At 71.8% G+C, this 56,468-nt stretch carries 50 protein-coding genes and 3 tRNA genes (2 of these 53 only partly in view); 26 read left to right on the top strand and 27 right to left on the bottom strand.

Annotation, left to right across the window (positions count from 1 at the left end):
* The 6 genes from ACIBQ1_RS30460 to ACIBQ1_RS30435 all read left to right on the top strand — a co-directional run.
* On the top strand, positions 1-289 hold the 3' end of the coding sequence (locus ACIBQ1_RS30460) for a sugar ABC transporter substrate-binding protein (protein WP_397282725.1). Its footprint begins 977 nt before the window's first position; 289 of the gene's 1,266 nt are visible here — the last part of the coding sequence; the start codon falls outside the window, past its left edge; the stop codon is at positions 287-289.
* A 16-nt stretch (positions 290-305) separates the two neighbouring features.
* The gene (locus ACIBQ1_RS30455) at positions 306-1,229 is read left to right on the top strand and encodes a carbohydrate ABC transporter permease (protein WP_397282724.1); all 924 of its coding nucleotides are present in this window, start codon (positions 306-308) and stop codon (positions 1,227-1,229) included.
* A complete protein-coding gene (locus ACIBQ1_RS30450) occupies positions 1,226-2,047 on the top strand; it encodes a carbohydrate ABC transporter permease (protein ID WP_397282723.1) in 822 nt (273 codons plus the stop codon). Before ACIBQ1_RS30455 ends, ACIBQ1_RS30450 begins: the two co-directional genes overlap by 4 nt.
* A gap of 11 nt (positions 2,048-2,058) precedes the next feature.
* On the top strand, positions 2,059-3,564 hold the full coding sequence (locus ACIBQ1_RS30445; protein WP_397282722.1) for a glucoamylase family protein: 1,506 nt from the start codon (positions 2,059-2,061) through the stop codon (positions 3,562-3,564).
* Complete coding sequence (locus ACIBQ1_RS30440; RefSeq protein WP_397282721.1) at positions 3,561-5,345, top strand: hypothetical protein; 1,785 nt, start codon at positions 3,561-3,563, stop codon at positions 5,343-5,345. Before ACIBQ1_RS30445 ends, ACIBQ1_RS30440 begins: the two co-directional genes overlap by 4 nt.
* Before the next feature lie 80 nt (positions 5,346-5,425).
* Positions 5,426-11,413: a CHAT domain-containing protein gene (locus ACIBQ1_RS30435; protein ID WP_397282720.1), complete on the top strand. Its 5,988-nt coding sequence runs from the start codon at positions 5,426-5,428 to the stop codon at positions 11,411-11,413.
* A gap of 22 nt (positions 11,414-11,435) precedes the next feature.
* Here the strand turns inward: ACIBQ1_RS30435 and ACIBQ1_RS30430 are convergent, their stop codons facing one another.
* From ACIBQ1_RS30430 to ACIBQ1_RS30410, 5 genes are all read right to left on the bottom strand, one after another.
* Positions 11,436-11,687, bottom strand: coding sequence for a hypothetical protein (locus tag ACIBQ1_RS30430; RefSeq protein ID WP_397282719.1), 252 nt, complete (start codon positions 11,685-11,687; stop codon positions 11,436-11,438).
* Positions 11,688-11,782: 95 nt separating this feature from the next.
* On the bottom strand, positions 11,783-12,253 hold the full coding sequence (locus tag ACIBQ1_RS30425; protein ID WP_397282718.1) for a hypothetical protein: 471 nt from the start codon (positions 12,251-12,253) through the stop codon (positions 11,783-11,785).
* A gap of 145 nt (positions 12,254-12,398) precedes the next feature.
* On the bottom strand, positions 12,399-13,106 hold the full coding sequence (locus tag ACIBQ1_RS30420) for a sirohydrochlorin chelatase (RefSeq protein ID WP_397282717.1): 708 nt from the start codon (positions 13,104-13,106) through the stop codon (positions 12,399-12,401).
* Positions 13,107-13,269: 163 nt separating this feature from the next.
* The gene (locus tag ACIBQ1_RS30415) at positions 13,270-14,202 is read right to left on the bottom strand and encodes an SPFH domain-containing protein (RefSeq protein ID WP_397282716.1); all 933 of its coding nucleotides are present in this window, start codon (positions 14,200-14,202) and stop codon (positions 13,270-13,272) included.
* A gap of 67 nt (positions 14,203-14,269) precedes the next feature.
* Complete coding sequence (locus ACIBQ1_RS30410) at positions 14,270-15,610, bottom strand: MFS transporter (protein WP_397282715.1); 1,341 nt, start codon at positions 15,608-15,610, stop codon at positions 14,270-14,272.
* Between the two features lie 101 nt (positions 15,611-15,711).
* Between ACIBQ1_RS30410 and ACIBQ1_RS30405 the strand changes: the two genes are divergently transcribed.
* The 5 genes from ACIBQ1_RS30405 (at position 15,712) to ACIBQ1_RS30385 (ending at position 19,423) form a co-directional block, all read left to right on the top strand.
* The gene (locus ACIBQ1_RS30405) at positions 15,712-16,377 is read left to right on the top strand and encodes a GntR family transcriptional regulator (RefSeq protein WP_397282714.1); all 666 of its coding nucleotides are present in this window, start codon (positions 15,712-15,714) and stop codon (positions 16,375-16,377) included.
* Between the two features lie 10 nt (positions 16,378-16,387).
* A complete protein-coding gene (locus ACIBQ1_RS30400; protein ID WP_397282713.1) occupies positions 16,388-16,762 on the top strand; it encodes a DUF2203 domain-containing protein in 375 nt (124 codons plus the stop codon).
* 78 nt (positions 16,763-16,840) lie between these two features.
* A complete protein-coding gene (locus ACIBQ1_RS30395) occupies positions 16,841-17,842 on the top strand; it encodes a hypothetical protein (protein WP_397282712.1) in 1,002 nt (333 codons plus the stop codon).
* Positions 17,839-18,819, top strand: a complete 981-nt coding sequence (locus ACIBQ1_RS30390) for a hypothetical protein (protein WP_397282711.1) — start codon at positions 17,839-17,841, stop codon at positions 18,817-18,819. The genes ACIBQ1_RS30395 and ACIBQ1_RS30390 overlap by 4 nt, the downstream gene beginning before the upstream one ends.
* Positions 18,820-18,877: 58 nt before the next feature.
* Positions 18,878-19,423 (top strand): CGNR zinc finger domain-containing protein, encoded by a 546-nt coding sequence (locus tag ACIBQ1_RS30385; protein WP_397282710.1) that lies wholly within the window; start codon positions 18,878-18,880, stop codon positions 19,421-19,423.
* Here ACIBQ1_RS30385 and ACIBQ1_RS30380 read toward each other — a convergent pair.
* Both ACIBQ1_RS30380 and ACIBQ1_RS30375 read right to left on the bottom strand, forming a co-directional pair.
* Entirely contained in the window at positions 19,406-20,653 is a 1,248-nt protein-coding gene (locus ACIBQ1_RS30380; RefSeq protein WP_397282709.1) for an MFS transporter, read from the bottom strand. The genes ACIBQ1_RS30385 and ACIBQ1_RS30380 overlap by 18 nt on opposite strands.
* 84 nt (positions 20,654-20,737) lie before the next feature.
* Positions 20,738-21,505, bottom strand: coding sequence for a VOC family protein (locus tag ACIBQ1_RS30375; RefSeq protein WP_397282708.1), 768 nt, complete (start codon positions 21,503-21,505; stop codon positions 20,738-20,740).
* 170 nt (positions 21,506-21,675) lie between these two features.
* Between ACIBQ1_RS30375 and ACIBQ1_RS30370 the strand changes: the two genes are divergently transcribed.
* Entirely contained in the window at positions 21,676-22,305 is a 630-nt protein-coding gene (locus ACIBQ1_RS30370; RefSeq protein ID WP_397282707.1) for an alpha-ketoglutarate-dependent dioxygenase AlkB, read from the top strand.
* Positions 22,306-22,358: 53 nt separating this feature from the next.
* Here the strand turns inward: ACIBQ1_RS30370 and ACIBQ1_RS30365 are convergent, their stop codons facing one another.
* From ACIBQ1_RS30365 to ACIBQ1_RS30350, 4 genes are all read right to left on the bottom strand, one after another.
* A complete protein-coding gene (locus ACIBQ1_RS30365; protein ID WP_397282706.1) occupies positions 22,359-23,417 on the bottom strand; it encodes a WD40/YVTN/BNR-like repeat-containing protein in 1,059 nt (352 codons plus the stop codon).
* 58 nt (positions 23,418-23,475) lie between these two features.
* Positions 23,476-24,357 (bottom strand): D-alanyl-D-alanine carboxypeptidase family protein, encoded by an 882-nt coding sequence (locus ACIBQ1_RS30360; protein WP_397282705.1) that lies wholly within the window; start codon positions 24,355-24,357, stop codon positions 23,476-23,478.
* 97 nt (positions 24,358-24,454) lie between these two features.
* A complete protein-coding gene (locus ACIBQ1_RS30355) occupies positions 24,455-25,660 on the bottom strand; it encodes a glycosyltransferase family 4 protein (protein ID WP_397282704.1) in 1,206 nt (401 codons plus the stop codon).
* Positions 25,642-26,487 carry a sulfotransferase family protein gene (locus ACIBQ1_RS30350; RefSeq protein ID WP_397282703.1) on the bottom strand — a complete coding sequence of 282 codons (846 nt, stop codon included), beginning with the start codon at positions 26,485-26,487 and terminating at the stop codon, positions 25,642-25,644. Before ACIBQ1_RS30350 ends, ACIBQ1_RS30355 begins: the two co-directional genes overlap by 19 nt.
* Before the next feature lie 89 nt (positions 26,488-26,576).
* Between ACIBQ1_RS30350 and ACIBQ1_RS30345 the strand changes: the two genes are divergently transcribed.
* Entirely contained in the window at positions 26,577-27,743 is a 1,167-nt protein-coding gene (locus tag ACIBQ1_RS30345) for a hypothetical protein (RefSeq protein WP_397282702.1), read from the top strand.
* Here the strand turns inward: ACIBQ1_RS30345 and ACIBQ1_RS30340 are convergent.
* From ACIBQ1_RS30340 to ACIBQ1_RS30330, 3 genes are read right to left on the bottom strand one after another with little or no spacing between them, the layout of a single operon-like run.
* Entirely contained in the window at positions 27,737-28,570 is an 834-nt protein-coding gene (locus ACIBQ1_RS30340) for a carbohydrate ABC transporter permease (RefSeq protein ID WP_397282701.1), read from the bottom strand. The two genes, ACIBQ1_RS30345 and ACIBQ1_RS30340, sit on opposite strands and share 7 nt — an antisense overlap.
* Complete coding sequence (locus ACIBQ1_RS30335) at positions 28,567-29,487, bottom strand: carbohydrate ABC transporter permease (protein ID WP_397282700.1); 921 nt, start codon at positions 29,485-29,487, stop codon at positions 28,567-28,569. The genes ACIBQ1_RS30340 and ACIBQ1_RS30335 overlap by 4 nt, the downstream gene beginning before the upstream one ends.
* A gap of 22 nt (positions 29,488-29,509) precedes the next feature.
* Complete coding sequence (locus ACIBQ1_RS30330) at positions 29,510-30,844, bottom strand: extracellular solute-binding protein (protein ID WP_397282699.1); 1,335 nt, start codon at positions 30,842-30,844, stop codon at positions 29,510-29,512.
* 208 nt (positions 30,845-31,052) lie between these two features.
* On the opposite strand from ACIBQ1_RS30330, the gene ACIBQ1_RS30325 reads away from it, so the two are divergent.
* Positions 31,053-32,549, top strand: coding sequence for an alpha-N-arabinofuranosidase (locus tag ACIBQ1_RS30325; protein ID WP_397282698.1), 1,497 nt, complete (start codon positions 31,053-31,055; stop codon positions 32,547-32,549).
* 109 nt (positions 32,550-32,658) lie between these two features.
* Here the strand turns inward: ACIBQ1_RS30325 and ACIBQ1_RS30320 are convergent, their stop codons facing one another.
* Positions 32,659-33,135 carry a MarR family winged helix-turn-helix transcriptional regulator gene (locus ACIBQ1_RS30320; protein ID WP_397282697.1) on the bottom strand — a complete coding sequence of 159 codons (477 nt, stop codon included), beginning with the start codon at positions 33,133-33,135 and terminating at the stop codon, positions 32,659-32,661.
* A 119-nt stretch (positions 33,136-33,254) separates the two neighbouring features.
* On the opposite strand from ACIBQ1_RS30320, the gene ACIBQ1_RS30315 reads away from it, so the two are divergent.
* A complete protein-coding gene (locus tag ACIBQ1_RS30315) occupies positions 33,255-34,076 on the top strand; it encodes an SDR family oxidoreductase (RefSeq protein WP_397282696.1) in 822 nt (273 codons plus the stop codon).
* 13 nt (positions 34,077-34,089) lie between these two features.
* Here the strand turns inward: ACIBQ1_RS30315 and ACIBQ1_RS30310 are convergent, their stop codons facing one another.
* Positions 34,090-35,073, bottom strand: a complete 984-nt coding sequence (locus ACIBQ1_RS30310; protein ID WP_397282740.1) for a LacI family DNA-binding transcriptional regulator — start codon at positions 35,071-35,073, stop codon at positions 34,090-34,092.
* 249 nt (positions 35,074-35,322) lie between these two features.
* Here ACIBQ1_RS30310 and ACIBQ1_RS30305 point away from each other — a divergent pair, with 249 nt between their 5' ends.
* Positions 35,323-35,916 carry an MOSC domain-containing protein gene (locus ACIBQ1_RS30305; RefSeq protein WP_397282695.1) on the top strand — a complete coding sequence of 198 codons (594 nt, stop codon included), beginning with the start codon at positions 35,323-35,325 and terminating at the stop codon, positions 35,914-35,916.
* A gap of 75 nt (positions 35,917-35,991) precedes the next feature.
* On the opposite strand, the gene ACIBQ1_RS30300 is transcribed toward ACIBQ1_RS30305, so the two are convergent.
* The 4 genes from ACIBQ1_RS30300 to ACIBQ1_RS30285 all read right to left on the bottom strand — a co-directional run bounded on the left by ACIBQ1_RS30300 (position 35,992) and on the right by ACIBQ1_RS30285 (position 36,932).
* Positions 35,992-36,066 (bottom strand) — tRNA-Val (locus tag ACIBQ1_RS30300).
* A 4-nt stretch (positions 36,067-36,070) separates the two neighbouring features.
* Positions 36,071-36,141: transfer RNA gene (locus tag ACIBQ1_RS30295), tRNA-Cys, on the bottom strand.
* 20 nt (positions 36,142-36,161) lie between these two features.
* Positions 36,162-36,233: transfer RNA gene (locus ACIBQ1_RS30290), tRNA-Gly, on the bottom strand.
* A gap of 63 nt (positions 36,234-36,296) precedes the next feature.
* Positions 36,297-36,932, bottom strand: a complete 636-nt coding sequence (locus ACIBQ1_RS30285; RefSeq protein WP_397282694.1) for an ACT domain-containing protein — start codon at positions 36,930-36,932, stop codon at positions 36,297-36,299.
* A 79-nt stretch (positions 36,933-37,011) separates the two neighbouring features.
* Between ACIBQ1_RS30285 and dusB the strand changes: the two genes are divergently transcribed.
* Positions 37,012-38,124, top strand: a complete 1,113-nt coding sequence (gene dusB / locus ACIBQ1_RS30280; RefSeq protein ID WP_397282693.1) for a tRNA dihydrouridine synthase DusB — start codon at positions 37,012-37,014, stop codon at positions 38,122-38,124.
* A gap of 8 nt (positions 38,125-38,132) precedes the next feature.
* On the opposite strand, the gene ACIBQ1_RS30275 is transcribed toward dusB, so the two are convergent.
* Together ACIBQ1_RS30275 and ACIBQ1_RS30270 are read right to left on the bottom strand one after the other, a co-directional pair.
* Positions 38,133-39,158, bottom strand: coding sequence for an alpha/beta hydrolase (locus ACIBQ1_RS30275; RefSeq protein ID WP_397282739.1), 1,026 nt, complete (start codon positions 39,156-39,158; stop codon positions 38,133-38,135).
* Positions 39,159-39,227: 69 nt separating this feature from the next.
* Positions 39,228-40,007, bottom strand: a complete 780-nt coding sequence (locus ACIBQ1_RS30270; protein WP_397282692.1) for a phytanoyl-CoA dioxygenase family protein — start codon at positions 40,005-40,007, stop codon at positions 39,228-39,230.
* A 56-nt stretch (positions 40,008-40,063) separates the two neighbouring features.
* Between ACIBQ1_RS30270 and ACIBQ1_RS30265 the strand changes: the two genes are divergently transcribed.
* Positions 40,064-40,978 (top strand): helix-turn-helix domain-containing protein, encoded by a 915-nt coding sequence (locus tag ACIBQ1_RS30265; protein ID WP_397282691.1) that lies wholly within the window; start codon positions 40,064-40,066, stop codon positions 40,976-40,978.
* A 27-nt stretch (positions 40,979-41,005) separates the two neighbouring features.
* On the opposite strand, the gene ACIBQ1_RS30260 is transcribed toward ACIBQ1_RS30265, so the two are convergent.
* Positions 41,006-42,160, bottom strand: coding sequence for an ROK family protein (locus tag ACIBQ1_RS30260; RefSeq protein ID WP_397282690.1), 1,155 nt, complete (start codon positions 42,158-42,160; stop codon positions 41,006-41,008).
* 174 nt (positions 42,161-42,334) lie between these two features.
* On the opposite strand from ACIBQ1_RS30260, the gene ACIBQ1_RS30255 reads away from it, so the two are divergent.
* The 7 genes from ACIBQ1_RS30255 to ACIBQ1_RS30225 all read left to right on the top strand — a co-directional run bounded on the left by ACIBQ1_RS30255 (position 42,335) and on the right by ACIBQ1_RS30225 (position 51,899).
* Positions 42,335-43,636 (top strand): glycoside hydrolase family 36 protein, encoded by a 1,302-nt coding sequence (locus ACIBQ1_RS30255; RefSeq protein WP_397282689.1) that lies wholly within the window; start codon positions 42,335-42,337, stop codon positions 43,634-43,636.
* Positions 43,633-44,568: a carbohydrate ABC transporter permease gene (locus ACIBQ1_RS30250; protein WP_397282688.1), complete on the top strand. Its 936-nt coding sequence runs from the start codon at positions 43,633-43,635 to the stop codon at positions 44,566-44,568. Before ACIBQ1_RS30255 ends, ACIBQ1_RS30250 begins: the two co-directional genes overlap by 4 nt.
* Before the next feature lie 7 nt (positions 44,569-44,575).
* Positions 44,576-45,385, top strand: a complete 810-nt coding sequence (locus tag ACIBQ1_RS30245; RefSeq protein WP_397282687.1) for a carbohydrate ABC transporter permease — start codon at positions 44,576-44,578, stop codon at positions 45,383-45,385.
* A 14-nt stretch (positions 45,386-45,399) separates the two neighbouring features.
* Positions 45,400-46,704: an ABC transporter substrate-binding protein gene (locus ACIBQ1_RS30240; protein ID WP_397282686.1), complete on the top strand. Its 1,305-nt coding sequence runs from the start codon at positions 45,400-45,402 to the stop codon at positions 46,702-46,704.
* 8 nt (positions 46,705-46,712) lie between these two features.
* Entirely contained in the window at positions 46,713-48,257 is a 1,545-nt protein-coding gene (locus ACIBQ1_RS30235; protein WP_397282685.1) for an alkaline phosphatase D family protein, read from the top strand.
* 10 nt (positions 48,258-48,267) lie between these two features.
* Positions 48,268-50,205, top strand: a complete 1,938-nt coding sequence (locus ACIBQ1_RS30230) for an NPCBM/NEW2 domain-containing protein (protein ID WP_397282684.1) — start codon at positions 48,268-48,270, stop codon at positions 50,203-50,205.
* Positions 50,206-50,297: 92 nt separating this feature from the next.
* Entirely contained in the window at positions 50,298-51,899 is a 1,602-nt protein-coding gene (locus ACIBQ1_RS30225) for a beta-N-acetylhexosaminidase (RefSeq protein ID WP_397282738.1), read from the top strand.
* On the opposite strand, the gene ACIBQ1_RS30220 is transcribed toward ACIBQ1_RS30225, so the two are convergent.
* Positions 51,896-52,399, bottom strand: coding sequence for a DUF2087 domain-containing protein (locus ACIBQ1_RS30220; protein ID WP_397282683.1), 504 nt, complete (start codon positions 52,397-52,399; stop codon positions 51,896-51,898). The genes ACIBQ1_RS30225 and ACIBQ1_RS30220 overlap by 4 nt on opposite strands.
* 8 nt (positions 52,400-52,407) lie before the next feature.
* Here ACIBQ1_RS30220 and ACIBQ1_RS30215 point away from each other — a divergent pair, with 8 nt between their 5' ends.
* A complete protein-coding gene (locus tag ACIBQ1_RS30215) occupies positions 52,408-52,971 on the top strand; it encodes a hypothetical protein (protein WP_397282682.1) in 564 nt (187 codons plus the stop codon).
* Between the two features lie 280 nt (positions 52,972-53,251).
* Here ACIBQ1_RS30215 and ACIBQ1_RS30210 read toward each other — a convergent pair whose 3' ends face one another.
* The 3 genes in view from ACIBQ1_RS30210 to ACIBQ1_RS30200 are tightly spaced (at most 58 nt apart) and all read right to left on the bottom strand, a layout consistent with a single transcriptional unit that may run on beyond the window.
* Complete coding sequence (locus ACIBQ1_RS30210) at positions 53,252-55,759, bottom strand: DEAD/DEAH box helicase (protein ID WP_397282737.1); 2,508 nt, start codon at positions 55,757-55,759, stop codon at positions 53,252-53,254.
* A 41-nt stretch (positions 55,760-55,800) separates the two neighbouring features.
* Positions 55,801-56,298 carry a GNAT family N-acetyltransferase gene (locus tag ACIBQ1_RS30205; RefSeq protein ID WP_397282680.1) on the bottom strand — a complete coding sequence of 166 codons (498 nt, stop codon included), beginning with the start codon at positions 56,296-56,298 and terminating at the stop codon, positions 55,801-55,803.
* 58 nt (positions 56,299-56,356) lie between these two features.
* A protein-coding gene (locus tag ACIBQ1_RS30200) for an acyltransferase (protein ID WP_397282679.1) crosses the window boundary here: on the bottom strand, positions 56,357-56,468 show its 3' end. 1,178 nt of this gene lie beyond the right edge of the window; the window shows 112 of its 1,290 coding nt (coding positions 1,179-1,290); the start codon falls outside the window, past its right edge; the stop codon is at positions 56,357-56,359.

Raw genomic sequence — 56,468 nt, 5'->3', positions numbered from 1 at the left:
CCAGTGGCTGAGCGAGCCGAAGGTCCAGGCCAAGTGGTACACGACGGTGAAGGCGCTGCCCGCGGTCGCGAAGGCCTGGCAGGAGCCGGAGCTGACCGCCGACAAGCAGCTCGCGGTCTTCGGCGAGCAGCTCAAGGACGCCAAGACGCCGCCGCCGTTCCCGACGTGGGAGCAGGTGGCCAGGGTGCTGGAGACCGAGCTGGAGAAGCTGGCCCGGGGCACGCAGACGCCCGAGCAGACGCTCAAGGCGATCCAGTCGCAGGCCGACACCATCGGCACCGGCCTGTGAACAAGGGAGTGAGCCCATGAGCGTGGCGGTTCCCGCCCGCCGGGTGGCGCCAGTCAGGCTCAGGGGCACGTTACGCCAGGCCGGCATCGGCTGGATCTTCATCCTGCCGTTCGTGGTCCTGTTCGTGGTCTTCTACCTGGGCCCGCTGCTCGTCGGCATCGGCATGAGCTTCACCGACATGCGCAGCACCGACGTGACCGACCCGCTCGCCGTCGACCTGGTCGGGGTCGACAACTACCTGCGCCTGATGAACGACGGCGCCATGCGCAGGGCGGCGCTCAACACCGTGGTCTTCGTGGTGACCGCGCTGCCGCTGACCATCGGGCTCGGGCTGGCCGCGGCCGTGCTGCTCAACTCGGGGATCGCCCGGCTGCCGGCCGCGTTCTTCCGGCTCGGCTACTACCTGCCCAACATCACCAGCATCATCGGCATCGCCGTGGCCTGGAAGTTCCTGCTGGAGCCGGAGGCCGGGCTGGTCAACCGGCTGCTGGAGCTGGTGGGCGTCCAGGGCCCGAACTGGCTGCAGAGCACCTCCACGGCGCTGCCGTCGATCATCGTGATGACGGCCTGGCGCAGCTTCGGCTTCAACATGGTCGTGCTGCTGGCCGCGCTGCAGAGCATCCCGAGGGAGCTGTACGAGGCCGCCGAGGTGGACGGCGCCGGCCGCTGGGCCCGCTTCCGCGCGGTCACCGTGCCCTCGCTCCGGCCCGTGCTGCTGTTCTGCACCGTCTACAGCTCGGTCGGCTTCATGCAGTTCCTGGAGGAGCCGCTGGTCATGACCAGGGGCGGCCCGCTCGACTCCACGCTGTCGGCCTCGCTGGCCATCTTCGGCCAGTTCGGCGTCGGCAACTACGGCTACGCGGGAGCCGCCTCGTCCGTGCTGTTCGTGGTGATCGTGGCGCTGGCCGTACTGCAACTGAGGTTGGGGAGGCGAAGGTGAGCAGGACCCGCCGCCAGCGCGCGGTCGTCTACCTGGGGCTGAGCCTGGGGCTGGTGCTGGTCGTCGGGCCGTTCCTGTGGACGGCGCTCAGCTCGGTCAAGCCGGAACGGGAGATCAGGCGCGACCCGCCGACGCTCTGGCCGGAGACGTTCACGCTGGACAACTTCGTCGAGCTGTTCCAGCGGGTGAACATCGGCAACGCCTTCGCCAACAGCATGGCCATCGCGCTCGTGCTGGTCGCCACGAACCTGCTGTTCTGCTCCATGGTCGGGTACGCCTTCGCCAAGCTGACCTTCCGCGGCAGGAACCTCGCCTTCGGCCTGGTGCTGGTGCAGCTCGCGATCCCGGCGATCGTGCTCATGGTGCCGCAGTTCGTGCTGATCGCGAAGCTCGGCATGGTCAACACGTTCATCGGGATCATCCTGCCGACCGTGGTCACGCCGCTCGGCGTGTTCATGATGCGGCAGTTCATCGCGGACCTGCCGGACGAGCTGATCCACGCGGCCAGGGTGGACGGCGCGGGGGAGTTCCGGATCTTCTTCACGATCATCCTGCCGCTGTGCGGGCCGCCGCTGGCCACGCTGGCGCTGATCACGTTCCTCGGCTCGTGGAACAACTTCCTGTGGCCGGCCGTGGTCGCCCAGAGCGAGGACATGTACACCCTCCCGGTCGCGCTCAACATCCTGAACGGGCACGAAGCCACCCACTACAACCTGCTGGTAGCCGGGTCGGTCGTGGTGATCGCGCCGATCCTGTTCCTGTTCGTCTTCCTGCAGCGCTTCTTCATCCAGGGCATCGCCACCACCGGCCTCAAGTAGAGGAGCCCCCCATGCGCAAGACAGTCCTGTCCGGCGTGTTATCGCTGGCCCTGATCGTGCCCGCCACCCCAGCCGACGCCTCCGGAGACGTCACCCTGCAGCGCTACGCCAAGGACACCTGGCGCTCGATCGCCGCCATGGTCGAGCCGACCACCGGCCTGCCCGCCGACAAGGTGACCGGCGACCTGGCGACCAGGGCGAAGGTCACCTCGCCCACCAACATCGGCACGTACCTCTGGAGCACCCTCGCCGCCCGCGACCTGCGCCTGATCAGCGGCGGGGACGCCACCGCCAGGGTCGGCCGGGTGATCAAGGCGCTGGAGCGGCTGGAGCGGAACACGCCCACCGGCCAGTTCTACAACTGGTACGATCCCGGCACCCTCCAGTTGATCCACACCTGGCCGGAGACCGGGGACCCGGTGCGCCTGTTCGCCTCCAGCGTGGACAACGGCTGGCTGGCCGCGGCCCTCATGATGGTCCGCAACGCCACCCCCCAGTTCGCCGCCCGCGCCAACCGCTTGCTGACCTCCATGGACTTCACCTCCTACTACGACCCCGCCGCGCGCCCCGACGCGGGCACCGGGCTGATCCGGGGCGGGTTCTGGCCCGAGCCGCCCGACGGCTGCTACGTCGAGAGCGACTACGCCGGCACCGGCACGACCGTCTACTCCACCTGCCACCACTACGGCGCGCCCGCCGAGACCCGCATCGGCCAGTACGTGGGCATCGCGCTCGGCCAGCTCCCGCGCGAGAGCTACTTCGGCCCGTACCGCACCTTCCCGGACAACGGCTGCGACTTCGGCTGGCAGGACCAGAAGCCGGTCGGCTCGTGGAAGAAGTACCTGGGCGTGAACGTCTGGGAGGGCACCTACGCCTACCGCGGCATGCGGTACGTCCCGAACTGGGGCGGCTCCATGTTCGAGGCCCTCATGCCGGACCTCGTGGTCCCCGAGGCGAAGTGGGCGCCCAAGAGCTGGGGCCGCAACCACCCGGTGTTCGTGCGCGCCCAGATCGAGCACGGCCTGAACGAGGCCAGGTACGGCTACTGGGGCTTCTCGCCCTCCAACGACCCGCACGGCGGCTACCGCGAGTACGGCGTGGACCCGCTCGGCATGGACGAGCCCGGCTACACCTCCGACCGCGAGCGCACCGGCACCGACCCCGGCTACGAGGGCTGCCGCCCGGCCAAGCCGGAGCCCGCGAGCTACGGCGACGGCGTGGTGACGCCGCACGCCAGCTTCCTGGCGTTGCCGTACGCGAAGGCCGCGGCCATCGACAACCTGGACAAACTCCGCAGGAACTTCGACTCCTACGGCCCCGGCGGCTTCTACGACGCCGTCGCGGTCCGCTCGGGGGCCGTGTCCAAGTGGTACCTGGCACTCGACCAGGGCATGGCGATGGCCGCCCTGGGCAACGTGCTCACCGGCGGAAACCTGCACCGCTACTTCGCGGGCTCGGGCGTGGAGGCCAAGCTGCGCCCGGTGATGGAAATCGAGGAATGGAACGTCAATTCATGAACATGGCTGCCCACCGCGACTGGCAGGAGCGCATCGGCCAGGCGTCCGGCGCGATCACCCCGTCCTCCCGGCCCGACCTGCCGGCCCCGACCGGCCTCAGGGCGGTCCCGGGGGCCGGTCAGGTGACGCTGACCTGGGACGCCGTGCCCGGGGCCATCGGCTACCTGGTGCACCGGGACGGCGCGCCGGCCACGTCGCCGGACGTGGACGTGCCCGCCGTCCCGTCCTGCCGGTTCGTGGACACGGGCCGGGGAGCGGCGTCGTACCAGGTGGCCGCCATCGCCGCCATGGACCACGCCGGGCCGTTCTCCGAGCCCGTGCCGGCCGCCCCGCTCGAAGGGGCGGCCGGGGTGTCGATCCGGGTGGACGCGGGGCGGGTGACCCGAGAGCTGCCGCGGCCGTGGGCGTACATGGTGGGGTCGGAGCACCTGTCGCACCTGCTGAGCACCGACGAGACCGGCGGCCGGCCCATCGGCGAGGAGCTGGCCGCGGCGCTGCGCGTCATGCGGGACGAGCTCGGCGTCCAGACGGTCAGGGCGCACGCCATCCTCTGCGACGACGTGGGCGTCTACCGAGAGGCCGACGGCCGGGCGGTCTACGACTTCAGCCGCGTGGACGAGATCTACGACAAGGTGATGGCGCTGGGCCTGCGGCCGATCGTGGAGCTCGGCTACATGCCGCGCGACCTGGCCGCCGACCCCTCCAAGACGGTCTTCGGCTATGACGCCATCGTCTCGCCGCCGAAGGACTTCGAGGCGTGGAGCGACCTGGTCAGGGCGCTCGTCGAGCACCTGGCCGAGCGGTACGGGATCCACGAGCTGATCGACCACTGGGCCTTCGAGGTCTGGAACGAGCCGAACCTGGCCGTCTTCTGGTCCGGCACGCCCGAGGAGTACTTCCTGCTCTACGACGTCACCGCCGCGGCCGTGAAGAACGTCCACCCGGACCTGCGCGTCGGCGGCCCCGCCTCGGCCGCCGACGCCTGGGTGGAGGAGCTGCTGGCCCACATCGAGGAGTCGGGAGCGGAGCTCGACTTCGTCTCCACCCACACCTACGGCAACGCGCCGCTCGACTGGCGACCCGTCCTGGCCAGGTACGGCGTGGACGTCCCGATCTGGTGGACCGAATGGGGGCCCACGCCCACCCACTTCCACGGCATCGGCGACGGGCCGTTCGGGGCGGCGTTCCTGCTGCACGGCATGAAGTCGGCGGCCGGCAGGGTCGCCGCGCTGTCGCACTGGGTGGCCTCCGACCACTTCGAGGAGCTGGGCCGGCCGCCGCGGCTGTTCCACGGCGGGTTCGGCCTGCTGACGGTCGGCAACCTGCGCAAGCCCCGCTTCCACGCGCTGACCCTGGCCTCCCGGCTGGGCGGCGCGGAGCTGGCCGCCACGCTCGACGGCGACGTGGCCGGCGTCGAGGCGTGGGCGGCCCGGCACGACGACGGCAGGATCGGCGTGCTGGTCTGGAACGGCACCCTCAACCACGCCCAGGCCGACGGCGCTCCCGAGCTCACCCGTACGGTGTCCGTGACCGTCGGCGGGCTCGGCGACGGGGAGTACACGCTCACCCACCACCGCGTCGACCGCGACCACTCCAACGTGCAGGCGGCCTGGCAGGCGATGGGCGGCGGCGACTGGCCGGCGGACGAGCAGTGGGACAAGCTCCGCGCCGCCAACGCGCTGGACGAGCTGACCCCTCCGGCCACGGTCGTAGGGAGCACCGTCACCGTCGAGTTCGATCTGCCGATGCCGGGCGTGTCCTTCGTCGAGCTGACACCGTAAAGGGCGATACCGTACGGGGCGATGTGGAGGTCCAAGCCGCGGTCCTGTACGGGCGCGCACGCCGGTGAGAGCCTGTGCCCATGACCGAACCGGCTCGGGCGCTGGCCGCCCGCATCGAGCGGTTCGAGCAGGCCGCGGACCCCGACCTGATCTGGGATCCCGCGGCGCTGGTCGAGGCCGAGCAGGCGATGCGGGCCTGCGCCGGCGATCGGTCCGACGCGGTCGCCTGGCGCCTGATCGGCATGCTCCACCTGGCCCGGTACCGGCTCGACCAGCGGTTCACCCAGGACGCGGCGGTGGCGGGCGCGTTCTTCGCCGCCGTGGCCGTGGTCGATCCCGGGCGGCTCCCGGAGCGGCTGCGCGGCTCGAACGCGCCCCCCGGCGACTCGGCCGGCACGTGGGCGGGGCTGGTCGAAGAGGTGTTCCGCCACGTGGATCCGGCGGCGTACCCGCACGTGGGGCTGCTGGTCCACGCCCTGGTGCGGCGCGCCCTGGCGCAGCCCACGCCGGAGGTGGCCGACCAGCTCGGCGAGCTGCTGTTACAGGAGTCGACGCGTTCGCCCGAGCCCGCCTGGGCGCCGGGCGCGCTGGCGCTGCTGGGCGACGGGCTGGTGCGGCTGTTCGGGGCCACGGGGGAGCTGGAGGTCGTTGACGACGCCGTGCACGTGCTGTTCAGGGCGGCGCTGGCCGAGCCGGCGCACGTGGACCTGCTGGGCACGGCGCTCGGGCTGGCGGCGTTCGGCGACGAGGAGCTGGCCGGGGCGTACGTGAGCGCCGCGCAGGCGCCGCCGGCCGGCCAGGCCCGGTCGCAGGCGCTGCTGGCGCTGGTGGAGCTCACGCGGGCGCGTTCGACCGGGTCGTACGCCGATCGCGATCTGCTGGCGTTCATCAGGGTCGGGCAGTGCGCGCTCGACTTCTGGCACGAGAAGTGGGCGCATCCCGGCGTGCTGGCGCCGTACGCGGCCGGGCTGGTCGAGTGGTTCGTCGTCACGGGGGACGAGCGCTCGCTGGAGGCCGGGACGGAGATGCTGGAGGCCATGCACCTGGGGCCCGGCGAGGCGGCGCGCGGGCTCGGCGCCGACCCCGTGGTGCGGCTCGGGCGGCTGGGCGACCGGCGCTGGAAGCGGTACGGCGTCACCGGCGACCCGCACGACCTGGAGACCGCCGTCGAGGTCATGCGCGAGGCCTGCGGTCAGGCTCCGCGCGGGCACGCCGACCGTCCCGGGCTGCTCGCCGGCCTGGCGAACGCGCTGCTCAAGCGGGCCGTCGCGACCGGCGGGGACCCCGCGGAGCCGATCGCCGCCGCGCGTGCCGCGCTCGCGGCCCACGGGGAGCGGGACCCGGCCAGGCCCGGGGTCCTGGTGCTGCTCGCGCAGGCGCTCAAGCTGGATCTCGACGCCGGGCACGCCGACGAGGCGGTCGCCGCGGCGCGCGAGGCCCTGGCGGCCGGTGAGCTGCTGTCGTCGCGGGTGGAGGCGTACGGGCTCGTCTCGGAGGTGCTGCGGTGGCGGGCCGGGCACTCGGGGCGGGCGGAGGACCTGCGGGAGGCGGTGGCGGCCGCGCGCCAGGGTCTGGAGCTGGCCGTGAAGTCCGCCCAGGACCCGGCGCCCGCGCGGCGGGTGCTGTGCGGGGCGCTGCTGGCGCGGTTCTCGGCGCAGGGCGACCCGGGGGACCTGGGGGAGGTGCTCGACCTCGCCGGGGAAGGGGACCCGGAGCTGCTGTCGCAGCTCGGCGCGGCTCTCGACGGGGCGCCGCCGCCGGACGCGCGGCTCGCTCAGGCCGCGACCGAGCTGGCGCTGGGCACTCGGGACGACGAGGTGACGGTCAAGCTGCTGCGCTACGCCGAGCGGCAGGCCGAGTCGTCCGGCGAGTTCCTGCTGGAGCGGGGGCTGCGGCTGGCCTCGCTCGGGCGGCGGCGGGTGGCCTGCGTGGTGCTGGGGCGGGCGGCGGAGGCGTTCGGCGCCGAGGAGGGCGATCGGACGGCGTACGCGCTGTCCGAGCAGGGGCGCGCTTATCAGGAGCTGGGCGAGCTGGATTCGGCGCTGGAGTCGTACGCGCGGTCGGCGGCCGTCTACGGCTCGCTGGGCGAGGTCCGGTCCGAGGCGCTGCAGCTCGGCAGCATGGGCGTCGTGCTGCTCAGCGCCGGTGACCCCGTTCGCGCCCTCGAACACCACCACCGCGCCATCGCCCTGTGCGAGAGCGCCGGGCTGGCGGCGGAGGAGGCCGTCCAGCAGGGGCACGCGGCGGATGCGTTCCTGGCCGCGGGCGACCCGGGCGGCGCCGTGGCCTGCGCGGTCCGGGCCCGTGAGCTCTACCGGGAGCTCGGCGAGACCGTGCCGGCCGCCATGGCGCTCGTCCCCGCCGCCCGGGCGGCCGTCGACCAGGACGACCTCACCGCGGCCGCCGAACGCATGGCCGCCTGCGCCATCGAGCTGGAGGCCGCCGGGGCGTGGGAGGACGCGTGCCGGGCGCTCGACGCGCACGCCGTCCTGCTGGTGGGGCGCGGCCACCCCGGCCAGGCCGCCGCCTGCGAGACCCGGCTGGTGGAGATCGTGCGGCGCAGGGGGGAGCGGCGCGAGCCCGCCGACGAGTGGTACCGCATCGCGGGCCGCCGCCGTGGCCGCGGCGACGTCGACGGCGCCAGGGCGGCCTTCGGGCTGGCCGAGCGCGAGTACGAGTCGCTCGGCCACCACGACGGGGCCGCCTCCGCGCGCTACAACCTGGGGGCGCTCTCGTACGCCGAGGGGGAGCAGGGGCGGGCGCTGGAGGAGTTCGGGGCGGCGGCGGAGGCGTTCGCCCGGCTGCGTGCCCCCGTCAAGGAGGCGACCGCGCTGACCATGCGCGCCTCCTGCCTGACCGCCCTCGACCGTTATGACGAGGCGCTGGCCGACCTGGGGCGCGCGCTGGAGCTGGCCGCCGCCGAGGGCGACCCGGAGGCCGTCCTCGTCGCCGTGCTGGGGCGGGCCGCGCTGGACCTGCGGCTCGGCTCGTGGGACGAGGCCGCGGAACGGCTGAGCTCGGCGCTGGAGCTGTCCGCCGGGGCCCCGCTCAAGGAGGCCGTCGTACGTGACCGGCTGGCCGCGCTGGCCGCGCTCACCGGGGACCTGGACGCGCAGGTGGAGGAGCTGGAGCTGGCGGCGGCCGGGTTCCACGCGGGCGGACAGCCCCGGCTGGCGGCGCTCGCCTCGATCAAGCTCGGCCTCGCGCTGGAGGAACGCGGCGAGTTCCGCCGCGCCCGAGCCGCCCTCGAAGCCGGCCTGTCCATCCTCGCCCCGGCGGGGGGCGGTGGTTCGGCGGCGGGGGAGTCCGGCGGGGACTTCGAGCTCATCGCCGCCATGGGCGGGGGCCTGGACGCGGAGCTGCTGGCCCGGCTGGCCCGCATCCAGCTCATCCTCGGCGACGCGACCCGCGGCCACGCCACCCTGAGCCAGGCGGTCAGGGCGGCCGACGGCGACCGGGCCGAACGGCTGGAGACCTGGCTCCGCATCGAGGAGGCGGAGGCCGCCGGCGACCTGGAGACCGCCCGAGCCCTGGCCGAGCAGACGCTCGCCGCCAACCCCGTCAACGGCCGCCCACTCGCCTCCGAGTACCACTCGTTCCTGCTGGCCAGGCTCTCCACCTTCTGCCGCGCGCTGGGAGACCTGGAGGCCGCGCACGCGTACGCCGCCCGCGGCTACGAGCTGCGCGACGCCCTCGTGATCGACCACCTGCGCAACCTCGGCGCCGCGGCCCGCGAGCTGGGCCGCCTGGACGAGGCCGCCGGCCACCTCACCGAGGCGGTCGCCCTGGCCCGCGACTCGGACGCCGCGCTGCCCGCCGACCACGTCCAGGCGCTCGACCTGCTGGGCCGCGTCCGCGCCGACCAGGCCCACTGGACGGAGGCCGCGCGCGCCTTCGACGAGGGGCTTGAACTGCTGTCCTCGCCGGTCTGGCGCGCCCTGCGGGCCCCGTTGCTGGCCGGGCGGGCGGCGCTCCACCTCAAGCTGGGCGAGCTGGCGGAGGCCGAGGCCCTCTACCGGCAGTCCATCGCGATCGCGGAGGAGACGGGCTCCCGGGCGGACCTGGCCGACAGCTACGCCGACCTGAGCCTGGTCTGCGCGCTGCGGGACTCGACGGACCAGGCCAGAGCCTTCGCCGAGAGGGCCCTGGACATCGAACACGCCCGCGGCCGGACCCGCGGCGTGGTCCTGGCCCTCATCATGCTCGCCCGGGTCGAGGAGTCCGCCCGCGCCGGGGTCGACCTGGCGGAGGCCGCGGCCCTGGCCCGGGAGATCGGTTACCGGCCCGGCCAGGCGCTCGCCCTCGGCCGGCTCGGCGCCCTCGACGTGGCCACCGCCTCCTACGCCCGCGGCCACCGGCACCTGTCGGAGGCGATCGGCCCGCTGGAGGAGCTCGGCCACGACCTGGAGCTGGGCACAGCCCTGCACCACCGCTCCGTCGCGGCCGAGGAACTGGGCGACCTCCCGAGCGCGCTCGCCGACGCCGAACGGGCCTGCGACCTCGGCCACACCTCCGGCCGCGACCGCGCGATCCGGCTCGCCGTACGCCTGGGCCGGGGCCTGTCGGCCTGGCGCCACGTGGAGCATGCCAAGTCCCGCGCCCTGACCACCCGGCTCGGTCACCAGCCCTGGCCGGGATCAGCGGTGAGTGCCGATGACCGCTGGTCCGGGTCGGCGCGTCACGGCGTCGACTCCTGGCCGTGGACGGCCGAGGACCGGCCCACCGCCGCCGACCTCAGCCATCGGCGCTGGCCCGCGCCGGCAGGCGTGCCCGCCGAACTCGTGGAGGCGGAGCGGCGCGGGCTCGACGCCGTGCAGACGCTCAGGGCGGCCGCCCGGAACACCCGAGACCCGTCGGAGGCCGCGTCGCTGCTCCGGCGCGCCCGCGCCGCCGAGGCCGAGGTGGCGGCGCTGTGGCGCCGCATGGAACCCCTCGCCCCCGACTACGCCGCCCTGCACCTGGACACCTCGCTCGACCAGCCCCGGCTCGACACCCTGGTCACCTCCGCCCGCCCCGACAGCGGCCCCGGGGGGATCGCGCTGGTCGGCTTGTACGCCGGCGACGAGAGCGTGACGGTGCTCGCCCATCGCACCGGCTGGTCCGAGCCGCGCGCCTTCCCCACCACCGTCGGCCGCGACCTGCTGACCGACTTCACCGCCGCCACCATCGGCCGCCGGCCCGGGCTGCTCGACATCGAGGCGCGCCGCCACCGTGCGGCCGTGTGGCGGAGCCTGGCCGACCTCCTGCTGTCGGACGCCCTCGACGCGCTCGGCGACGACCTCGACCACCTCTACCTGGTCCCGCACGCCGAGCTCCACCACATCCCGCTCCACGCGCTCGCCCCGGACGGCCGCCCGCTCCTCGAACTCGCCCCCGTGACCTACGCCCCCTCCGTCGCCGCCCTGACCCGCCTCACCCGGCGGGGCCCCGCGACCGGCACCCGGTCCCTGGTGCTCGGGCACACTCCGAGTCCCGAACGCGAGCCCGGGACCGCATCGGGAAGCACGGCCGAGCCCGGGGCCGCATCCGAAGGCGAGGCAGCGCGCGAAGCCCGGGATCGGCTCGAAGCGGCCGCGCGGGACGCCGCCGCCATCCTGGGTGCCCCGCCCCACACCGGCCCGGCCGCCACCGCGGCCCGGCTCCTCGGCGCCTGGGACGTGGTGCACCTGTCGTGCCCCGGCGTGTTCGACCCCGGCGACCCCTTCGGCTCGGGCGTCAGGCTTGCCGACGGCCTCCTGACCGGCAGGCGGCTCATGAGCATGGCCGTGGACGCCCGGCTCGTCGTCCTCGGCGCCCACGAACGCGGCCCCGCCCCGGGCAGGGGGGACGAGGTGGCCGACCTGGCCTGCGCGTTCCTCCACGCGGGCGCGCGGTCCGTGCTCCTCCCGCTCTGGCCGGTCTCGGACGAGGTCACCAGGGCCCTGATGCGCGACTTCCACACCAGGCTGCGCTCCGGCACGGGCCCGGCCCAGGCGCTGCGGGAGGCCGTACTTGAGCTACGCGACCTCTACGGCCCCGCGGAGCCCGACCTGTGGGCCCCGTACGTCCTGGTGGGCCTGCCCTCCTGACCAGCCGGCCCGGCAGGAGCGCTCAGTCGCCCAGCCACTTCGAGTCCGGCATGAGCGTGGCCGCGACCAGGTAGCCGAAGAAGCCGATGGCCAGGCCCACCGCGTACGCTCCGAACACCTCGGGGCCCACCAGCGCGGACACCGCGCCGCCGCCCACCGCGGCCAGCACCGCGGCGAGATCGGTCAGGCCCGCCGCGCCCTGCCTGCGGCGCAGTGTCCCGTACGTGATCCAGCCGATCACCAGCCCGAAGCAGATCGCGCCGAGCACGGCCATGCGAGGACCTCCTCGTCGTCAGCCGCCACCGCGTCGCGGCGGGCGGCCCGTAGGTCTGAACGCCGTTCACGATCGCACGAGGCGCGGCCGCCTGGCTAGAGGTAGGTCCTGGTCGCGGTCACCAACTCGGGGGTGGCGTGGCGGGTGTCGATGTGGAGGGCGGACTCGGGGGTGCGCTCGCGGACGTCCTGATCGCGGATCGCGAACACGGCCGGGGCGACCCCCACGTCGCCGTAGCGGCCGGCGACGGCCTCGCCGATCGCCCGGCGCACGTCGCCGACGACGTCACGCGACGTGTGGCCGGGGCCGGAGGCGGCGAGGTAGCCCAGCATGCCCGCGAAGCGCAGCTCCGCCTCGCCCGCCGGGCGCTGCTCGGGCAGCACGGGACGGTCCAGCCAGAACACCTTGCCCGCGAGGAACGCCTCGTAGCCGTCGCCCTCGTGGTTGTCGCTCTCGTGGCGGAGCACGCGCGCCGTCTCGGCGAGCAACTCCCCGAACTCGGCCAGCTCCGACTCGGGCGGCAGGTCCGTGGTGACGAACAGGGGCACGATCAGCGCGTCGAGCATAGGACTATCCCTCCGTGAGGAGGCTCATCGTAGGACCCGCGACCGACAATCCCGGCCGCGGCCACGCCGGCCTCCGTGACGTCACGGAGGCCGAGCCGTTCGCCGTCGTACATGACGCGAGTCCGGCGATCTCTGCAAGCCCTTGTCAAGTGGCCAGTTGGCTCCCGTAAGCCCGCGCGACGAGTTCGGCTATGGAGCTGTGGGCGCCGAGCGGTTCCGCGTGCCCGGCGTTGATCGATCCGGCGGCCTGCTCGACGATGCCCGCGGGCGCCTCGTGGCCGATCATGCAGGGTGCGATGGCCAGGCGCTCGGCACCCGCCGCGCGCAGCCGCTGGCCGGCCATCGCGATGCTCGGCTCGCTGTCGAGCGAGGCCGAGACGACCGGCATGGTGAGCCTGGAGGCCAGGAGCACCGCCGTGGCCTGCACGGCGTGCACCGCGCGCTCCCCGCCCACTGTGGCGAGGATGACGGCGTCCACCGGGCTGGAGACGTTCAGCAGGCGCACGCGGTCGGCCCTGGCCAGGCCGCGTTCGGCGAGCCTGATGTGCAGGGCCTCGGCCAGCAGCGGGTGCGGGCCGAGCGCCTCGGTGACGACGGCGCCGCTGCCGCTGGCCGCGACCGCCTTGCCGATCTCCGCCAGGACGACCGGGTCGTCCCACGTGAGCAGGGGCACGATGACGGCTTCGCGGCCGGAGGGCAGGGAGTCCGCCAGGTCGGTGACGCTCGCCAGCCGCACCTCGATCTGCGGGTGGTCGACGCGTACCACGGCCGCGATCTCCTCGGCCACGCCGGACGTGGCGCCGGGGGTGGCGAGCACGAGCATGGGGGCGTCCGGCGGCAGGGACGTGGGCACGGGACGGCGGTGGCGACCGCCGCCCGGCCGGGGGGAACGTTCACGTACAGGCAGGCTCACAGCCGCGCAGTTTATGCGTCCTGGGTGGAGGTTGTTCTGTGAATTGATGGCGATTCCGTCACAACCCAGACTCTCTGCGCAAAACATGTCAACCGCGCTCTGACTACCGTGACGGCACCACGACAGATTGTGGATTTCCGGGGGCGTACACGGTGATGCCCTGAGGCAGCGATTTGAGCTTGTCGATCTCCGCGCACGCCGGGCATTTGTCGTATCCGTCCTGCCTGGCCTCGTTTGCGTCCGCCTCCGCCTTGGCCTGGGCGACCTCCGCCTGCGCCTGGGAGACGGCCGCCGTGGCGGCCAGCGAGCGGTCCACGGCCTGCTGCACCTCGCCCGGCAGCGTCACCTTGGCCAGCGTGAAGCGCAGCCCGGTGAGGAAGTCGCCGCCGAGCGTGGCCGGCAGCTCGCGGGCCAGCGAGGCGTTGACCGCGTTCTGGACCTTGATGATGTTGGCGTTGCTGTCCTTCGGCCTGAGCGTGGAGCTCTCCAGCAGTGAGCACGACGGCACGAGCTCGGCGCAGCGCATGGCGCCGATCTGGCCGCGCAGCGCGTTGTCGATCACGGGCCGGACGGCCTGGCCGAAGAACGCCGACCAGCCGTCGTCGCCCTCCCACGCGTAGAGCGAGCGGTCGTCCTGGGCGCGGAAGGTGCGGGTGCCGTACTTGTCGTCGAACGTCTTCAGCGTCTCGTGGTCCAGGTTGAGCGTGAAGTAGAGGGTGCCTTCGATGCCGAGGTTCACGCCGTCGCTGCTGGGCACCGTCACCACGTCCACGCCGAGCGTCGTGGCCCGCTTGGGGTCGGCGGTGATCGTGTAGAAGCGCTGCTGCGCCGGGTAGAGGTGCGTGGACGACCACATGCCGGTCCAGGTCAGGCCGGAGCCGGGGTTGATCACCTGGCGTACCTTGTTGTCGTCGAGGGGGCCGCCGTCGCGGATGACGGCCACCTCGCCGCCGCCCGTGCGCTCCAAGCCCCCCAGGCCCCCGATGAGCAGGGGGAGCGCGACGAGCGCGGCGACGACGATCAGTGCGATTCTCACTCCAGTCCCTTCCGCGCGGGCGGCGTCGGCAGCCGCCGCCCGCGGCTTCTCGCGGCGTTCGTCCGGCTCAGGCGAACGGTCCCACCTGGCCGGGCAGGGAGGCCTTGGCCTTGGGTTCCGGCTCCGGCTCCGAGGTCAGGTCGAGGTCGCGGGTCTCCGGGGCGATGGCCAGGCCCAGGGCCGTGACCGCCAGGGAGATCACCACGTAGATCGACACCGCGACCGTGGTCTTGTGCGTGTCGAACAGGCTGAGGGCGATGATCGGAGCCAGGGCGCCGCCGACGATGCCGGCCAGCTGGTAACCCATCGAGGCGCCGCTGTAGCGCAGCCTCGTGCTGAACAACTCGGCGATGAAGGCCGCCTGCGGCCCGTACATGGCGGCGTGGGTGACGAGCGCGACGACGGCGGCCAGCGCGATCAGCGGGAACGACATGGTGTCCAGGAGCGGGAAGAACGCGAACGCCCACACCGCCGCGGCCACCACGCCCGCGAGGTAGACCGGCCGCCGCCCGAACCGGTCCGACAGCGCGCCGGCCAGCGGGATCAGCGCGAGCTGCAGCGCCGACCCGATCAGCACCGCGTTGAGCGCGTACGAGCGAGGCAGCTTCAGCACCGTGGTGAGGTAGACGATGATGAACGCGGTGAACGTGTAGAAGGCCACGTCCACCCCGATCCGCGCGGTGAAGGCGGACAGCAGGGCCCGCGGGTGCGTGCGCAGCACTTCGAGCAGTGGCATCTCCGCCTTGGCGCCCTGCTCCTCGACCTCGGCGAACAGCGGCGACTCGCTGACCTTCAGCCTTACCCACAGGCCCACGAACACCAGCACGCCCGACAGCAGGAACGGCACCCGCCAGCCCCACGACAGGAACGCCGCGTCGGAGAGCGTGAACGACAGGAGCGTGAGCAGCCCGGTGGCCAGCACGTACCCGGCGGGCACGCCGACCTGCGGCCAGCTCGCGTTGAAGCCGCGCCGCCGCCCGTCGCCGTGCTCCAAGGACATGATCACCGCGCCGCCCCACTCGCCGCCGAGCCCCAGGCCCTGCACGAACCGGAGCGTCGCCAGCAGGATCGGCGCGAGCACGCCGACGCTCGCATAGCCGGGCAGCACGCCGATGAGGAACGTCGAGACGCCCATCACCAGGAGCGTCACCACCAGCACGGTCTTGCGTCCCACCCGGTCGCCGAAGTGGCCGAACACGATGCCGCCGAGCGGCCGGGCCACGAACGCCACGGCGTTGGTGGTCAGCGACGCCAGCGTCGCGTTGAACGGGTCGAGGGCGGGGAAGAACAGTTTGGGGAAGACGAGGGTCGCCGCCGTGGTGTAGAGGAAGAAGTCGTACCACTCCAGCGACGTTCCGATCAGGCTGGCGAGGATCACCCGCCGGGTCTGTTGCGCGGAGCCTGTCATTCGATCGCTCCTTGTTCGTCTAGGGGTTCTCTTCAACATAAGAATCGTTGAACAATTCGACAAGAGGTTTGCTCCATGATTCGCTGTCAAATGTGGATAACGTGGTTGCCGATCTCTCTCAGGACCGTCCCCGGCTGGGCCGCAGCAGCACCGCGGAGCGGGTGGCCGACATCCTGCGCGACCGCATCAGCGAGGGCTTCTTCCGTCCGGGGCAGCGGCTGTCGGAGGAGGCGATCTCGGAGGGGCTCGGCGTCTCGCGCAACACGCTGCGCGAGGCGTTCCGGCTGCTCGGCCACGAGCGGCTGCTCGACCACAAGCTCAACAGGGGCGTGTTCGTCTGCCTCCCGTCCGCCGAGGACGTCGCCGACCTCTACCGCGTGCGCCGCGTGCTCGAAGGCGCGGCCGTGCGGCGCGGCCCGGCGCCCGAGGCGCTGGCCGTGATCAAGGAGGCCGTGCTCGACGCCGAGCGCGCCGCCGAGCAGGACGACTGGCAGGGCGTCGGCACCGCCAACATCCGCTTCCACCAGGCGCTCGTCTCGCTGAACGAGAGCCCCAGGATCGACGAGGCCATGCGCCAGCTCCTGGCCGAGCTGCGGCTGGTCTTCCACGTGATGGAGAACCCGCGGGCCTTCCACGAGCCGTTCGTCGACCGCAACCGCACCCTGCTCGGGCTGCTGGAGTCGGGGAAGCCGGACAGGGCCGCCGCGTACCTCGACGACTACCTCGACCATGCCGAACGGCTGCTCATCGAGGCGTACGAGCCGTAACGTCTGGGGTATGGACCGGATCTTCACCGTTGCCGAGGCCCGCGAGCTGCTTCCCGGCGTCCTGGAGGACGCCCGCGAGCTGATCGCCGCCCGCGCCGACCTGTCCGAGATCGACTTCGACCGGCGGACCACGGGGAGATCCCCGCTCGGCGGCCTCCCGGAGATCAAGGGGCTGCAGGCCCGCATCGAGGAGATCCTCAGCGGGTGGAGCGAGCGGGGCATCGAGGTCAAGGGCATCGCGCCGGTGCTGGTCGACTTCCCCGCCGTGATCGACGGAGTGTCGGTGCGGCTGTGCTGGATCGAGGGCGAGCGGGAGCTCGCCTGGTACCACCGGACGGAGCTGGGCTTCGCGGGCCGCCGGCCCCTGGGCCCCGGGCCGGTCTGAGCCGTGGTCGTGGCCGATCTGTGACCAACCGGGCACGGCAAGTGGGTGTCTAAACGGGTGAGCGAAAGGATCACACCGATGAGGCATCCCTCAGCGACCGCGGCCCTGCTGGCGTCGGCGGTCATCGGCGGGCTGGGGCTCACACCCGGAGCCGCCCACGCCCAGTCAGACGCCCCGGTGGCCCAGGCCGCCTGGGTCAAGGCCTGCACCGACAAGAAGGACAACACCGACCACCCCTGCGGCCACTGGCAGCTGATCATGCGAGACGGCCGGAAGGTCGCCGTGCCCGGCGCGGCCATCTCGCAGCTCGACGCCAAGGGCGACGAGGTCCAGGACACCCTCACGTTCGCCATCAGCGGCGACGGCCGCGTGATGGCCTACGAGCGCAGGCGCGACCACCGCCTGGTCGTCCAGCCGGTCGCGGGCGGCCCGGCCAGGGCGCTGCCCAAGGCGGCCGTGCCCAAGGGCGTCGGCACCTCCGACATCGGCGTCTACTTGTCTCCCAAGGGCGACAGGGTCGTGATCGACTACGGCGACGAGCCCGTACGCCTGCCCGCCAAGGTGATCACGGTCGCGACCGGCGAGATCACGACGCTGCCCCGCGGGGAGTTGATGGCCGGGTTCAGCGGCGACGGCGACGAGGTGCTGACCAAGCGCAACCTGAGCGACAACACCCTCCGCCTGAGCGCCCACCGGCTCGGCGGCGGTTCGATCAGGCAGACGCCGCCCCAGCTCGTCGCGAACGCCCCCACGCTCGCCCTGGCCCCCGACGGCCGGACGGTGGCCGTGTTCACCGCGGGCAACGCCTACACGAAGAAGCGGCCCACGGTGCGGACCTACGACCTGGAGACCGGGCAGCTGTCCGGCGGCGCGGACCTGCCGCTCTCGCCCGGCGTGCCGCCGTACCTCGCGTGGTGGAGCCCGGACGGCGTGCTCCACGGCACGGTGGAGAAGGACGAGGTCGGGGAGACGGCGGTGATACGGGAGCTCACCGTCGATCCAGAGTCCGGCGCGGTTCGGCAGACCGGCAGATACACGATCAGCAAGACCAGGTACGCCTACGTGAAGGCGGGGGAGTGAACGACATGAAGGCCAAGATCATCGCGGTTCTCGCGGCGGCCGTGGTCGCGGTGCCGGGGGGCGTCGCGTACGCGGAGCCGCACGCGCACACCAGCGGGCACGACAGCATCCGCTACGCCTCCATCAAGAGCTGCGGGAAGCCGGAGCAGGTCAAGCCGTGCGGCGACTGGCGGCTCGTCATGCACGACGGCGGGCAGAGCGCCCTGCGTGACGCCCAGACGGTCGCGCTCGACGCGAAGGGCAAGAAGCTCGAGTACGCCGCGGCGCCGATCGCGGTCAGCGGCAACGGCCGGCGGGTCGCGTACATCGCCAAGTCCGGCAGACTGGCCGTGCGCACGCTCGGGGGCGGCGTCACGCTGCTCGCCAAGGACGCGCTGCCGCGGGTGGACCAGAACACCATCACCCTGCTCCTCTCCGACGACGGCGCCCGGGTGGCCGTCGTCATCGCCACCGAGAAGCCCCAGAGCACGCGCGTGTTCGACACCGCCAGCGGCGCCCGGCTCGGCTCCGTGCCGGGCAACCTGGTGGTGCTGGGCTTCAGCGGCGACGGGGACGAGGTGCTCACCAGCGACGACGGCGACGAGGGCGTCACCGACCTGGCCGTCTACAGCGACACGGGCGAGCAGCTCGTACGCGGCACGCCGCCGCAGGTCGTGTCGTCGAACGCGCCGCAGGCCCTGTCCGCCGACGGCCGCACGATCGCGTCGGTCGTGGCGGGGAGCAAGCCGCAGCTCGTCCTGTACGACCTGCGGACCGACCAGGTCGTCGACCGCAAGAAGATCAAGCTGCCGACCGGGGACGTCGACATGGTCGACTGGACGGGGGACACCCAGGTGACCCTCCACCTGGTCCAGTACCTGGACGGCGGCAACAAGATGACCATCGTCCAGATCGACACCGAGACGGGCACGGTCAAGGTCCGGGATCGGTACCGGATGCTGAAGGACATGTTCGTCTTCGCGGCGTGCGGCGGCTGACGCGGGGCCGGGAAGGTCTTTGAGGCTTTCCCGGGCGCGCTGGCATAACCTTCTCGAGGTGGAGGTTCACTCGACCAAGGCGATGGCCGCCAGGGCCGTCGACCTGTGCGTGGCGCTGCTGTACGAACGGCCGTCCGCGGACTCGGTGTCACGGGTCCTGCGCGACCACGGCGAGACCGGCGACCTCGACCTCGGCGAGGCGGACGTGACGGCGATGCGGGCGGCGGCGGAGCGGCTCCGCGAGGTCCTGGGCGCGGCCACCGCCGGCGAGGCGGCCGATCTCCTCAACCGGGTGCTCGCCGGATCGGCCGGGCCGCCCAGACTCACCAGCCACGGGGGCACGACGAGCTGGCACGTGCACGTCGACAGCGGGGACGACGCGCCGTGGGGGGAGTGGTTCCTGGCGTCGTCGGCGATGGCGCTGGCGGTGCTGCTCGCCGACCACCAGCGGATCCCCGGCGGGCTGTGCGCCGCGCGGGGCTGCGGGCGGCCGTACCTGGACTTCGGAGGTGGCAGCCCGCGGCGCTACTGCAGTACCCGCTGCGCCACCCGCGAACGCGTCGCCGCCCACCGCTCACGCACCTCATCACCCGCCACGGGCTGAGCGCCCTGCGGGCCGGGTTGTATCGCGGAGTCCGGCTGTGAGCACGGCCACGGCGGCGGCCTGGAGGGCCGCGCCCGCCAGCAGGGCCGAACTCGCCGAGTGCGCCGCCAGCGGGCCGGCCAGCGCCGATCCGATCGCGAACGAGGTGATCTTCAGGCTGGCCCCGGTGGTGAACACCTGGCTGCGCAGGCGGGCCGGCGCCTCGCGGTGCCGTACCGAGAACAACGCGGTGAGCTGCGGCCCTACGCCCGCTCCCGCCACCGCCGCGGCGACCACCGCCGCCCAGAGCGCCCCGGCCCCGGCCGCCAGCGCCATCCCCGCACCGAGCAGCGCCGTCCCCCAGATCAGGACGCGGTCCCACCGCCGCACCCGGCCCCACGCGGCGATCACCGCGTTCGCAGCCAGCCCGGAGGCGGCGAGGACGGCCAGCAGCAGCGCGCCGTGGCCGCCCTCGCCGGTGAGCTCGGCGCCGAGGACGGGCGCGGACACGACCAGCATGGCCAGGCCGGAGCACGAGATCGCGGACCCGGCCGTCGCCCGACGCAACGGCACGTTCCGCCCGATGACGGCGAACCCCTCCACCAACTCCGCCCAGACCCCATGGTCGCTCCCGCCGATCCGCCCGCCGGCGGTGGCGTGAGCACGCTCTGTGGCTGGTGAGCCGGGCTCGGCGGCGGGGTGAGCGCGTACGTCGGGCAGGCTCCAGGCGGCCGGTAGCGCGGCGACGAGGAGCCCGGCGCACACCAGGATCGTCGCGGTGCCTCCGCCCGCGGTCGCCACCACGCCCACCACGGCGGGACCGGCCAGCCCGGCCACGTTGTAGCTCATGGAGTCGAGCGCGTTGGCCCTGCTCAGGAGTTCGGGACCGGCCACCCGGGGCAGCTGCGCCGTCCAGCCGCCGGTGAGCGCGGGTCCCAGGAGCCCGGCCACGACCGCCACCCCGACCAGGGCCGCGTCCGGCACCCGGCCCAGCCCGTACAGGACCACCAGGAGCCCGGCCGTGTACCCGAGCAGGCAGCACGCGAGCAGCCGCCCCGGTCGCCGTGCCCGGTCGAGGAGCACCCCGAGCAGCGGTCCTCCGGCCGCGGCCGAGACGGTCAGCCCGGCCAGCAGCCACGACGCCGTCAGGGGAGACCCGGTGACGGCCAGCCCGGTGACCAGGAGCGCGGGTCCGGACATCTCGTCTCCGGTGCGCGCCGCCACCGCACCGGCCATGTAACGGGCTAACATGGTGAAGACGTTACAGCATGAGATGGGAGCGGCAGCCGCGCGCATGAGAAGGCCCGGGCCGCGCGGCCCGGGCCTGTGGCGGGCTCAGTCCGAGCTGGTGATGACCGCGAAGCGGGCGCCGTGCGGGTCGATGAGGAAGGCCATGCGGCCGACCCCCTCCACGTCCGTCGCGGGGGCCTCCAGCGTGCCGCCGAGCTGCTGCGCCATGGCCGCCGTGGCGTCGCAGTCGGGCACCTCGAAGTACGGCAGCCAGTGCGGGGTGTCGCCGGGCTGGAGCTGGATGATCCCGGCCATCGCCGCCGTCTCACCGCTTTCGGCGGGCGAGATGACGGGGTAGGACATGTCGCCCATCGGCATGTCCTCGATGCGCCAGCCGAAGACCGACTGGTAGAAGGGCCGGATGGCGGCGGGGTCGGGGGTGTAGAGCTCGACCCAGCCGAGCGAACCCGGCTCGGTGACCATGCCGAGACCCTTGGTCCGGCCCGGCTGCCACGCCGCGAACGCGGCCCCAGCGGGGTCGGCGAAGATCGCCATACGGCCCTGGCCCTCGACGTCGCTCGGCGGGAAGAGCACCGTGCCGCCCGCCTGCTCGATCGTCTTGGCGATCACGTCGACGTCGGGCGCCTGGAAGTACGTCAGCCACGCCGGGCGCCACTCGTCCCCCGTCACCTGGCTGATCCCGGCGACCGTCTTGCCGTCGACCTGGCAGAACCGGTAATGCGTGAACTCGGGGCCCAGCGTGACGGACTGCCAGCCGAACAACCCCGTGTAGAAGGTGTTCGCCGCCTCCGCGTCGGGGGTGTGGACCTCGATCCAGCAGGGGGCGCCCGGTAGGTAGTCGGTGGTGAGCATGGCCTGCTCCTTCGTGTGACGAAGCGATGGGTGGCCTCTTCACCTCGCGGTGCGGGCTGAGGGCGATGCCACTCGTATCCGGCGCTTGCCAGCCTCGCACGACCCGCCGGCAAAGGCGAGCCGACACCCCAGTCGAATGAATGTTTGAACAAAGGCATACACTCGACCGTATGACAGCCTCGTTCCAAGCATCTCTGCTCGGGCTCGGCGAGGAGCTCGGGGTCGGGCCGCTCGGCGGCACGGTCCGCAGGACGCGCCTCGACCACGGCGCCTGGATCGACCTGCGGCCCGGCTGGCTCGCGGGCGCCGACACCCTGTTCGAGCGGCTGGCGGAGACGGTGCCGTGGCGGGCGGAGCGGCGGCGCATGTACGACCGGGTGGTGGACGTGCCACGGCTGCTGAAGTTCTACGACGAGGACGAGACCCTGCCCGACCCGGTGCTGGAGGACTGCCGGCGGGCCCTCAGCGATCATTACGGGGAGGAGCTGGGGGAGCCGTTCCGCACGGCCGGGCTCTGCTTCTACCGCGACGGCCGCGACAGCGTGGCCTGGCACGGCGACACGATCGGGCGCGGGAGCACCGAGGACACCATGGTGGCGATCGTCTCGGTCGGCAGCCCCCGCCCGCTCCTGCTCCGGCCGCGTGGGGGTGGGCCGTCCGTCCGGCGGGACCTGGGGCATGGGGATCTGATCGTGATGGGCGGGAGCTGCCAGCGTACGTGGGAGCACGCGATCCCGAAGACGTCGCGCCCCACGGGGCCGCGCATCAGCATCCAATTCCGCCCCCACGGCGTCCGCTGACACCTCCGGCACCTGCGCCGTACGCCGTCCCGCCGATGCGGACGGTGGGTGGGTCAGCGCAGGGTCAGGCGGGCGAGGCGGCCCTGTTCGCCGGAGGCCCAGCAGGAGAGGTCGCGGGTGCAGGACACCGTGTCGAACGAGCCGTTGTCGAAAGTCTCCCAGGCGCGCCCGCCCGACCACGTCACGTCGCTGCCGGAAGGGCCCACGGCGATGGCCGCGGACGGCAGGTGGGGGAGCCAGGTCACCCCTGAACGGTAGGCGGGAGGCGGGGTGGTGGCGGGCCGCCAGGTGGTGGCGCCGTCCCGGGTGAGGGCGCCCGCGCCGGGGGAGGGCTGGTCGGGGCGGTAGTCGCCGCCGACCGCGAGGCCGTGGTGGCGGTCGCGGAAGGCCAGGCCGAAGACGCCGCGCGCCGGGTCGCCCGCGGGGATCGGGGTGTCGGAAACCGTCCAGGTACGCCCGCGGTCGCGCGAGTGGAACACCCGTGACCGCTCCGCCCCGCCGCCGGCCAGCCAGGCGTCCCGGCCGCCCGCGGTGACCAGGCACTGCCCGCTCGCCGCGAACCCGGCCTCGCCCGGCAGCGCCTCCGGCATCCCGTCGGCCGGCAGGACCCGCCAGCTCCGCCCGCCGTCGTCCGTGGCCAGGATCCGGAACCTGCCGTCCACCGGGTCGCTCATGGCCAGCCCGTGCCGCCGGTCGAAGAAGGCCAGGCAGTCGTAGAACGCCCGGGGCTCGTCGTTCCTGAACGTCTCCGTCCACGTACGCCCGCCGTCCTCCGTCCGGTAGACGCGCGAGTCCGTGCCCTCGCCGATCGACAGCGCCACGGCCCCGCGCTCGTCGAACGCCTCGATGTCGCGGAACTGGAGCGCGGCGGTGTCGGGCGGGGAGACGTTCTGCCAGCTCCGCCCGCCGTCCACGGTCCTCAGCACGGTGCCGCCCGTGCCGGAGGCCCACACCACGTCCCGGCTGACGGGCGACAGGCCGCGCAGGCGCGCGGTCACCCCGGTCTCCTTGAGCTCCCAGCCGAGCTTGGGGGTTCCGGCGTGGGCGGGGACCGGGGCGGCGAGTACGGCGGCGGCCGCTGACAGCGCACTCAACGCGATTCGAAGCTTCATGTCGGGCAAACTAGTCCAAAGGATCAACACCGTCCATGGTGTTCGCCCTGGCTTCGGGTCAGGCCGAGTCGCGGGCCGCGCCCCACGACAGCAGGGCCTCGGCCGTGTCGAAGCGGCGGCTGGAGACCGACTCGCCGAGCAGCACGCCCACCAGCGTGTGGCCGCGCTTCTCGCCCGCGAAGGCCAGCGTGAACCCGGCCGCCCGCGTGAACCCGGTCTTCAGCCCGATCGCGCCGGGCGTCCCGAGCAGCTTGTTGGTGTTGCGCCAGCTGTACGAGCCGTGCTCGGAGGTGGCGTCCAGCGTGTGGTACCGGGTCCCGGCCACTTCCTTGATCAGCGGGACCTGCACCGCCTTGGCCGCCAGCACGCTCTGGTCGCGGGCGGTGGAGTAGCCGTCCCCCTGCGGCGTGGGCAGGCCGTCGGCGTTGACGTACTGGGTGTCCTTCATGCCCAGCTCGAGCGCCGTCGCGTTCATCTTGGCGACGAAGCCGCCGACGCCGGGGCCGTAGGTGCGGGCGAGCGCGTGGGCGGCGTCCGCACCGGAGGGGAGCATCAGGCCGTACAGAAGCTCGCCGACGGTGAGGCGGTCGCCGGGCTGCAGGTCGGCGGTGGTGCCGCCGCCGTCCTCGGCGTACCGGACGTCCGCCCGCTGGATCCGCACCACGTCCGTGGGCTTGGCGGACTTCAGGACGACGTACGCGGTCATCATCTTGGTGACACTGGCGATCGGGAGGCGGTCGTCGGCGTTCTTGCTGAACAGCGCCTTGCCGGACGAGGCGTCCATCAGGTAGGCGGCGCTGCCGTACACCGCGGGGGTGTCCTGCTGAACGGCGTGGACGGGCCCAGCGGTGGGAGTGGTGGCGTGCGCGGGTGCGGTGAGCCCTGCGACCAGGGCAAGGGCACCTGCCGCAGCGGTCAGGTGAGCTTTCCGAATACGCATCGGTCCAGCTTGCCCCGCCCTTTGAGCTGCTTTTGCCGAAATGACCGACATTTCGTGACAAAGGGCGCGGAAAGCCCGGCTACACCGGAGGAATCCGTCAGGTAAATCTTTTCCCGGATACCCAGAAGTTGTCGGACACGCGCTCACCCGCCAGCAACTCCGAGAACAAATCCTCCCACAATGGCATCACCAATTCAGGCGCGTACGCACGCGACGCTTTGTGCGCAGCCTTCCCCATCCGCACCCGCAGCTCCCGGTCCCCGATGACCCGGATCAGCGCGGCGGCCAGCGCGTCCACGTCCCGCGGCGGTACGAGCACGCCGTCCACCCCGTCCGTCAGCACGTCCCGGGGCCCGGTCGGGCAGTCGTAGGCCACCACGGGCAGCGCGTGCGTCATGGCCTCGATCATCACCATCGGCAGGCCCTCGAACCGCGAGCTCAGCGCGTACACGGAGGCGTCCGCCAGCTCCTTGTCCAGCCGCTCGGTACGCCCGGGCAGCGACACGTGCTCGCCCAGCCCGAACTGATCGACCAGCCCCTCCAGCTGGCCCCTGCGCGGACCGGTGCCGAAGACGCGCAGCCGCCATTCGGGGTGCTCCCGCACCACCTGCGCGAAGGCCGGGATGAGCAGGTCGAACCCCTTCTGCGGCACCAGCCGCCCAGCCGCGATCACGACGGGATTGGCCTGCTGGGAACGTTCCTGGTCGGCCTGATGGACCGCGTTCGGGATCTGCACGATGGGGGTCGAGGGCAGCAGGCGCTGGTACTCGAGCCGGTTGGTCCGCGTCAGCACGGTGATCGCGTCGAACCGGTCGTAGTAGCGGGCGATCTCCTTGCGGATGGTGTCGGGGTACGCCGACAGGTTCATGTGCTCCTGGGCGACCTTGACGACGCTCCTGGCGGCGCGGCGGGCGGCGATCAGGTTCAGCGCGGGCCTGGTGGTCACGAGGATGCCGTCGCGCAGGCCGGAGACGTACTCCATCGCCGCCCACTCCACCCGCTCGGTGAAGTAGTCGGCGGCGAACTCGCCCCGCGGCACGATCTTGCCGCGTACCTTGCGCCAGGCCCTGCGCCCGATCGTGTCCGGCTGCCTGCCGTCGCGCTGGTCTGCCAGCGTGGTGATCCCGACCCGCGGGTCGAGCGTGAACTGCGGGGTGTCGCGCCGCCGCACGAGGCTGACCAGCTCGACGTCGTGGCCGGCGGCGGCCATCGCGTTGGCCTGGTTGACGACGGTGCGGATGGTCCCGCCCATGCCGTACGCGTGCAGCATGAAGTAGCGGATCTTCACGTCAGGTACCCCCACGTCCGGCACATGGGCTTGAGCACGTTCGGGACCTGGTCCTCGGCGGGCAGCTCGCGCGCGGGCTGCACGCTGCCGGTCCGGATCTTGTCGCGCCAGTCCCCGAGGCCCTTCTCCAGGACGGACTGCTCGCCGTACGCGAGCATCCGCGGCTCCCACTCCAGGCCCAGGAACTCGCAGATCGCGCGGGTCACCTGCTCCGGGTCGGCGCTCAGCTCCTCGTACTTGACGGTCAGGCCGGGCAGGGCGGACCTGGCCCGCTGTACGGCCTTCATGTACCGCAGCGCGTCCAGCGCGGCCTCCTCGGGGGTGCGTCTGCCGGGGCTGGCCTCGTGCCAGGACGTGGCGATCGAGGCGGGGTGGCGGAGCAGGAAGACGAAGCGCGCGTCGGGCCAGCAGGCCGCGATGCGCTGGTAGGCGAAGGCGTTCGCGGGTGTCTTGTCCACGATGAACCGTTTGCCGCTGCGGACCAGCTCCCGGTGCAGGACGCGGTCCCACAGCAGATGCTCCAGGTCGGCCTGGTTGTGGCCGAGCGCCGACATCGCCTTGGCCGCCAGGTTCGTGTCGAACTGCACCCGGAGGCGGCGTACATGCAGCTCATGGGGGGCGTGGAGGGCGGAGTGGGCGTTCAGGATCGCGCGCAGGAGCGTCGAGCCGGACCGCACGGGGGACAGGAGGAACACGGGGGCGTCGAGCAGCCGGTCGGTCACCGGATCCGCGGGCGGTCTGATCTCGGGAACGGGCTCGGGGGAAGCCGCTTTTCCTACACGTTCGATCTGGAATCCGGTGAACCTGACCAGCGCTTTGTTCATTTTGCGCTGCCAGTTCATGCCGAGGCAGACTACCCACCGTTCCTGGTAATTCCCTGGCAACGGTAAACGGCGGACGTAATCCCATATTTGCCGATACGCTCGCGCCCGTGGACGATCTCGATCGCGTTTCCTGGGCGAAGCTGAAGCACGCCTATGGCCGGGCCACGGACGTGCCCGGCCAGATTCGGGCGCTCGCGTCCGCGGACGAAGGCGAGCGCCAGAAAGCTTTGTCGGCGCTCTACGGCAACATTTTCCACCAGGGCACCCGCTTCTCGGCCACCCCGCACGCGGTGCCGTTCCTGGCCCGCCTGGCCGCCGACCCGGCCACGCCCGACCGAGAGCCGATCCTCGTGCTGCTCGCCTCCCTGGCCCTCGGCTACGAGGAGGGCCACCTGCCGGAAGGGGTCGGCATCGCCCGGTGGCGCGAGGAGAGCGCGGCCGTGCAGTCCAGGAGCAAGGAGGAGGCCGACGCCCACCTCCAGCAGTGGGTCGACGAGGCGCCGAACGAGGCCGTCCGCAGGGACCGGGCCTACGCCCGGCGGACGTACGACCACAAGCTGGAGCGCTCGCTCGACGCCGCCATGCTGGCCTCCTACGACGCCGTCAGGCAGAACCTGCCGATCTCCCTCCTGACCGATCCGGATCCGCACGTCAGGACGTGCGCGGCGTACCTCGCGGGCTGGTTCCCCGAGGAGGCGGGCACCACCGGGCCCGCGCTGGTCGGCCTCGTCGAGGCCGACGCCGACCCGGTCCCGGTCGCGACGGCGATGTTCGCGCTCTCGCTGCTGCCCTGGCCGGCGGGCGCGCCGGCAGGGGCGATCGAGCGCGGTCTCGGCCACGCCGACGGCCTCGTACGCGACGCCGCCGCGCTGGCGCTGGTCAACCTGCACGGCGAGGACGCGCCCCGGCCGGCCCGCGACGGCGTCCTCAGGCTCCTCACCGCGACCGGCACCACCTCGTTCCCGTACGCCGAGGGCGACCTGGCCACGCTGGCCGCCCGCGTCGCCAAGCGGCGCCTGCCGGGGGAGGCGCCCGCCAGGGCCGAGGCCCTCATCGCCCGCCTGGCCGCCGCCGAGCCCCGGGACGCCTTCCCGATCGCGGGCGACCTCCTGGAGACCGTCGAGGACGCGCCGGAGCTACGGCGCGCCGCCCTGACGGCCATCGCCGACCTGGGCGACGACGCGTGGAGCTGGATCAACCTCAAGGAGATCCTGCGGGCCCACGGCGTCCCGGACGACCGGGACGCCCTGAGAGAGCACCTGCGGGATCACTGACCGGCCAGGCCCGTGTGGGCCACGCCGCGGACGATCTGCCGCTGGAAGAGCACGAACACCACCAGCAGCGGCAGCCCGGCCAGCACGACCGAGGCCATGATCTGCGCGTACCGCAGCCCGAAGGTCCCCTGCACCACGTTGGCCAGGCCGACCGGCAGCGTCATCGTGTTCGGGTCGGTGGAGACCAGGAACGGCCAGAGGAAGTTGTTCCAGGTCGTGATGAACGTGAAGATCGACACGGCGGCCAGCACGGGACGCGACAGCGGCAGCACGATCGTGAAGAACACCCGCCAGCGCCCGGCCCCGTCCACGAAGGCCGCCTGTTCCAGCTCCGGCGGCACGTCCTGGAAGAACTTGAACAGCACGTACACGATCAGCGGCGCCGCCACCTGCGGCAGGATGATCGCCCACCAGGTGTCGACCAGTCCGAGCGCCACCATCTCCGCGAACAGCGGCGCGATCAGCACGTGCGGCGGCACCATGATCCCGGCCAGGACCACCGCCAGCAGCGCCCGCTGCCCCCTGAACTGCGTGCGCGCGAACCCGTACGCCGCCATCGCCGAGAACAGCACGGTCAGGAACGTGACGATCACCGCGGTGACGGTCGAGTTGATCGCCCACTTGACGATGCCGCCGGTCCCCAGCACCAGCCGGTACGAGTCCAGGGTGATCTCGCTGCCGATCCACTGCAGCGGGACCTTCGTGGTCTCGGTCTCCGGCTTGAGCGAGGTGGCGATCGCCCAGGCGATGGGCGCGAGCCAGATGACCGCCAGCGCCAGGGCGACCACCAGCAGGACGAGCTGGCTGAAGCTGAACCGCTTGGTCACGACGAGACCTCCGCCCGCTTGCGGAACAGCCGCAGCTGACCCAGGGACACGATGACGATCAGGACGAAGAGGATGTACGAGACGGCCGAGGCGTAGCCGGTGCGGTAGCCGGTGAAGCCCACGTCGTAGGCGTACTCGATGATCGGCCTGGTGGAGTCCTGCGGCCCGCCGGCGGTCATCAGGTAGATCTGGTCGAACACCTTCAGCGACGCCAGCAGCTGCAGCACCACGATGAGCGCGGTCGTGCGGCCGAGCAGCGGCAGGGTGATCGAGCGCAGCCTGTCCCACGCCGAGGCGCCGTCGATCGCGGCGGCCTCGTACAGGTGCTGCGGGATCGACTGCAGCGCGGCCAGGTAGAGCAGGAAGTTGAAGCCGACCGTCCACCAGACCGTGGTCAGCACCATCGACCACATGGCGACCGACGGGTCCCCCAGCCACAGGGTCTTGGTGCCGAGCGTGCCGTTGAGCAGGCCGTAGTCGGGCGGGTAGATCATCTGCAGCCACAGCAGCGACACGACGGCGGACGGCAGCAGGAACGGCCCGAAGAACGACAGCCGCCACAGCCACTGCACGAACCGCAGGTGGTGCACCAGCAGCGCGAACCCGAGGCCGAGCAGCACCAGCGGGACCGTGCTCAGCACCGTGAAGACCAGCGTGTTCCACAGCGAGCGCCACATGCGCGGGTCGGCGAACGCCTCGGCGTAGTTGGCGAACCCGACCAGATGGTTGTTGCCGCCCGCGATGTTCACGCTCGACAGGCTCATCCGGAAGCCGAGCACCGTCGGCCAGACCAGGAAGGCCACGTAGATCAGCAGGAACGGCCCCACGAACAGCAGCCCGTGCTGCGTCCAGCCGCGCCGCACCTTCGCCTCGGCGACGGGAGCGGCGGTCGCGGGGGTCGCGACGGTGGCGGTCATGAGATGACCTCGGCAAGCTCGGTCATGAGCGCTCCTCGGCGGGGAAGGGGTTCGGGGCGGACAGCAGCCGGTCGAGCGCCGCCTTGGCCGTGGCCAGGCCCTCCTCCGGCGTGCGATCACCGGTGATGACCGGGGAGAACGCCTGCCCGAACTCGAGCCACAGCCGCGACGCCGACCCGGCGAACCACACCTGCGGGTCGAGCGCGACGTCGGTGATGACCGAGCGGTACTCCGACTGCGGCTGCAGCGACAGATACTCGGGCCGTTCCAGCGCCGGCAGGTACGCGGGCACGTGCCCGGCGACCGCCCAGTCCGCGCTGTTCTTGACGAGATAGGCGATGAACCGGTACGTGGCCCGCTCGACCTCGGGGTCGCGGTTGCGCTGGTGCGGCAGCACGAACGAGTGGCAGTCGGCCTGCGCCGCCCCCGAACCGAAGACGTTGGGGAAGCGGGTCATGCTGAAGGGCGTCTTGCGCTCCTTGAGCCCGGTGGTCTCCCAGTCGCCGTTCCAGAGGAACGCGGCCTGGCCGTTGGTGAAGTTGGCCACCGACGCCCCGTAGTCGGTGCGCCGGTCGCACAGCCCCTCCTGCCCGAGCCGGCGCATGAACCGCAGCGCCTCCAGCGCCTTGGCGTCGTCGATCGTGATCTTGGTGCCGTCGTCCGACAGCAGCGTGCCGCCGCTCTGCGGGTAGAGCGAGTCCCACACGCGCCACGGGCCCACGGTGCCGATGCCGAGCGCGTCGTAGGCCAGCGGGGGCTTGCCGCCCATCACCTCCTTGGCCTTGTTCAGCGCCGCCACCAGCTCGTCCACGCCCGTCGTGGGCTTGAGCCTGCCGTCGGGGCCGAGCAGCCCGGCCTTCCCGCAGATGTCGGTGTTGTAGTACTGCACCATCGGGTGGGCGTCGAACGGGATCGCGTACAGCACGCCGTCGAGGTGGGCACGCTCCCAGATGGGCGGGCTGAAGTCGGCGGCCCGCAGGCCGTTCTCCTCCAGCAGCTTCACGTTGATGGGGTCGAGGATCTGTCCCGCGCCGATCCCGGCCAGGCGGGCCAGGTGGAAGGTGGCCAGGTCGGGGGAGCGGCCGCCGGAGCCGGCCATCGCGATCTTCGTGTAGTACGGCTCGCCCCAGGCGAGCACGTTCTCCTCGACGAAGATGTCCGGGTTGTCCTTGGCGAACGCCTGGACCATCTTGTTCATGATGATCCCGTCGCTCGCGCCGAGGAAGTGCCAGTACTGGACGCGGGTCTGGGACGAGCCTAACCCGACGGGGATGGCGCATCCGGTGGCGGCGGCGCCGGCGAGTGCGAGGCTTCCGCCGAGGAGCAGTCGGCGGGAGATGTCGGGGGGATCTTGCACGGTGGCCTCTTCCTGCGAGCTGTCGCTTTCCGCTGAGGTCGGGGGCCGTTTGTTTCGTTGGGGTTACCCGAGTGTTAGCGGTAACACCCGGCGTGTCAAGCCCCCCTTGTGACCAGCCTCACCTGGTCGTCGGCCCTCTTGACCGGCCTCCTTGTTATCGCTAACAATCTGGATCACGTAACGCCCGCGAAACCCAGGAGATCTCTCCGTGCACCAGGCAAAACTCACGCTCGATCCCGCGTTCAAGGTCGCCCCTGTCCGGCGGCGCACCTTCGGCACGTTCGTCGAACACCTCGGGCGCTGCGTCTACACCGGCATCTACGAGCCGGGCCACCCGTCGGCCGACGAGGACGGCTTCCGCGGCGACGTGCTCGACCTGACCAGGGAGCTGGGGGTGTCCACGGTCCGCTACCCGGGCGGCAACTTCGTCTCCGGCTACCGCTGGGAGGACGGCGTCGGCCCCGTCGAGCGGCGCCCCCGCCGCCTGGACCTGGCCTGGCACAGCACCGAGACGAACGAGGTCGGCGTCGACGAGTTCGTCCGCTGGTGCCGCAAGGCCGGCGTCGAACCCATGATGGCGCTCAACCTCGGCACCCGCGGCATCGAGGCGGCCCTCGACCTGCTGGAGTACTGCAACCACCCGTCCGGCACCGAGCTGTCCGACCAGCGCGTCGCCAACGGCTCCAAGGAGCCGCACGGGATCAGGATGTGGTGCCTGGGCAACGAGATGGACGGCCCCTGGCAGACCGGGCACAAGACCGCACACGAGTACGGCCGGCTCGCCGCCGAGACCGCCCGCGCCATGCGCATGGTGGACCCGAAGCTGGAGCTGGTCGCCTGCGGCAGCTCCAGCTCCAGCATGCCGACCTTCGGCGCGTGGGAGTCCACGGTGCTGGAGGAGGCGTACGACGTGGTGGACTACATCTCCTGCCACGCGTACTACGAGGAGAAGGACGGCGACCTGGGCAGCTTCCTGGCCTGCTCGACCGACATGGAGTACTTCATCCGCTCGGTCGTGGCCACCGCCGACTCCGTCGGCGCCCGGCTGAAGTCGCGCAAGCGGATCGACATCTCCTTCGACGAGTGGAACGTCTGGTACCTGTCGCGCTTCCAGAACGCCGCACCGCCCGCCGACTGGCCGGTCGCGCCGCGGCTGCTGGAGGACCACTACCACCTCGCCGACGCCGTCGCCTTCGGCGGCCTGCTGATCACCCTGCTGCGCAACAGCGACCGCGTCACGTCCGCGTCGCTGGCCCAGCTCGTGAACGTCATCGCGCCCATCGTGACCGAGCCCGGCGGGCGGGCGTGGCGCCAGACCACCTTCCACCCGTTCGCGCAGGCGTCCCGGCTCGCGGCCGGTGACGTGCTGCGGGTGGAGCCGGTGTCGTCGACGTACGAGACGGCGCAGTTCGGCGAGGTGCCGCTGCTGCACGCTGTGGCCACGCACTCGGAGGAGGGCACGACGCTGTTCGCCGTCAACCGCTCCACCGACGGGCCGCTCTCCCTGGAGATCGACACCCGGGCGCTCGGCGGCGCCCGCATCGTCGAGGCCACGACCCTCACGGACCCGGACGTCTACGCCCGCAACACGGCCGACGACCCGGACCGGATCGCGCCCCGGGCCAACGCGGACGTGGAGCAGGATCCGGCACGCGTGCTCCTGCCCCCGGTCTCGTGGAACGTGATCCGCCTGGCCCGCCCCTGACCCCTCCCGCCAAGTCCGGCGCCGCCGAGCTCCTGCACGTCGGGCTCGGCGGCGCCGTCCTCGTGCGCGCCTTCGTCGATCGACAGGTCATCGGGGGGCGGATGCCCGGTCAGGCGCGGGACGGGCCGGCGGAGGCGAGACGCCGCGCCTGCTCCTGACCCACGTCGATGGCGCGCCCGAGGTAGTCCGCGATGATCGCGAGCTCGTCGTCGTCATAGCGGTCGAGGACTTCCCCGAAGGCGTCCCCGGGGACGTCCCAGGCCGCCGCGATCCTGGTCCGGGCGTCGGGGGCCAGCGCGACCAGGGCACGTCTGCGGTCGTCCGGATCGGCCCGCCGTACGACGAAGCCCGCTTTCTCCAGACGGTCGACCAGCCGGGAGGCGGACCCGGGGGTCAGGCCGGTCAACGTGGCGATCTCCCCGGTGCTCACCGGGCCGGACTCCAGGTCGAGCAGGGAAACGCACTGCAGGTCGGTGGGGTGCAGGCCCAGATGGTCGGCCAGTGCCTGGTTGAACAGCACGTACGCGGCGTAGTGCCGCCGGCTCTCGGTGACGACGCGCGCCAGCAGCTCGGCTCGGTTTGACATCCGGCCCCTTCATGCCTCAATTTATGTGCGTCACACAATATTTGTGCGACACACTGTATGTGTCACGTATGCATTCTATCCGCCCCATGCGGAAAGCAGCGCGAAAGGAACACCCCCTCATGACCGTCCTCGTCACCGGCAGCCGCGGCTCCGTCGCCCGGAGCCTCATCACCCTGCTGCGCGACCGCGGCCTTGACGCCCGCCCGGCCTCCAGCAGACCCGACGACCCGCAGACCCTCAAATGCGACCTCACCGACCCGGCGACCTTCCCCGACGCGCTGAAGGGGGTGACCTCGGTCTTCCTCTACGCCGAACCGTCCTGCGCGGGCGCCTTCGCCGAAGAGGCCGCCCGCGCCGGCGTCGAGCACATCGTGCTGCTGTCCTCCTCCGCCGTCCTCACCCCCGACCCCGACAGCAACCCGCTCGCCAAGTCGCACCTGGAGGTGGAGCGGGCCCTGGAGGCCTCCCCGGTCCGCGCCACCTCGCTGCGGCCCGGGTCCTTCGCGGGCAACACGCTGGGCTGGGCCTGGTCCGTCAAATCCGGCCTGCCCGTCGGCCTGCCCTACCCCGGCTCCCACAACGACCCGATCCACGAGGCCGACGTCGCCGAGGCGGCGCTCGCCGTGCTCACCGACCCCGCCCTGAGCGGCCGTTCGCACACCCTGACCGGGCCGCAGTCCCTCACCTTCGCCCAGCAGATCGACATCCTGTCCGAGGTGACGGGCCGCGACATCCCCGTCAAGCACCTCAGCCGCGAGGAATGGAAGGAGGAGATGGCCGAGTACATCCCCGCCTCGTACGCCGACCCGCTGCTGGACTGGTGGCAGTCCAACGACGGCCGGCCCGTGGAGATCACGCGGACCGTTGAGGAGCTGACCGGACACCCCGCCCGCCCCTTCGCCGACTGGGCTCGGGAGCACGCCGCGGCCTTCACCGGCTGATCGATCCCCGCACCTACGGCTTCGGGGCGGGGGCGGTGCTCTCCCGCACGACCAGCTCGGGCTCGACCAGCCGCCGCGCGTCGGCCTCGGCTCCCGCCATCCGGTCCAGCAGCAGGTGGAAGGCGTGCCGGCCGACCTCGCCGAAGTCCTGCCGCACGGTCGTCAGCGGCGGCCAGAAGTAGGCCGACTCGGGGATGTCGTCGAACCCGGCCACGCTCACGTCCTCCGGCACCCGCCGCCCGGCCTCACGCAGGGCGCGCAGCACGCCGAGCGCCATCTGGTCGTTGGCCACGAACACGGCGGTGACCTCGGGATCCTGGGCCAGCTGCTGCCCGAGCTGGTAGCCGGAACGCGAGCTCCAGTCGCCGCGCAGCACCTCGGGCACCGGCCGGTCGGCGGACTCCAGCACGCTCCGCCACCCCTCGATGCGCCCGTTGGCGTCGAGCCAGTCGGCCGGCCCGGCCACGTGCCACACCGTCCGGTGGCCGAGGCTGAGCAGGTGGCGGGTGGCCCGGACGGCCCCGGTCCGCTGGTCCACCTTGGCGACGGGCACGGGGATGTCGTCCCCGGCGTCGACCGCGACCACGGGCATCTCGGCCGGCAGATGCCGCAGCCCGTCGGCGGCCGACTCGTGCGGGGCGACGATGATCACACCGTCCACGGCCTGGTCGCGCAGCCGTTCCACGCCCTCCTCCATGGACCTGCGGCTGAGCGAGGGCAGGCTGGCGATGCTCACGTTGAACCCGGCGTTCCTGGCGGCCTGCTCGATGCAGTAGAGCGTGGAGGCGGGCCCGTACAGGGTGGTGTCGATGCTCACCACCCCGAGCACCCCGGACCGCCCGGTGACGAGCTGCCGCGCGGCCTGATTGGGCCGGTAGTCGAGCTCCTGTACGGCGGCCAGCACGCGCGCCCTGGTCTCGGCCCGCACCCGGTCCGGCGCGTTGAGCACACGCGACACGGTCATGGCCGAGACTCCGGCGAGCACGGCGACGTCCATGAGCACCGCAGGCCTGCCGTCCCTGGATCTCACGGAGGCTCACCCCCTTGCCGATAACGCTAACAGCCACCAACCCCGAACGCGCGGACCATTATCACCACCCAGGCCCTCTCCAGAAAAGCACGACCTTCCAGGACGGGGACGCTTCACGCAAATGAGTCGCGAGAGCGTGGACGGGGTCGTACCGTCACGCTCATGAAGCTGCTCTCCGTCAATATCGGCAGACCCCGGTCCAACCCGTGGAAGGGCGTGGGCACGACGGGCATCGACAAGCGGCCCGTTCACGGCCCGGTCGCCGTGAAAGCCCCTGGCCCGAAGGGCACCGGTGAGGTCGGTCTCGCCGGCGATCGGGTGTACGACGTGAAGCATCATGGCGGTGTTCACCAGGCCGTCTACGCGTACGCCCGCGAGGATCTCGACACCTGGCAGACAGAGCTGGGCAGGCCGCTCGCGAACGGCGGCTTCGGGGAGAACCTCACGAGCCTGGGCCTGGACGTCAACGGTGCCCTGATCGGTGAGCGTTGGCGGATCGGGCCGGATGTCGTCCTGGAGGTGTCGTGCGCGCGGATTCCGTGCGCGACCTTCCAGGGCTGGCTGGAGCGTGACGGCTGGATCAAGCGTTTCACGCGGGCCGCACGGCCGGGGGCGTATCTGCGCGTGATCGAGCCCGGCGACATCCGCGCCGGTGACCCCGTCGAGATCGTGCACCGGCCCGAGCACGATGTGACCGTCGCACTCGTCTTCCGGGCGATGACCCTGGAGCCTGAACTGCTGCCGCGCCTGCTGGTCGCCGAGGCGCTGTCGCCGGAAGAGCAGGAATCGGCCCGCAGGCGCACCGCGTAGAGACCGACTTCACCGTCAGCCGCGCACCCGAGACAAGAAACCCCAGGTGCTTTCGCTACCTGGGGCTGTCTCGCATGGTGGACGATACTGGGATTGAACCAGTGACCTCTTCCGTGTCAGGGAAGCGCTCTCCCGCTGAGCTAATCGTCCAGTGAGGTGGCGACGGGATTTGAACCCGTGTGGACGGCTTTGCAGGCCGCTGCCTCGCCTCTCGGCCACGCCACCGAGTCGAACCGATCTCGCCGAGCGGAAGACGGGATTCGAACCCGCGACCCTCACCTTGGCAAGGTGATGCTCTACCACTGAGCCACTTCCGCGTTGCTGCCTGAACAACTCTAGCGCGTCTGCCGACCGGATGGTTACCGCTGGGCCGCGTCCGGCTACTTGCGGAGCTGGCGTGCCACGCTCCGCTCCGTGGCGGGCAGGCTGAGGAAGATCTCCAGGATGCGGGTGAGGCGGTGGACCTCGATGCGGTGGAAGGCGGGGCCTTCCGAGCGGGCCAGGAGGAGGGCGAGGGCCAGCGGCGGCAGCGGGGCGTGGATGACGTGCAGCCCCTCCTCGAAGGTGACGGCCGTCGGGCGGGAGGGCGTCTCCTCCGGGACGACCAGGTCTTTGGGGGCGCGCCAGCTGGCGTAGACGACGCGCCGGCCGGCCGTCATGGCGGCCCAGTCGGCGCTGAAGAGGACGGGCAGGGAGTCGACGAGCGTGGTGAGAGCGCGGTCGCCCGCCGTGGTGATGTACTTGAGAATCTCCAGCTCGGGGTACGTGCCCGGCGCCTCCCTGGTGGTCCAGATGCCCTCGACCGCCACGCCCTCCACCGTCTCCAGGCTCTTGACCAGCGACTGCCGGGGGGTGCTCTCCGGGCAGAAGACAGTGATGTCGTCGACGGCCGTGCCGGCGCCCCGGTCGAGCACGGTGACCTGCGTGATGTCGGCCCCCGAGGCCCCCAGCACCTTGGTCACCTGAGCGAGCGAACCCGGCCTGTCGGGCAGCGCAACGCGTACGCGAAGAAGCATCCATCCCTCCCCTGAAGATGCGAATAACAGACTATCTGCGAATACCTGTTACGGCCTGACCTGCGCTACAACTGACGAGGTGAAGATTGGGCCGATTGGGGTTTGGCCGCCCGTGGTGCTGGCGCCGATGGCGGGCATCACGAACGCGCCGTTCCGGGTGCTGTGCAGGGAGCAGGGCGCGGGGCTGTTCGTCTGCGAGATGATCACGACGCGCGCGCTGGTCGAGCGCAATCCGAAGACGCTGCGGATGATCAGGTTCGCGGAGTCGGAGCGGCCCAGGAGCATCCAGCTGTACGGGGTGGATCCCGACGTCGTGGGGCGGGCGGTCAAGATGATCGCCGAGGAGGACCTGGCCGACCACGTCGACCTGAACTTCGGCTGCCCCGTGCCCAAGGTGACCAGGCGCGGGGGCGGGTCCGCGCTGCCGTACAAGAGGAATCTGCTGCGGCGGATCCTGCGGGAGGCGGTGGCCAACGCGGGGTCGTTGCCCGTCACGGTGAAGATGCGCAAGGGGATCGACGACGATCACCTGACCTATCTCGACGCGGGGCGGATCGCGGCCGAGGAGGGCGTCGCGGCCATCGCGCTGCACGCCCGTACGGCCAAGCAGCACTACGGGGGCGTGGCCGACTGGGAGGCCATCGCCCGGCTCAAGGAGGCCGTGCCGGAGATCCCCGTGCTGGGGAACGGCGACATCTGGTGCGCCGACGACGCCCTGCGGATGGTGGCGCGCACGGGGTGCGACGGGGTCGTGGTGGGTCGGGGGTGCCTGGGGCGGCCGTGGTTGTTCAAGGATCTGGAGAACGCGTTCAACGGCCGCCCCGAGCGGGCCCGGCCTGCGCTCGGCGAGGTCGCCGAGGTGATGGCCAGGCACGCCGAAGGGCTGACCGAGTGCTTCGACATCGAGCGCTACGCCGTCGCCGACTTCCGCAAGCACGTCGGGTGGTATCTGAAGGGGTTCACGGTCGGGAGCGAGCTGCGGCGGGAGCTGGCCACGGCCGAGTCGCTCGACGGGCTGCGCGAGGGGCTGGCGAAGCTGGAGCACGACCAGCCGTGGCCGCCGAACACCGACACGCCCCGGGGGAAGTCGGGGGAGCGGGCCAAGGTGCTGCTGCCGGACGGCTGGCTGGACGACCCCTGGGACTGCGTGATCCCCGACGGCGACGCGGAGTCCGACATCTCCGGCGGTTGACCGCGGGATCAGCGGACATTGCGCCGGACCCAGTCGAGGGCCTGGGCGGACGAGGCCGGGGCGGTGCGGTGGAGGGTGAGCACGTGGCCGGTGCCGGGGATCAGCGTCGCCTCCAGGGGCGTGTCCGGGTACCAGCGCTTCTGCTGCGCCTGCAGGGCCGCCGTGCTCGTGCAGTCCGTGGCGCCCTCGCCGCAGAGCAGCCGGTCGTACTGGCCGACCATGATCATGGTGGGTACGCGGATGAGGCGGTTGTCGGTGACGGGCGGGAGGGATTCGAGGAAGGTGTCGGGTTCCTTGGTCGCCTCGTCGCGTGAGATGACGGCGGCGCGCGCGCCCGGCCGGTGGTAGAACCAGTCGGCGCGGGTGCCGGGGCGGGTGGTGTAGTACGCCTCGTCCAGCTTGCGTGAGGCCAGGCGCGGGTCCTGGGCGGCCGGGTGGATCGCCCCGGCGAACTCCTCGAAGGCGCGCTCGTTCGGGGTGCTGGACTCGCCGGTCAGGATGATGCCGTCCAGCGCGTCCGGATGGCGGATCTGGACGCCGCGGATGATCGTGGAGCCGACGGAGTTGCCCACGGCCACCACGCGCCGGTACCGCTGCCCGTCGAGCGTGCCCTGGCGGGCCGCGAGCACCACCTGGCGGAGCGAGGCCTGGTGGCTGTCCGGCCGCATGGCGGTCCCGGCCGGCCAGGAGCTGCGGCCGGACCCGAGCCGGTCGATCGCCAGGACGGCGTACCCGCCCCGGACCATGGTCTCGGCGAACGACGGCCCGTTCCCGCCGCGTCGTAGCCAGTAGGACCGGTCGTACGTGCCGCCGGGGACCAGGATCTGGATCGCCTGGGCGCCGCCGCGGGGGCGGCAGAGGGTGCCGGCCACCCGCTGGTCCAGGGGGCCGCCCGCGGTGAGCGGCACGGCCACGGAGACCTGCTCGCAGCCTGGGGAGCCGGCCCCGGAGCCGGCCGTCGCGGGCCCCGTCCCCGCCGTCAGGGCCGCGATCATGCTCGTGCCCGCGACCCCGGCCCGCCACTTCGCCGTCATGTTCACACTTGGTCCTCTCGCATCGAACTGTACGCTGTACCGTACACCATACGGTTCGATGGGTGTGACCTAGTGCGGTCCGGTGACCTCGGTGCCGCAGGGGCCGCCGCCGACGGAAGCCTCCAGCCGGACGGGCTCGCCCGACATCGTGAGCGTCGGGTAGTACTCGGCGATCCGCTCGGCCGAGCGCCCCACGTAATGGCAGATGAAGCTGCGCCTGAACCGGTCGGCCGTGCTGTTCGGCTCCGACCCGTGCACCAGGCTGCCGTTGAAGAACAGCACGTCCCCCGGCTCCATGTCGACCGGCACCTTCGCCAGGCCGGGCGGCGGCGGCACGTACTCCCTGGTGAAGGAGATGTCCTGGTCCGCCTCCTCCGGGCAGAACAGGTCCATGAGATGCGTCCCCGGCACGACCTCGAGGCCGCCGTTCGCCCGGTCCACGCGGTCGAGCGCCACCCACGCGGCCACGCACGTGCCCGGCTCCACCCGGAGGTAGAAGTTGTCCTGATGCAGCGCCTGGCCCCTGGCGCCCGGCGGCTTGAAGTAGAACATGCTCTGGGCTGCTATCGGCTCCTCTCCTAGGATGTCGCGGAGAATCGCGGCGATGCGGGTGTCGAGCAGATATCGCAGGGCCAGACCGTTCACCTGATGGGGGTGCATGATCCGCGGGTAGTCGCGAAGGATGTCGTACGGCCGGCCGGGTTCCTGCGGCTGCGGGGAGAAGTGACCTGGGATCGGCCCCTTGGCGTGCAGCGCCATGAACTCGTCGCGCAACTCGGCGACCTCCTCCGGAGCGAGGAGGCCGGGCACGATCACGTACCCCTGATCGTGGAAGTCGTTGAGCCTCATGTTTTCCACGCTAGATACCGGGATCGGGGAACGGTATGCCTGTGACCGCTGAGGACATGTCTGTTCCTGCTGCCGAGCTGACGATCGTCGGCCACTACGACAAGGCGCCGGGGTACGCCACGCGCCGCCCTGCCGGGTCGCCGAGCTGGCTGCTGCTGTGGACGGAGGCGGGGGCGGGGTTCGTGGAGCAGGGCGGGGCGTCCTTCGCGGTCCGGGCCGGGGACCTGGTGGTGCTCGGGTCCGGGGTGTCGCAGTACTACCGGGTGCTGCCGGGGGCGCGGCGGTGGCGGTTCTGGTGGGTGCACTTCCAGCCCCGTCCCTCGTGGACGGCCTGGCTGGGGCCGTTCGCCCGGGGGGACGGGTGCCATCTGGTCGGAGGTGTGCCGGCGGGCGTGCACGCACGGATGGGCCTGGCGTTCGAGCGCGCGCTCCAGGACGCCCGATGGGTGCCGGACGCGCCCCTGCCCGGCACGTTCCGCCCCGCTGAGACGTCCGGTTCGGGAGCGGGCGTCGCCGAGGCGCGGGTGCCCGCCGTGGTGGTGGCGGGGCCGGCGCGGGAGCTGGTGCTGGGGGCCGTCGAGGAGGCGCTCGTCCTGGCCACCGCCTCCGCACGGCCCGAGGGGGCGCGGCGGCCGGAGGAGGGCGACGAGCGGGTACGCCGGGTGCTGGCCCTGATCGCCGCCGAGCCCGGCGCGCCGCATTCGGTCGCCTCGCTCGCGCGCGCCGTCGCGCTCTCGCCGTCCCGCTTCGCCCACCTGTTCACAGCCGAGACCGGGCGCAGCCCGATGCAGGCCGTCCGGGAGGCGCGGGTACGGCACGCCGCGAGCCTGCTGGAGGTGACGGACCTGGACGTGGGGCAGGTGGCGGCGGCGTCCGGCTTCGTCAGCCCGTTCCACTTCAGCCGGGCTTTCCGGCGCGAGTACGGCCTACCGCCCCGCGACTACCGCGCCCGCCTGCGCACACACCCCTGACCCAAGGCGGTCGGTGGGCGGAGGGGGTCAGCGGGTGACGGGGAGGGGGCCCTTGTCGGGGGTGAAGAGCTGGGCGTCCAGGTGGTCGACCGCGTAGTCGATGGCGCCCACCACCACGCACTCGTCCCCCAGCGTGGAAGCCCGCACCTCCGGCATCCGCATGCACGTACGCTCCAACCGCACCCGCAGCCGCTCCAGCAGCACGTCGGACGACCGGGAGAAGCCGCCTCCCAGCACCACCATCTGCGGGTCCAGGATGAGCACCATCGCGGCCGTGCCCACCGCCAGATCGTCCACGTACCGCTCCACGGCTGCGAGCGCCACCGGGTCGCCGTTGCGGGCGGCGGCCAGCGTCCACCCGGCCGCGTCCTCGGGCGGGGTGCCCTCGGGGAGGGACGGGCAGGTGTTGAGGTGTTCGGCGGGGTCGAACCAGCGGGCCTCGGGCAGCATGGAGATCTCCCCGGCCGCCGCCCCGAACCCCCGGTGCACCTTCCCGCCGATGATCAGCCCTGCTCCCATGCGCCGGCCGACGTGCAGGAACACCACGTCCTTGGCGCCCTTGGCCACCCCGCGCCGGGTCTCGGCCATGGCGGCCAGGCGGCTGTCGTTCTCGATGAGGATCTGGCAGGGGAACATCTCGCGCAGCTTGCCCGCGAGGTCGAGGTCGCGCCAGGCGGGCACGGCGGCCGAGTAGATGACGCGCCCCTCGACGTCGATCACGCCGACGGTGCCCACCGAGACCAGCCACAGGTCGGAGACCGACGTACGGCTGAGCGCCAGGCAGCCGGAGACGGCGCGTTCGATCGCGGCCAGACGCTCCTCGATCGGGTCGTCGGGCAGCACCGGCTGCCGGGTCTCGGCGAGGATCTCGCCGTCCAGGTCGGACAGGGCGGCGCGGATGTTGTGACCCCCTATGTCCACCCCGACCAGGTAGCCGCTGTCGGCGCGGAAGCGGTAGCGGCGCGCCGGCCGGCCCATCGTGCCGGGGCTCGGCGGCACCTCCTCCACCCAGCCCAGCCCCATGAGCTCGTCGGTGACCTCCTTCATGGACGGCCGGGACAGGCCGGTGCGCTCGGCGAGCGCCGACAGGGTGAGCGGTCCCGCCCTGCGCAGCTCCCGGATGGCCGTCAGCGAGTTGAGCTGCCGCAGCCGGGACAGGTCGCCGCCGCGAACGTCCGCCATCGCCGTCCTCAAGTCCTTAAGTAGGTCTCCTCTGTAACCAGAGATTATGCCAGCGATCGGCAGTTGTATGCGCAGCCTCCATCTGCTGTTACTTCAGCAAAAATCCGTCATTGACCCCGCGAGAGCGCCGGTGCTACTAATGAAGCGCTCCTTCGTAAGTCGAGAGGATTGAGGATGTCGTTCGAAGACATCGGCGAGATCGGGTGCGGCCCTGGCGAGGCGCGGGTGTTCGAGCACGGCTGGCAGTCGTGGAGCCCCACCGGCGCGTACCGCCTGACGGACGCCCCGCCCCGGCCCGCCGACGAGACCATCCAGATCCTCGCCTACCGCCCCGAGACCCCCATCCCCCCGGGGGTGTTCCAGGGCGAGGGGCTGCTCGCCGTCGAGCCGGGCGACGGCTCCGTCGAGCTCTGGTCCGCGCCGAGCCCCCTGCGGGTGCCCTCGATCAGGGCGCGCGCGGAGGGCGACCGCCTGGTGGTCTCCGCCGACGGCCCGGTACGCCACCACCGCGCCGAAGGCGGCCTGGACCAGGCCCTCCGCGACTGGGCGGACACCATGGCGGAGCAGCGCGCGTTCCCCGCCGTCCCGCCCATGTGGTGCACCTGGTACGGCTACTGGGACAAGGTCACCGACGCCGACGTCATCGAGAACCTCCAGCAGTCCGAACGCCTCGGCCTGGGCGCCGACATGTTCCTCATCGACGACGGTTACGAGGCCGAGATCGGCGACTGGCTGGAGGGGCGGCCGGAATTCGGCTCGCTGGCGCGGGCCGTGGACGCCGTCACCGGCGCCGGGCGGCGGGCCGGGATCTGGACCGCGCCGTTCCTCGTCGGCCACCGCAGCCGGATCTTCCGCGAGCACCCCGACTGGCTGGTCCGGGGCGCGTACGCCGGGCGCATGTGGGACCAGGAGCTGGCCGTGCTCGACGTCACCCACCCGGAGGCGGCCGAGCATCTCGTCAATGTCTTCCGCACGTTCGGCGCCATGGGCATCAGCCACTTCAAGCTCGACTTCGTCTACGCGGGAGCCCTCGCTGGCGGGCGGCACGAGGACCTCGACCCGATCGCCGCGTACCGGCGCGGCCTGGAGCTGATCCGCCGGGGCGCCGGCGCGGACGCGACCCTGCACGGGTGCGGCGCGCCCATGCTGCCCAGCATCGGCCTGGTGGACATCATGCGGGTCAGCCCGGACATCGCGCCGACCGTGCAGCCCAAGTCCGGCGACATCAGCCAGCCGTCCCAGCTCGGGGCCCGGCTCACCGGCGCGGCGCGCGAGTTCCTGCACGCCCGCTGGTGGGTGAACGACCCCGACTGCATCATCCTGCGCCCCGAGGTGGAGGCGCGCGAGGAGTGGGCCGCGCACCTCGCCGCCACAGGCGGCCTGCGCGGGTCGAGCGACCCCGTCGCGGCGCTGGACGACTGGGGCCTGGAGACGACCAGGCGGCTCATGGTGCCGACGGCGACGGACCCGTCGTGACCAGCCACACCGCGCGAGGAAACCTGGTGGCGGACGTCAAGGTGGCCGGGAGGCGGCGCAGGCGGGGGAGCGGCTGGCACGCGTACCTCTTCGTCGGCCCCAGCCTCCTCGGGGTGATCGCGTTCCTCCTGCTCCCGATGCTCATCGTGCTCGTCCTCAGCCTCTTCGACTGGGAGCTGCTCTCGTCCCCCGAGTTCGTCGGGTTCGACAACTACCGGCGGCTGGCGGGCGACGGGCAGGCGTGGCACTCGCTCGGGGTGACGGTCGCGTACGTCCTGCTGTGCATCCCGCTCCAGACCGTGCTGGCCCTGGCCCTGGCCATGCTGCTCAACCAGCGCATCAAGGGCGTCAGGTTCTACCGCTCGCTCTTCGTCGTCCCGTGGATGGCCACGCCCATCGTCCTCGCCCTGATCTGGAACTGGATCTTCGACCCCCGTGACGGCGCCATCAACAGCGCGCTCGCGCTGGTCGGCGTCACCGGCCCCGACTGGCTGTCCGACCCCACGTGGGCGCTGCCCGCCGTCGCGCTGGTCAGCATCTGGCAGTACACCGGCTACAACATGCTGTTCTTCCTGGCCGGCCTGCAGGGCATCCCGAAGGAGCTGCACGACGCGGCCGAGACCGACGGGGCCGGCCCGGCCCAGCGGTTCTGGCGGGTCACGCTGCCGCTGCTCAACCCCACGATGTTCTTCGTCAGCGTGACGAACCTGATCGGCTCCTTCCAGGTGTTCGACACGGTGTTCGCGATGACGGACGGCGGCCCCGGCCACGCCACCGAGGTGCTCAACTTCCGGATCTACCAGACGGCGTTCAAGGAGTTCGACTTCGGTTACGCGGCCACGCTGTCGACGCTGCTCTTCCTGATCATCCTCCTGGTGACGATGGCGCAGGTCAGGTTCTTCGGCAAGCGCACCACCTACGACCTGAGCTGAGGGACCCATGGCCAAGCGAATCCTCCTGTACGCCGTGCTCGCCGTCGGTGCGCTCGTCTCCGTCTTCCCGTACCTGCTCGTGGTCCTGACCGCGTTCAAGACGCAGGGGCAGCTCAGCGAGACCGCCCCGTGGCTGCCGGGGCTGCCGCCGACCACGGGCAACCTGGAGAAGATGCTGGCCGGCGACTTCCCCCGCTACCTGCTCAACACGGCCGTGATGACGGCGCTGCTGACGGCCGGGCAGCTGGTGTTCACCACGTTCGCCGCCTACGCGTTCGCCCGGCTCCGGTTCAGGGGCAGGGACGCGCTGTTCTGGCTGTTCGTGGCCACGATGATGGTGCCCAGCGCCGTCACCATGATCCCGCTGTTCCTGATCATGCGGCAGCTGGATCTGGTCAACACCTGGTACGGCCTGCTCGCCCCGTACGTGCTCGGCACCCCGTACGGGATCTTCCTGATGCGGCAGTTCTTCAAGACCCTGCCCGCCGGCCTGGAGGAGGCGGCGCGGATCGACGGGGCGGGCCCGCTGACGATCCTCGTACGCGTCATGCTCCCGCTCTGCCGCCCGGCGCTCGGCACGCTGGCGATCATCACCGTGATCTCGTCCTGGAACAGCTTCCTCTGGCCGCTGATCATCACGAGCGGCGACGACACCAAGGTCATCACGGTGGCCATCGCCACGCTCAGGCAGGGCATCGGCGTCGACTACAACCTCATGATGGCCGGCAGCCTGATCGCGCTGGTGCCGATGGTGGCCATCTTCGTCTTCTTCCAGAAGCACATCGTCAGGTCCGTGGTCCTCACGGGTCTCAAGTAAGAAGAGGTCAGCGAATGTTGCGCAACCCCCCGATTCGCTGGGCGCTGCTCGGCGCCGCCCTGCTCGCCCTCACCTCCTGCGGCTCCGGCTCGGGCGGCGGCGGCGCGTCAGACCAGGTCACGTTGACGTACCGGCTCTGGGACGACCAGCAGAAGGTCGGCTACGAGAAGGTCATGGCCGCCTTCGAGAAGGCCAACCCCGGCATCCACGTCGACATCGAGCTGCTGCCGTACGACCAGTACTGGACGAAGCTCACCGCCGACGTCGTCGCGGGCACCGCGCCGGACGTGTTCTGGATGACCCCCACCCAGTTCCCCGAGTACGTCACCAAGGGCGTCCTGTCGCCGGTCCAGGTCGACGCGTCGAAGTACCACCAGACCGTCGTCGGCTCCTTCACCTACGAGAACAAGCTGTACGGCGTCCCGAAGGACTGGGGCATCGTCGGCCTGCTCTACAACAAGGACCTGTTCAGGCAGGCCGGCGTCGAGATGCCCGAGAAGCTGACCTGGGCCAAGGACGGCAGCGGCAGCCTGCTCGACACCGCGCGCAAGCTCACCGTGGACGAGGCCGGCAAGCACCCCGGCGACGCGGGCTTCGACCCGGCCAAGGTCAAGACGTACGGTTTCGCCTCCTGGAACCACTACCAGACGCAGTGGATGAACTGGGTCAGCTCGAACGGCGGCAAGCTCGTCGACAAGCCCTTCGGCAAGTACTCCTTCAACGACCCGGCGTCGGTCGAGGCGCTGCAGTTCGGCGTGGACCTGGTCAACAAGCACCACGTCGCCCCGCCCGCCACCCAGACGAACCCGCCCACCGGCAAGATCACCGACATGTTCAAGGCGGGCAAGGTCGCGATGTTCCCCGCCAACAACGCGCTGTTGCCGTTCGTGGCGCCGGAGGCCACGTTCGAGATGGGCGTCACGGCCATGCCCGAAGGGCCGCAGGGCCGCTCGGTCAACCTGAACGGCCTGGCCGAGGCCGTCTACGCCAAGAGCAAGCACCCCAAGGAGGCCATGAAGCTGGCCGAGTACCTCGGCACCCAGGAGCCCCAGAAGATGATGGCCGACGGCGGCTACGTCTTCCCCGCGCTCAACGGCCTCAGCCAGGGCTACGTCGACTACTGGAAGGCGAAGAAGGTCGACGTCGCGCCCTTCGAGAAGGAGGCCCAGGGCTCGACCTTCCCGTTGCCGATCACCACCGGTTTCACCGGCTTCGAGACCAAGCTCAACCAGATCTTCAACGAGATGTACCTCGGCAAGCTCGCCCCGAAGGCCGCCGCCGACCAGGCCGTGGCCGAAGGCAACGCCACCGTCAAGTGAGGACCCCCATGATCACCCGGCGTTCTCTGTTCGCCGGGGGCGCGAGCCTGGGCATTTCCGCCGCACTGGGTGCCGAACCCGTGCGCGCGGCCGTCCGGCGCGCCCCTCTCTCCGACCCCTTCCAGCTCGGCGTCGCCTCGGGCGAGCCCACGCCCGGCGGCGTGGTCCTGTGGACCCGGCTCGCCATGAACCCGATCGCCCTCGACGGCCTCGGCGGCATGCCCGACCGCCCGGTGCCGGTCCAGTGGCAGCTCGCCAAGGACGAGAACTTCCGGCACGTCGTCCGGGGCGGCGTCGAGGTCGCCCGCACCGACGCGGCCCACAGCGTGCACGTCGAGCTCGACGGACTCCAACCGGGCGCCGAGTACTTCTACCGCTTCAAGGCCGCGGGCGAGATCAGCCCCGTCGGCCGCACGCTCACCGCCCCCGCCCCCGGCACTCGCGGCCGCGCCCTCAACCTGTCGTTCACCTCCTGCGCCGACTACCAGGTGGGCTGGTTCACGCCGTACCGCAGGATGGCCGAGGACCAGCCCGATCTCATCGCCTTCCTCGGCGACTACATCTACGAGTACGGCGACTACAAGTACCCGGTCCGCGACCAGGCCGGCGGCGAGTGCTTGGACCTGGCCGGATACCGGTTACGCCACGCCCAGCACAAGGCCGACCCCGAGTCGCGGCTGGCCCACGCCATCGCCCCCTGGGTCGTGGTGTGGGACGACCACGACATCGAGAACGCCTGGGCCGGCGACGTGCCCGAGCAGCCCGACCCGCCGTTCCTCGCCCGCCGGGCCGCCGCCTTCCAGGCGTACTACGAGAACATGCCGCTGCGCCGCGCCCAGAAGCCGAACGGGTCGGCGCTCAAGCTCTACCGCAGCATCCGCTGGGGCGCGGTGGCCAACCTGCACCTGCTCGACACCCGCCAGTACCGCGACCTGTACGCGTGCACCGGCAAGAGCGGCACCGTCGGCCCCGACTGCCTCGCCCGCCTGGAGCCCAACCGCACGATCCTGGGCCGCGACCAGGAGGCGTGGCTGGACGGCGAGCTGAAGGGCTCGCGCGCCACCTGGGACCTGCTCGGCCAGCAGGTCTTCCTCATGGAGATGGACTGGGCGAACGGCGAGGGCAAGGGCTACTCCAACGAGGGCTGGGACGGCTACGTCGCCTCCCGCAACCGCCTGACGGCCGCCATCGACACCTACCAGCGCAACGCCGTCGTGCTCACCGGCGACGTGCACAGCCACTGGGCCGGCGAGGTCAAGCGCGACTTCCAGGACCCGGAGTCGAAGTCCGTGGCCGTCGAGCTGGTCACCACCTCGGTGACGAGCGCCGGCAACGGCCTGGACGAGTACCCCAACACCCAGGTCCTGCTCGACGAGAACCCGCACGTCAAGTTCTTCAACGGCCGCCGCGGCTACGTGCGCGCCAAGCTCACGCAGCAGGAGATGAAGGTCGACTTCCGGTCCCTGTCGCGCGTCACCGAGCCGTACGCCCCCGCCTACACCTCCGGTTCCTTCGTCATCGAGCCGGGCGCCGCCAGACTCAACCCCGTCTGACAGGACTCCCATGCGCATCCTCACGGCCACCGCCGCGGCGGCCCTCCTCGCCATGCCCTTCGTGCCCTTGGCCGGCGCCGCCGAAGCGGCGGCCGGCCCGCCGATGGGCTGGAGCAGCCGCTCGCTCGGCTGCTCGGTCTCGGAGGCGTCGGTACGCAAGGCCGCCGACGCCCTCGTGCCCCTCGTCCCGCTCGGCTACCGGTACGTCATCGTCGACGACTGCTGGCTGGCCACGCAGCGCGCGGGCGGCGCCCTGGCCCCGGACGCCACCCGCTTCCCCGGCGGCGTCAAGGCCCTCGCCGACTACGTCCACGGCAAGGGCATGAAACTCGGCCTCAGCCTGTCGGCGGGCACCAAGGCGTGCTCCGGCGGCGGCCCCGGCTCGTACAAGAGCGAGGCCGCCGACGCCGGGCAGCTCAAGGGCTGGGGCGTCGACTACGTCAAGTACGACTGGTGCAACATCCCCGCCGCCGACTTCCCCGGCCAGAACGTGCAGCAGATCGCCCAGGTCCTCTACCCGCGCATGCGCCAGGCCCTCGGCCAGGACGTCGTGTTCGCCATGAACAACGAGGACGGCAGCACCGTGCCGTGGCTCTGGGGCAAGGGCGCGGGCGCCACCACCTGGCGGACGAACGTCTACAACCGCCCCATCCCCGACACGTACGCCACGATGGTGGACATCTGGGAGACCAACCAGCTCAGGGCCGAGTACGCGGGCCCGGGCAGCTGGGCCGACCCCGACCTGATCCAGGCCGGGCGCGGCGGGATGACCGAGACCGAGTACCGCGCCCAGTTCACCCTCTGGGCCGTCGGCGCCGCGCCGCTGATCCTGCAGGCCGACCCGGCCGCCGCGCCGCCCTCGGTCGTGGCCAACCCCAAGGTCGTCGCCGTGGACCAGGATCCGCTGGGCGTCCACGGCACGTTCGTCAAGAGCGACGGCTGGTACCACGTGCTGTCCAAGCCGCTGGCCAACGGCGACCGGGCCATCGCGCTGTTCAACGAGAGCGACCGGGCGGCCACCATCGGGACCAGGCTCGGCGGCTCGCGTCACCGGGTCGAGGAGCTGTGGAGCGGCGCGGTCACCTCCTCCGACGGCGAGCTGTCGGCCCAGGTGCCCGCGCACGCCGCCCTGCTCTACCGGGTCGCGGAGAGCCGCGAGCAGGCGCCGCCGCTGGTGACGTTCGAGGCCGACCCGCCCAGGTTCCTCGGCGACGACCGGCCGTCGGTGCTGGAGCCGGGCAGGCCGGGTGAGATCGTCACCCGGGTCACGAACACCGGGGCCACCGCCCGGCTGCGCGACGTCGAGGTCGCGGCCCGCGTGCCGGACGGGTGGCAGGCCGCCGCGCGCACGCCCACCAGGGCGCGGCGGCTCGACGGCGGCGAGACGTTCACCGTGAAGTGGGCGATCACCCCGCCCGCCGGCGCGACGCCGGGGAACTACGAGCTCACCTTCACCCAGGGGACGCAGAGCGCCGCGGCCGTCGTGACGGTCGCCACGGCTCCGGGCCCGGGACGGACCTCCCTCAGCGACGTGGCCTGGACCAGCGCCAAGAACTACTTCGGCCCGGTCGAGAAGGACACCAGCAACGGCGACAAGGCGGCCGGCGACGGCAGGCCGATCACCATCCAGGGCGTCACGTACGCCAAGGGCCTCGGCGCGCACGCGCCCGCCGAGATCGAGTACTACCTCGCCGGGCGCTGCTCGACCGTCGAGTTCCAGGCCGGGATCGACGACGAGGTCGGCGCGGCGGGCTCGGCCGACTTCGAGGTCTGGGCCGACGGGGGCCGGGTCGCCCACTCGGGTGTGCTCACCGGCTCCATGCCCGCCCGCAAGGTCACCGCGTCCGTCGAGGGCGCCAGATATGTCCGGCTGGTCGCGACCAACGGAGGCGACAACGCCACCTCCGACCACGCCGACTTCGCCGACGCCGCCATCACCTGCAACTAATAGGAAATCTGCCACGAACGGCCGCTACGGCCGCAACCGGGCAGGACGGTGGGGCGGCCATTGGATGTGCAGGTTTCCTATTAGGAAAGGACATACCGTTGCTGATCGTTCCCAAGCCCGTCAAGCACGAGCCCAGGCCAGGGGTGTTCGTCCTCGACCGCGAGACCTCGCTCGCCGCCGACCCGGCGCTCGGCGAGGTGGCCGCCTGGCTGCGCGGCGAACTCGCCCCCGTGACCGGTGGCGAGCTGCTGCCGGGGGGCTCGGGAACGATCACCCTGGCGCTCGGCGACCTGCCGCCCGAGGCGTACCGGCTGACCGTCGGCCCGACGGTGGAGATCGTCGCGGGCGGGCCCGCCGGGGCCTTCTACGGGGCTCAGACCTTCCGGCAGCTCCTGCCGCCGGCCGCCTTCAGGAAGGCCGGGGGCGGCCCCTTCGAGGTGCCCGGCGCGTACGTCGAGGACGCGCCGAGGTTCGGCTGGCGCGGCGGCCTCCTCGACGTCGCCCGGCACTTCATGGTCAAGCGGGACGTGCTCCGCTTCATCGACCTGCTGGCCCTGCACAAGCTGAACGTGCTGCACCTGCACCTCACCGACGACCAGGGCTGGCGGATCGAGATCCGCCGCCACCCGAGGCTGACCGAGGCCGGCGCGTGGCGCAAGGAGAGCCGGACCGGCTGGAACGGCCCCATGGACGGTCGCCCGCATGGCGGCTACTACACCCAGGACGACATCAGGGAGATCGTCGCCTACGCCGCCGCCCGGCACGTGACGGTGGTCCCCGAGATCGACCTGCCCGGCCACACCCAGGCCGCCATCGCCGCCTACCCGGAGCTGGGCAACCTGGACACGCCCCTGGAGGTGCGCACGACCTGGGGCGTCGGCGACAACGTGCTCAACGTCGAGGACGGCACGATCAAGTTCTTCCAGGACGTGCTGGACGAGGTGCTGGAGCTGTTCCCCAGCCCGTACATCGTGCTGGGCGGCGACGAGTGCCGCAAGGACCAGTGGAAGGCCAGCCCCGCGGCCCAGCGGCGCATCGCCGAGCTGGGGCTGCGGGACGAGGAGGAGCTGCAGAGCTGGTTCATCCACCAGTTCGACGCCTACCTGACGGCGCGCGGCCGCCGGCTCGTCGGCTGGGACGAGATCCTGGAGGGCGGCCTCGCGCCGGGCGCGGTGGTCGCGTCATGGCGCGGCGAGCTGGGCGCGGTGGCCGCCGCCAGGCGCGGCCACGACGTGGTCAACTGCTCGAACACCAGCCTCTACCTGGACTACCGGCAGGGGCCGGGGGAGGAGGAGCCGGTCCCGTTCGGGACGGTGCTGACGCTGGAGGACGTCTACGCCTTCGAGCCCGTGCCCGCCGAGCTGCGCGGCGAACCGGCGGCCGCCCGGGTGCTGGGCGCGCAGTGCTGCCTGTGGACGGAGCTGATCGACTCCGCCCGGCACGCGGACTACATGGCCTTCCCCCGGCTCTCGGCCTTCTGCGAGACGGTGTGGAGCTCGCCCGAGCGCGACCTGGCCGACTTCCGCCGGCGGCTGGCCGCGCACCTGCCCCGGCTGGAGGCGATCGGCGTGGAGTATCGGCACGCGGAGGGCCCGCTGCCCTGGCAGACCCGCCCCGGCGTGCCGGGGCGGCCGGAGGACCCGGAGCGCTGGCAGGCCAAGCTCGACGCCTGGACCAGCAACCTGCGCCGTTAGACCTCCACGGGCCCGCCGCTGCGCCAGTAGACGTTGCCCTCCCTGGACAGCAGGCCCTCGTCCACCAGGTAGCGGCGCAGCGCCGCGTAGTCGTCGTGGAAGGCGCGCAGCGTCACGTTCACGTCCTTCTCCGGGTAGCGCACGCCCGGCTCGAACAGCGTGGCGATGTAACGCAGCACCACGAGCCGCTTGTCGCGGCGCATGCCCATGGTCGTCAGCCGGCCGTCCACGAGGAACGTGCGCAGCACCCGCTCGTCGGCGCTCAACTCCTCCGCCGGCTCGACCCGCGCCCGCAGCAGCTCCCTGAACCGCTCGGGCGCGGCCCGCCACTTGCCGCTCTCGTCACACACGGCCAGGCCGCCGCCGGCCAGCTTGCGCAGCGTCTTGGGGGACAGGCCGTCGCTCTCGCCCAGCACCAGCGAGGCGAAGGTCCGTAACGTGTCGTCCTGGGAGAGCAGGCCGAGCACGCGCCTGAGGTCTTCGTCGTTCACCTCTACCATTTTGTCGTATGATCCCAGCGCTCTTAGTCGCGGCCGCGCTCGCCATCCCGAACAACTTCCTGCTGTACGAGAAGGCCGCCGCCACGAAGGACGACAACCCCGAGACGAGCTGGACGGCCAGCGGCAAGAGGACCGCCGCCCTGGTCGTGAACCCGTGCCAGAAGGCCAAGCTCGCCCAGTCCGGCCGCGCCCAGGCCAGGACGCTCACCTACACCTCGGTGCCCGACTACGCCAAGTCCGAGCAGGTGATCCTCTATGCGGCGGCCGAGGCCGCGGGCAAGGCCCTGCGCGACCTGGGCGCGGCCGTACGCGCCTGCTCGCGGCCCGGCTACCGCTACTCCGCCGCCGCGGTGGACCTCGGCGACGAGGGGCTGAGGATCACCGGCCAGGCATATCAGGGCAAGAGGGCCGCCGTCGGCGGGGAGCGGGCCATCGTGACCCGGCGCGGGAACGCCCTGATCCTCTACACCGTGGCCGGCGAGTGGGGCAAGCCCGCCAAGGCCGACTTCAAGCAGCAGACCAGGGACACCAAGCGCATGCTCGCCAAGGTCTGCACCATTGCCGCCTGCTGATCGTGGGAAATGTCTCGATCTTGGGACATTGTCATGACACGACTCCGACCTTTCACCGAGGACACTTGATCCGACAGGCGTGTGCCGGGGCGCCCTTGCCAGTCCGTTCCGGCACACGGCTTGTCATTTCTGGGGCTGCATTGGGCTTCGGGGGCAGCCCCAGCGCAGCTTCCCAGCGCCGTCTGAGGCCGGGTCCGCCTCAGCACCGATCGAGGCCGAGCCCGCCTCAGCACCGGTTGAGGCCGAGCCCGCCTCAGCACCAATCGAGGCCGAGTCCGCCTCAGAGCCGGTTGAGGCCGGTCACGTGCAGGACCGCGCGCCCCTCCTCGTCGGAGGCGGCCAGATCCACCTGGGCGTCGATGCCCCAGTCACCGTCGCCGGCCGGGTCCTTGATCGTCTGCCGGACCTTCCAGAGCCCGCTCTCCTCCTCGATCCGCAGCAGCGCGGGCCCGCGCGCGTCGGCGTCGGCGAAGATCTCCTCGTGGTCGGCGTAGTACGCGTCCAGCGCCGCGCCCCAGTCGACGTCGGGAGCCAGCTCCTCCAGCTCCTCCTCCTTCTCGATGGCGCACAGCTCGACCAGCCGGAACATCGCGTTGCGCACCAGCACGCGGAAGGCCCGCGGGTTGGCCGTGACCGGACGCACCTTGGCCTCCAGCTGGTCCTTCTGCTCCAGCGCCTCGGCCGGGTTGGTGAGCTTCTCCCACTCGTCGATCAGCGAGGAGTCGACCTGGCGGACCAGCTCGCCGAGCCACTCGATCAGATCGACCAGGTCGTCGGTCTTGAGGTGCTCGGGCACCGTGCGCGACAGCGTCCGGTAGGCGTCGGCCAGATAGCGCAGCACCGTGCCCTCGGACCTGGCCAGCTCGTAGAACTGGATGTACTCGCTGAACGTCATCGCCCGCTCGTACATGTCCCGCACGACGGCCTTCGGGCTGACCGTGTAGTCGCCCACCCACGGATGCCCGCGCCGGTAGGTCTCGTAGGCCCCGAGCAGCAGGTCCTCCAGCGGCATCGGGTACATGACCTCGGCCAGCTGCTCCATGCGCTCTTCGTACTCGATGCCGTCGGCCTTCATCTGCGCGACCGCCTCGCCGCGCGCCTTCTTCAGCTGCGCCGACAGGATCTGCCGCGGGTCGTCGAGGATGGACTCGACGATCGAGACGATGTCCAGCGCGTACGACGGCGACTCGCGGTCGAGCAGGTCGAAGGCGGCCAGCGCGAACGTGGACAGCGCCTGGTTGAGCGCGAAGTCCTCCTGCAGCTCGATCGTCAGCCTGGCCCGCCTGCCCTGCTCGTCGGGCTCGGCGAACTGTTCCACGATGCCGCCCGCCAGCAGCGACCGGTAGATCGCGATGGCCTGGCTGATGTGCCGCCGCTGCCACTTGCGGTCCTCGTGGTTGTCGGTCAGCAGGTGCTTCATCGCCTGGAAGCAGTCGCCGGGCCGGTTGATGACCGCGAGGAGCATCGCGTTGCTGACCTTGAAGCGGGAGTTGAGCGGCTCCGGCTCGGCCTCCTGGAGCTTCTGGAAGGTGTCCTCGCTCCAGCCCACGAACCCCTCCGGCGGCTTCTTGCGCGCGTAGCCGCGCCGCCGCTTGGGGTCGTCGCCGATCTTGGCCAGGGCCTTGGCGTTCTCGATATCGTGCTCGGGAGCCTGGCAGGCGACGTAGCCGATGGTGTCGAACCCGGCCCGGCCCGCGCGGCCCGCGATCTGGTGGAACTCGCGGGCGCGCAGCCGCCGCACCTTGTTGCCGTCGTACTTGGACAGCGCGGTGAACAGCACCGTCCTGATCGGCACGTTGACGCCGACGCCGAGGGTGTCGGTGCCGCAGATGACCTTCAGCAGCCCCGCCTGGGCCAGCCGCTCCACCAGCCGCCGGTATTTCGGCAACATCCCGGCGTGGTGCACGCCGATGCCGTGGCGCACCAGCCGCGACAGCGCCCGCCCGAACCGCGTCGTGAACCGGAAGCCCCCGATCATCGCGGCGATGGCCTCCTTCTCGGCCTTCGTCGCCATGTTGATGGACATCAGGGACTGCGCCCGCTCCATCGCCGCCGCCTGCGTGAAGTGCACGACGTAGACCGGCGCCTGCCCGGTCTTGAGCATCTCCTCCAGCGTCTCGTGCAGGGGAGTCATCCGGTAGGAGTAGACCAGCGGCACCGGGCGCTCGGCGTGCTTGACCACCGACGTCGGCCGGCCGGTGCGCCTGGTCAGGTCACGCTCGAACATCGACACGTCACCGAGCGTCGCCGACATGAGGATGAACTGCACGTTGGGCAGCTCCAGGATCGGCACCTGCCACGCCCACCCGCGGTCGGGCTCGGCGTAGAAGTGGAACTCGTCCATGACGACCTGGCCGATGTCGGCCCCGGCGCCGTCGCGCAGGGCCACGTTCGCGAGGATCTCGGCCGTGCAGCAGATGATCGGCGCGCCCGGGTTGACGCTGGCGTCGCCGGTCATCATGCCGACGTTCTCGGTGCCGAAGATGGCGCACAGGTCGAAGAACTTCTCCGACACCAGCGCCTTGATCGGCGCGGTGTAGAAGGTGCGCAGGTCGCGCGTCAGCGCCGCGAAGTGGGCGCCCGCGGCGACCAGCGACTTGCCCGAGCCGGTCGGCGTGGCCAGGATCAGGTTGCTGCCGGAGACGACCTCGATGAGCGCCTCCTCCTGGGCGGGATAGAGGGTGAGCCCTCGCTCCGCGTTCCACTGGACGAACGCGTCGAAGATGGCGTCGGCGTCGGCGTCGATGTCTTCGGGCAGGCGGTCAACGAGTAGGCTCACGCCCTCTATCCTGCCTAAGTTTGCCGGGTGGTCGAACCGGCCGGGGCCCCTTATCTCAAGTCGAGTTGAAGCAGCACGGTGTCGATCCAGCGTTCGTGCTTGAATCCCACCGCCCGCAGCCGCCCGGCCTCCTCGAACCCGAACGCCTTGTGCAGCCTGGTCGACGCCGGGTCGCCCGAGTCGGCGATCACCGCGATCATCTGGCGGGCGGGGGTCTCACCGGTCTTCTTGATCAGCTCGCCGAGCAGCAGCTTCCCGATCCCCCGTCCGGTGAAGCCGGGCGCCAGGTAGATCGTGTCCTCGACCGTGTGCCGGTAGGCGGGCTTGGGGCGGTACTGGGAGACGTAGGCGTATCCGGCGATGGCGCCGTCCACCTCGGCGACCAGGAACGGCAGCCCCGCGCCCGCGATGCCGTCCGCCTTGGCCCGCCACTGGTCCGGCCCGAGCGGCGTCTCGTCGAACGTGGCCACGCTGCCGGTCACGTAGTGGGCGTAGATGTCGGCGACGGCGGGGAGATCGGCTTCGGCAAGGGCTCGGACAGTCGTCATGGGTCACATTCTCCGCAACCGCGTGTGACAGCGGTGTTTCGCGATCTTCACCCGCGCCTCACGCCCGCGCCCGCGGGACCGTCAGCAGCAGCCCGCCGAGCAGCGCGAGCACCGCGAGGAACGGCCCGATGCCGGGCGCGAACCCGCCCACCGTGAGCGTCAGCACCCCG

It is taken from the genome of Nonomuraea sp. NPDC050153 (genome assembly GCF_044460125.1).
Classification (GTDB): Bacteria; Actinomycetota; Actinomycetes; order Streptosporangiales; family Streptosporangiaceae; genus Nonomuraea.
Note: the sequence above shows the minus strand (reverse complement) of the source record. Positions and strands in the feature narration are given on the sequence as shown.

Excerpts from the sequence above, each read along its gene's own strand:
- ACIBQ1_RS30410 (WP_397282715.1), bottom strand. The coding sequence starts at position 15,610 with ATGACAGGCTCCGCGCAACAGACCCGGCGGGTGATCCTCGCCAGCCTG.
- ACIBQ1_RS30245 (WP_397282687.1), top strand. The coding sequence starts at position 44,576 with ATGGCCAAGCGAATCCTCCTGTACGCCGTGCTCGCCGTCGGTGCGCTC.
- ACIBQ1_RS30400 (WP_397282713.1), top strand. The coding sequence starts at position 16,388 with ATGGACCGGATCTTCACCGTTGCCGAGGCCCGCGAGCTGCTTCCCGGC.
- ACIBQ1_RS30270 (WP_397282692.1), bottom strand. The coding sequence starts at position 40,007 with ATGAGGCTCAACGACTTCCACGATCAGGGGTACGTGATCGTGCCCGGC.
- ACIBQ1_RS30275 (WP_397282739.1), bottom strand. The coding sequence starts at position 39,158 with ATGACGGCGAAGTGGCGGGCCGGGGTCGCGGGCACGAGCATGATCGCG.
- ACIBQ1_RS30230 (WP_397282684.1), top strand. The coding sequence starts at position 48,268 with ATGCGCATCCTCACGGCCACCGCCGCGGCGGCCCTCCTCGCCATGCCC.
- ACIBQ1_RS30365 (WP_397282706.1), bottom strand. The coding sequence starts at position 23,417 with ATGAAGCTTCGAATCGCGTTGAGTGCGCTGTCAGCGGCCGCCGCCGTA.
- ACIBQ1_RS30320 (WP_397282697.1), bottom strand. The coding sequence starts at position 33,135 with ATGTCAAACCGAGCCGAGCTGCTGGCGCGCGTCGTCACCGAGAGCCGG.
- ACIBQ1_RS30455 (WP_397282724.1), top strand. The coding sequence starts at position 306 with ATGAGCGTGGCGGTTCCCGCCCGCCGGGTGGCGCCAGTCAGGCTCAGG.
- ACIBQ1_RS30435 (WP_397282720.1), top strand. The coding sequence starts at position 5,426 with ATGACCGAACCGGCTCGGGCGCTGGCCGCCCGCATCGAGCGGTTCGAG.
- ACIBQ1_RS30370 (WP_397282707.1), top strand. The coding sequence starts at position 21,676 with ATGACAGCCTCGTTCCAAGCATCTCTGCTCGGGCTCGGCGAGGAGCTC.
- ACIBQ1_RS30215 (WP_397282682.1), top strand. The coding sequence starts at position 52,408 with ATGATCCCAGCGCTCTTAGTCGCGGCCGCGCTCGCCATCCCGAACAAC.
- ACIBQ1_RS30240 (WP_397282686.1), top strand. The coding sequence starts at position 45,400 with ATGTTGCGCAACCCCCCGATTCGCTGGGCGCTGCTCGGCGCCGCCCTG.
- ACIBQ1_RS30335 (WP_397282700.1), bottom strand. The coding sequence starts at position 29,487 with ATGACCGCCACCGTCGCGACCCCCGCGACCGCCGCTCCCGTCGCCGAG.
- ACIBQ1_RS30425 (WP_397282718.1), bottom strand. The coding sequence starts at position 12,253 with ATGCTCGACGCGCTGATCGTGCCCCTGTTCGTCACCACGGACCTGCCG.
- ACIBQ1_RS30205 (WP_397282680.1), bottom strand. The coding sequence starts at position 56,298 with ATGACGACTGTCCGAGCCCTTGCCGAAGCCGATCTCCCCGCCGTCGCC.
- ACIBQ1_RS30265 (WP_397282691.1), top strand. The coding sequence starts at position 40,064 with ATGTCTGTTCCTGCTGCCGAGCTGACGATCGTCGGCCACTACGACAAG.
- ACIBQ1_RS30440 (WP_397282721.1), top strand. The coding sequence starts at position 3,561 with ATGAACATGGCTGCCCACCGCGACTGGCAGGAGCGCATCGGCCAGGCG.
- ACIBQ1_RS30220 (WP_397282683.1), bottom strand. The coding sequence starts at position 52,399 with ATGGTAGAGGTGAACGACGAAGACCTCAGGCGCGTGCTCGGCCTGCTC.
- ACIBQ1_RS30350 (WP_397282703.1), bottom strand. The coding sequence starts at position 26,487 with ATGAACTGGCAGCGCAAAATGAACAAAGCGCTGGTCAGGTTCACCGGA.
- ACIBQ1_RS30260 (WP_397282690.1), bottom strand. The coding sequence starts at position 42,160 with ATGGCGGACGTTCGCGGCGGCGACCTGTCCCGGCTGCGGCAGCTCAAC.
- ACIBQ1_RS30380 (WP_397282709.1), bottom strand. The coding sequence starts at position 20,653 with ATGTTAGCCCGTTACATGGCCGGTGCGGTGGCGGCGCGCACCGGAGAC.
- ACIBQ1_RS30310 (WP_397282740.1), bottom strand. The coding sequence starts at position 35,073 with ATGGACGTCGCCGTGCTCGCCGGAGTCTCGGCCATGACCGTGTCGCGT.
- ACIBQ1_RS30315 (WP_397282696.1), top strand. The coding sequence starts at position 33,255 with ATGACCGTCCTCGTCACCGGCAGCCGCGGCTCCGTCGCCCGGAGCCTC.
- ACIBQ1_RS30285 (WP_397282694.1), bottom strand. The coding sequence starts at position 36,932 with ATGCTTCTTCGCGTACGCGTTGCGCTGCCCGACAGGCCGGGTTCGCTC.
- ACIBQ1_RS30235 (WP_397282685.1), top strand. The coding sequence starts at position 46,713 with ATGATCACCCGGCGTTCTCTGTTCGCCGGGGGCGCGAGCCTGGGCATT.
- ACIBQ1_RS30395 (WP_397282712.1), top strand. The coding sequence starts at position 16,841 with ATGAGGCATCCCTCAGCGACCGCGGCCCTGCTGGCGTCGGCGGTCATC.
- ACIBQ1_RS30445 (WP_397282722.1), top strand. The coding sequence starts at position 2,059 with ATGCGCAAGACAGTCCTGTCCGGCGTGTTATCGCTGGCCCTGATCGTG.
- ACIBQ1_RS30360 (WP_397282705.1), bottom strand. The coding sequence starts at position 24,357 with ATGCGTATTCGGAAAGCTCACCTGACCGCTGCGGCAGGTGCCCTTGCC.
- ACIBQ1_RS30255 (WP_397282689.1), top strand. The coding sequence starts at position 42,335 with ATGTCGTTCGAAGACATCGGCGAGATCGGGTGCGGCCCTGGCGAGGCG.
- ACIBQ1_RS30430 (WP_397282719.1), bottom strand. The coding sequence starts at position 11,687 with ATGGCCGTGCTCGGCGCGATCTGCTTCGGGCTGGTGATCGGCTGGATC.
- ACIBQ1_RS30375 (WP_397282708.1), bottom strand. The coding sequence starts at position 21,505 with ATGCTCACCACCGACTACCTACCGGGCGCCCCCTGCTGGATCGAGGTC.